The 54,744-nt window shown below is 45.4% G+C and carries 68 protein-coding genes (1 of these 68 only partly in view); 27 read left to right on the top strand and 41 right to left on the bottom strand.

The window, feature by feature from the left end; all coding sequences use genetic code 11:
- From P3L40_RS22755 to P3L40_RS22740, 4 genes are all read left to right on the top strand, one after another.
- Positions 1–489 carry the 3' portion of a GNAT family N-acetyltransferase gene (locus tag P3L40_RS22755; protein WP_163768294.1) on the top strand. It extends 360 nt beyond the left edge of the window, so 489 of the gene's 849 nt are visible here — the last part of the coding sequence; its start codon lies beyond the left edge, outside the window; the stop codon is at positions 487–489.
- 30 nt (positions 490–519) lie between these two features.
- Positions 520–1,953, top strand: a complete 1,434-nt coding sequence (locus P3L40_RS22750; RefSeq protein ID WP_131680336.1) for an FAD-binding oxidoreductase — start codon at positions 520–522, stop codon at positions 1,951–1,953.
- A 9-nt stretch (positions 1,954–1,962) separates the two neighbouring features.
- Positions 1,963–3,117, top strand: a complete 1,155-nt coding sequence (locus tag P3L40_RS22745; RefSeq protein WP_131680337.1) for an acyl-CoA dehydrogenase family protein — start codon at positions 1,963–1,965, stop codon at positions 3,115–3,117.
- A gap of 216 nt (positions 3,118–3,333) precedes the next feature.
- The gene (locus tag P3L40_RS22740) at positions 3,334–3,831 is read left to right on the top strand and encodes a hypothetical protein (RefSeq protein WP_163768297.1); all 498 of its coding nucleotides are present in this window, start codon (positions 3,334–3,336) and stop codon (positions 3,829–3,831) included.
- Positions 3,832–3,856: 25 nt separating this feature from the next.
- On the opposite strand, the gene P3L40_RS22735 is transcribed toward P3L40_RS22740, so the two are convergent.
- Entirely contained in the window at positions 3,857–4,531 is a 675-nt protein-coding gene (locus P3L40_RS22735; protein ID WP_165568266.1) for a helix-turn-helix transcriptional regulator, read from the bottom strand.
- A gap of 186 nt (positions 4,532–4,717) precedes the next feature.
- On the opposite strand from P3L40_RS22735, the gene P3L40_RS22730 reads away from it, so the two are divergent.
- From P3L40_RS22730 to P3L40_RS22710, 5 genes are all read left to right on the top strand, one after another.
- Positions 4,718–5,428: a GntR family transcriptional regulator gene (locus tag P3L40_RS22730; protein WP_131680340.1), complete on the top strand. Its 711-nt coding sequence runs from the start codon at positions 4,718–4,720 to the stop codon at positions 5,426–5,428.
- Between the two features lie 4 nt (positions 5,429–5,432).
- The gene (locus P3L40_RS22725) at positions 5,433–5,783 is read left to right on the top strand and encodes a hypothetical protein (protein ID WP_131680341.1); all 351 of its coding nucleotides are present in this window, start codon (positions 5,433–5,435) and stop codon (positions 5,781–5,783) included.
- Positions 5,784–5,853: 70 nt separating this feature from the next.
- Positions 5,854–6,270, top strand: coding sequence for a translesion error-prone DNA polymerase V autoproteolytic subunit (umuD, locus tag P3L40_RS22720; protein ID WP_131680342.1), 417 nt, complete (start codon positions 5,854–5,856; stop codon positions 6,268–6,270).
- Entirely contained in the window at positions 6,270–7,532 is a 1,263-nt protein-coding gene (gene umuC, locus P3L40_RS22715; protein WP_131680432.1) for a translesion error-prone DNA polymerase V subunit UmuC, read from the top strand. The genes umuD and umuC overlap by 1 nt, the downstream gene beginning before the upstream one ends.
- 8 nt (positions 7,533–7,540) lie before the next feature.
- Entirely contained in the window at positions 7,541–8,041 is a 501-nt protein-coding gene (locus P3L40_RS22710) for a hypothetical protein (RefSeq protein ID WP_131680343.1), read from the top strand.
- On the opposite strand, the gene P3L40_RS22705 is transcribed toward P3L40_RS22710, so the two are convergent.
- From P3L40_RS22705 to P3L40_RS22690, 4 genes are all read right to left on the bottom strand, one after another.
- The gene (locus P3L40_RS22705) at positions 8,025–8,288 is read right to left on the bottom strand and encodes a hypothetical protein (RefSeq protein WP_131680344.1); all 264 of its coding nucleotides are present in this window, start codon (positions 8,286–8,288) and stop codon (positions 8,025–8,027) included. The two genes, P3L40_RS22710 and P3L40_RS22705, sit on opposite strands and share 17 nt — an antisense overlap.
- 197 nt (positions 8,289–8,485) lie before the next feature.
- Complete coding sequence (locus P3L40_RS22700; protein WP_136135299.1) at positions 8,486–9,301, bottom strand: hypothetical protein; 816 nt, start codon at positions 9,299–9,301, stop codon at positions 8,486–8,488.
- A gap of 43 nt (positions 9,302–9,344) precedes the next feature.
- On the bottom strand, positions 9,345–9,584 hold the full coding sequence (locus P3L40_RS22695; protein ID WP_131680346.1) for a DNA polymerase III subunit theta: 240 nt from the start codon (positions 9,582–9,584) through the stop codon (positions 9,345–9,347).
- 362 nt (positions 9,585–9,946) lie between these two features.
- Positions 9,947–10,468: a hypothetical protein gene (locus P3L40_RS22690; protein ID WP_094962241.1), complete on the bottom strand. Its 522-nt coding sequence runs from the start codon at positions 10,466–10,468 to the stop codon at positions 9,947–9,949.
- A 725-nt stretch (positions 10,469–11,193) separates the two neighbouring features.
- On the opposite strand from P3L40_RS22690, the gene P3L40_RS22685 reads away from it, so the two are divergent.
- The 4 genes from P3L40_RS22685 to P3L40_RS22670 all read left to right on the top strand — a co-directional run bounded on the left by P3L40_RS22685 (position 11,194) and on the right by P3L40_RS22670 (position 15,512).
- The gene (locus P3L40_RS22685) at positions 11,194–12,087 is read left to right on the top strand and encodes a hypothetical protein (protein ID WP_136135298.1); all 894 of its coding nucleotides are present in this window, start codon (positions 11,194–11,196) and stop codon (positions 12,085–12,087) included.
- 3 nt (positions 12,088–12,090) lie between these two features.
- On the top strand, positions 12,091–12,510 hold the full coding sequence (locus P3L40_RS22680) for a hypothetical protein (protein ID WP_239509702.1): 420 nt from the start codon (positions 12,091–12,093) through the stop codon (positions 12,508–12,510).
- A gap of 151 nt (positions 12,511–12,661) precedes the next feature.
- Positions 12,662–13,963, top strand: a complete 1,302-nt coding sequence (locus tag P3L40_RS22675; RefSeq protein WP_131680348.1) for a hypothetical protein — start codon at positions 12,662–12,664, stop codon at positions 13,961–13,963.
- Between the two features lie 109 nt (positions 13,964–14,072).
- On the top strand, positions 14,073–15,512 hold the full coding sequence (locus tag P3L40_RS22670; protein ID WP_136135613.1) for an IS1182 family transposase: 1,440 nt from the start codon (positions 14,073–14,075) through the stop codon (positions 15,510–15,512).
- Between the two features lie 124 nt (positions 15,513–15,636).
- On the opposite strand, the gene P3L40_RS22665 is transcribed toward P3L40_RS22670, so the two are convergent.
- Positions 15,637–15,942, bottom strand: a complete 306-nt coding sequence (locus P3L40_RS22665) for a hypothetical protein (protein ID WP_094962238.1) — start codon at positions 15,940–15,942, stop codon at positions 15,637–15,639.
- Positions 15,943–16,134: 192 nt separating this feature from the next.
- On the opposite strand from P3L40_RS22665, the gene P3L40_RS22660 reads away from it, so the two are divergent.
- On the top strand, positions 16,135–16,326 hold the full coding sequence (locus tag P3L40_RS22660; protein WP_094962237.1) for a hypothetical protein: 192 nt from the start codon (positions 16,135–16,137) through the stop codon (positions 16,324–16,326).
- Between the two features lie 43 nt (positions 16,327–16,369).
- On the opposite strand, the gene P3L40_RS22655 is transcribed toward P3L40_RS22660, so the two are convergent.
- From P3L40_RS22655 to P3L40_RS22645, 3 genes are all read right to left on the bottom strand, one after another.
- Entirely contained in the window at positions 16,370–17,350 is a 981-nt protein-coding gene (locus P3L40_RS22655) for a hypothetical protein (protein ID WP_131680349.1), read from the bottom strand.
- A gap of 71 nt (positions 17,351–17,421) precedes the next feature.
- The gene (locus P3L40_RS22650) at positions 17,422–18,531 is read right to left on the bottom strand and encodes a toxic anion resistance protein (RefSeq protein WP_163768302.1); all 1,110 of its coding nucleotides are present in this window, start codon (positions 18,529–18,531) and stop codon (positions 17,422–17,424) included.
- A gap of 1 nt (position 18,532) precedes the next feature.
- Positions 18,533–19,318, bottom strand: coding sequence for a hypothetical protein (locus P3L40_RS22645; RefSeq protein WP_131680350.1), 786 nt, complete (start codon positions 19,316–19,318; stop codon positions 18,533–18,535).
- A 182-nt stretch (positions 19,319–19,500) separates the two neighbouring features.
- On the opposite strand from P3L40_RS22645, the gene P3L40_RS22640 reads away from it, so the two are divergent.
- The 8 genes from P3L40_RS22640 (at position 19,501) to P3L40_RS22605 (ending at position 25,322) form a co-directional block, all read left to right on the top strand.
- The gene (locus P3L40_RS22640; RefSeq protein ID WP_136135145.1) at positions 19,501–19,920 is read left to right on the top strand and encodes a hypothetical protein; all 420 of its coding nucleotides are present in this window, start codon (positions 19,501–19,503) and stop codon (positions 19,918–19,920) included.
- On the top strand, positions 19,917–20,660 hold the full coding sequence (lepB, locus tag P3L40_RS22635; protein WP_094962232.1) for a signal peptidase I: 744 nt from the start codon (positions 19,917–19,919) through the stop codon (positions 20,658–20,660). Before P3L40_RS22640 ends, lepB begins: the two co-directional genes overlap by 4 nt.
- On the top strand, positions 20,650–21,285 hold the full coding sequence (locus P3L40_RS22630; RefSeq protein ID WP_131680352.1) for a hypothetical protein: 636 nt from the start codon (positions 20,650–20,652) through the stop codon (positions 21,283–21,285). The genes lepB and P3L40_RS22630 overlap by 11 nt, the downstream gene beginning before the upstream one ends.
- A 4-nt stretch (positions 21,286–21,289) precedes the next feature.
- On the top strand, positions 21,290–21,727 hold the full coding sequence (locus tag P3L40_RS22625; RefSeq protein WP_131680353.1) for a hypothetical protein: 438 nt from the start codon (positions 21,290–21,292) through the stop codon (positions 21,725–21,727).
- A gap of 20 nt (positions 21,728–21,747) precedes the next feature.
- Positions 21,748–22,119: a hypothetical protein gene (locus P3L40_RS22620; RefSeq protein WP_094962229.1), complete on the top strand. Its 372-nt coding sequence runs from the start codon at positions 21,748–21,750 to the stop codon at positions 22,117–22,119.
- A 9-nt stretch (positions 22,120–22,128) separates the two neighbouring features.
- A complete protein-coding gene (locus P3L40_RS22615) occupies positions 22,129–23,199 on the top strand; it encodes a restriction endonuclease (protein ID WP_131680354.1) in 1,071 nt (356 codons plus the stop codon).
- Positions 23,200–23,490: 291 nt separating this feature from the next.
- On the top strand, positions 23,491–24,579 hold the full coding sequence (locus tag P3L40_RS22610) for a hypothetical protein (protein WP_094962228.1): 1,089 nt from the start codon (positions 23,491–23,493) through the stop codon (positions 24,577–24,579).
- A 191-nt stretch (positions 24,580–24,770) separates the two neighbouring features.
- The gene (locus P3L40_RS22605; protein ID WP_131680355.1) at positions 24,771–25,322 is read left to right on the top strand and encodes a hypothetical protein; all 552 of its coding nucleotides are present in this window, start codon (positions 24,771–24,773) and stop codon (positions 25,320–25,322) included.
- Between the two features lie 109 nt (positions 25,323–25,431).
- Here the strand turns inward: P3L40_RS22605 and P3L40_RS22600 are convergent, their stop codons facing one another.
- From P3L40_RS22600 to P3L40_RS22550, 11 genes are all read right to left on the bottom strand, one after another.
- Positions 25,432–26,871: an IS1182 family transposase gene (locus P3L40_RS22600; protein WP_136135612.1), complete on the bottom strand. Its 1,440-nt coding sequence runs from the start codon at positions 26,869–26,871 to the stop codon at positions 25,432–25,434.
- A 126-nt stretch (positions 26,872–26,997) separates the two neighbouring features.
- Positions 26,998–27,603 (bottom strand): DUF2913 family protein, encoded by a 606-nt coding sequence (locus P3L40_RS22595; RefSeq protein ID WP_131680304.1) that lies wholly within the window; start codon positions 27,601–27,603, stop codon positions 26,998–27,000.
- 15 nt (positions 27,604–27,618) lie between these two features.
- Positions 27,619–28,251 (bottom strand): hypothetical protein, encoded by a 633-nt coding sequence (locus P3L40_RS22590; protein WP_136135248.1) that lies wholly within the window; start codon positions 28,249–28,251, stop codon positions 27,619–27,621.
- A 20-nt stretch (positions 28,252–28,271) separates the two neighbouring features.
- Positions 28,272–28,862 carry a hypothetical protein gene (locus P3L40_RS22585; RefSeq protein ID WP_136135247.1) on the bottom strand — a complete coding sequence of 197 codons (591 nt, stop codon included), beginning with the start codon at positions 28,860–28,862 and terminating at the stop codon, positions 28,272–28,274.
- Between the two features lie 72 nt (positions 28,863–28,934).
- Entirely contained in the window at positions 28,935–29,465 is a 531-nt protein-coding gene (locus P3L40_RS22580) for a hypothetical protein (protein WP_136135246.1), read from the bottom strand.
- A gap of 14 nt (positions 29,466–29,479) precedes the next feature.
- Positions 29,480–30,184: a hypothetical protein gene (locus P3L40_RS22575; RefSeq protein WP_131680299.1), complete on the bottom strand. Its 705-nt coding sequence runs from the start codon at positions 30,182–30,184 to the stop codon at positions 29,480–29,482.
- Positions 30,185–30,212: 28 nt separating this feature from the next.
- Positions 30,213–30,602 carry a hypothetical protein gene (locus tag P3L40_RS22570; RefSeq protein ID WP_131680298.1) on the bottom strand — a complete coding sequence of 130 codons (390 nt, stop codon included), beginning with the start codon at positions 30,600–30,602 and terminating at the stop codon, positions 30,213–30,215.
- An 87-nt stretch (positions 30,603–30,689) separates the two neighbouring features.
- Positions 30,690–31,013, bottom strand: a complete 324-nt coding sequence (locus tag P3L40_RS22565) for a PerC family transcriptional regulator (protein ID WP_136135245.1) — start codon at positions 31,011–31,013, stop codon at positions 30,690–30,692.
- Positions 31,014–31,167: 154 nt separating this feature from the next.
- Positions 31,168–32,403 carry a hypothetical protein gene (locus P3L40_RS22560; RefSeq protein WP_131680296.1) on the bottom strand — a complete coding sequence of 412 codons (1,236 nt, stop codon included), beginning with the start codon at positions 32,401–32,403 and terminating at the stop codon, positions 31,168–31,170.
- A gap of 17 nt (positions 32,404–32,420) precedes the next feature.
- On the bottom strand, positions 32,421–33,014 hold the full coding sequence (locus P3L40_RS22555) for a recombinase family protein (protein ID WP_136135244.1): 594 nt from the start codon (positions 33,012–33,014) through the stop codon (positions 32,421–32,423).
- 288 nt (positions 33,015–33,302) lie between these two features.
- Positions 33,303–34,007: an IS6-like element IS26 family transposase gene (locus P3L40_RS22550; RefSeq protein ID WP_001067855.1), complete on the bottom strand. Its 705-nt coding sequence runs from the start codon at positions 34,005–34,007 to the stop codon at positions 33,303–33,305.
- Between P3L40_RS22550 and P3L40_RS22545 the strand changes: the two genes are divergently transcribed.
- Positions 33,998–35,359 (top strand): hypothetical protein, encoded by a 1,362-nt coding sequence (locus tag P3L40_RS22545; RefSeq protein WP_316928043.1) that lies wholly within the window; start codon positions 33,998–34,000, stop codon positions 35,357–35,359. The two genes, P3L40_RS22550 and P3L40_RS22545, sit on opposite strands and share 10 nt — an antisense overlap.
- Before the next feature lie 86 nt (positions 35,360–35,445).
- Here P3L40_RS22545 and P3L40_RS22540 read toward each other — a convergent pair whose 3' ends face one another.
- The 6 genes from P3L40_RS22540 to P3L40_RS22515 all read right to left on the bottom strand — a co-directional run bounded on the left by P3L40_RS22540 (position 35,446) and on the right by P3L40_RS22515 (position 37,896).
- Entirely contained in the window at positions 35,446–35,847 is a 402-nt protein-coding gene (locus P3L40_RS22540; protein WP_136135242.1) for a hypothetical protein, read from the bottom strand.
- Between the two features lie 148 nt (positions 35,848–35,995).
- Entirely contained in the window at positions 35,996–36,172 is a 177-nt protein-coding gene (locus P3L40_RS22535) for a hypothetical protein (protein ID WP_168697687.1), read from the bottom strand.
- A 106-nt stretch (positions 36,173–36,278) separates the two neighbouring features.
- Positions 36,279–36,809 carry a DNA-binding protein gene (locus P3L40_RS22530; protein ID WP_136135241.1) on the bottom strand — a complete coding sequence of 177 codons (531 nt, stop codon included), beginning with the start codon at positions 36,807–36,809 and terminating at the stop codon, positions 36,279–36,281.
- A gap of 42 nt (positions 36,810–36,851) precedes the next feature.
- Entirely contained in the window at positions 36,852–37,070 is a 219-nt protein-coding gene (locus P3L40_RS22525) for a hypothetical protein (RefSeq protein WP_131680291.1), read from the bottom strand.
- A 225-nt stretch (positions 37,071–37,295) separates the two neighbouring features.
- Positions 37,296–37,610, bottom strand: a complete 315-nt coding sequence (locus P3L40_RS22520) for a hypothetical protein (RefSeq protein WP_136135240.1) — start codon at positions 37,608–37,610, stop codon at positions 37,296–37,298.
- 76 nt (positions 37,611–37,686) lie between these two features.
- The gene (locus P3L40_RS22515; protein WP_136135239.1) at positions 37,687–37,896 is read right to left on the bottom strand and encodes a hypothetical protein; all 210 of its coding nucleotides are present in this window, start codon (positions 37,894–37,896) and stop codon (positions 37,687–37,689) included.
- Positions 37,897–38,133: 237 nt separating this feature from the next.
- Between P3L40_RS22515 and P3L40_RS22510 the strand changes: the two genes are divergently transcribed.
- Positions 38,134–39,267 (top strand): PAAR domain-containing protein, encoded by a 1,134-nt coding sequence (locus P3L40_RS22510; protein ID WP_272693341.1) that lies wholly within the window; start codon positions 38,134–38,136, stop codon positions 39,265–39,267.
- Between the two features lie 320 nt (positions 39,268–39,587).
- Here the strand turns inward: P3L40_RS22510 and P3L40_RS22505 are convergent, their stop codons facing one another.
- From P3L40_RS22505 to P3L40_RS22490, 4 genes are all read right to left on the bottom strand, one after another.
- Positions 39,588–39,926, bottom strand: coding sequence for a hypothetical protein (locus P3L40_RS22505; protein ID WP_131680286.1), 339 nt, complete (start codon positions 39,924–39,926; stop codon positions 39,588–39,590).
- A gap of 121 nt (positions 39,927–40,047) precedes the next feature.
- Positions 40,048–40,290, bottom strand: coding sequence for a hypothetical protein (locus P3L40_RS22500; RefSeq protein WP_136135238.1), 243 nt, complete (start codon positions 40,288–40,290; stop codon positions 40,048–40,050).
- Positions 40,291–40,474: 184 nt separating this feature from the next.
- Positions 40,475–41,524 carry a hypothetical protein gene (locus P3L40_RS22495; protein WP_168697686.1) on the bottom strand — a complete coding sequence of 350 codons (1,050 nt, stop codon included), beginning with the start codon at positions 41,522–41,524 and terminating at the stop codon, positions 40,475–40,477.
- Entirely contained in the window at positions 41,517–42,233 is a 717-nt protein-coding gene (locus P3L40_RS22490) for a hypothetical protein (protein ID WP_131680283.1), read from the bottom strand. The genes P3L40_RS22495 and P3L40_RS22490 overlap by 8 nt, the downstream gene beginning before the upstream one ends.
- A 153-nt stretch (positions 42,234–42,386) precedes the next feature.
- Between P3L40_RS22490 and P3L40_RS22485 the strand changes: the two genes are divergently transcribed.
- Complete coding sequence (locus tag P3L40_RS22485) at positions 42,387–43,121, top strand: hypothetical protein (RefSeq protein ID WP_131680282.1); 735 nt, start codon at positions 42,387–42,389, stop codon at positions 43,119–43,121.
- A 35-nt stretch (positions 43,122–43,156) separates the two neighbouring features.
- Here P3L40_RS22485 and P3L40_RS22480 read toward each other — a convergent pair whose 3' ends face one another.
- From P3L40_RS22480 to P3L40_RS22450, 7 genes are all read right to left on the bottom strand, one after another.
- Positions 43,157–43,945, bottom strand: coding sequence for an SDR family NAD(P)-dependent oxidoreductase (locus P3L40_RS22480; RefSeq protein WP_131680281.1), 789 nt, complete (start codon positions 43,943–43,945; stop codon positions 43,157–43,159).
- Between the two features lie 18 nt (positions 43,946–43,963).
- Positions 43,964–45,136 carry an MFS transporter gene (locus P3L40_RS22475; protein WP_131680280.1) on the bottom strand — a complete coding sequence of 391 codons (1,173 nt, stop codon included), beginning with the start codon at positions 45,134–45,136 and terminating at the stop codon, positions 43,964–43,966.
- Entirely contained in the window at positions 45,133–45,612 is a 480-nt protein-coding gene (locus P3L40_RS22470; RefSeq protein ID WP_168697685.1) for a cupin domain-containing protein, read from the bottom strand. The genes P3L40_RS22475 and P3L40_RS22470 overlap by 4 nt, the downstream gene beginning before the upstream one ends.
- Positions 45,613–45,725: 113 nt before the next feature.
- Positions 45,726–46,307 (bottom strand): TetR/AcrR family transcriptional regulator, encoded by a 582-nt coding sequence (locus P3L40_RS22465; RefSeq protein WP_131680278.1) that lies wholly within the window; start codon positions 46,305–46,307, stop codon positions 45,726–45,728.
- Between the two features lie 146 nt (positions 46,308–46,453).
- The gene (locus P3L40_RS22460; protein WP_165568262.1) at positions 46,454–46,978 is read right to left on the bottom strand and encodes a type I-E CRISPR-associated protein Cas6/Cse3/CasE; all 525 of its coding nucleotides are present in this window, start codon (positions 46,976–46,978) and stop codon (positions 46,454–46,456) included.
- Positions 46,979–47,380: 402 nt separating this feature from the next.
- The gene (locus P3L40_RS22455; RefSeq protein ID WP_131680276.1) at positions 47,381–48,265 is read right to left on the bottom strand and encodes a DNA replication terminus site-binding protein; all 885 of its coding nucleotides are present in this window, start codon (positions 48,263–48,265) and stop codon (positions 47,381–47,383) included.
- 123 nt (positions 48,266–48,388) lie between these two features.
- A complete protein-coding gene (locus P3L40_RS22450; protein WP_136135236.1) occupies positions 48,389–49,222 on the bottom strand; it encodes a hypothetical protein in 834 nt (277 codons plus the stop codon).
- A gap of 409 nt (positions 49,223–49,631) precedes the next feature.
- Here P3L40_RS22450 and P3L40_RS22445 point away from each other — a divergent pair, with 409 nt between their 5' ends.
- A complete protein-coding gene (locus tag P3L40_RS22445; protein WP_136135235.1) occupies positions 49,632–50,966 on the top strand; it encodes an HNH endonuclease in 1,335 nt (444 codons plus the stop codon).
- A 194-nt stretch (positions 50,967–51,160) separates the two neighbouring features.
- Positions 51,161–51,556 carry a VOC family protein gene (locus tag P3L40_RS22440; RefSeq protein ID WP_131680273.1) on the top strand — a complete coding sequence of 132 codons (396 nt, stop codon included), beginning with the start codon at positions 51,161–51,163 and terminating at the stop codon, positions 51,554–51,556.
- A gap of 143 nt (positions 51,557–51,699) precedes the next feature.
- Here the strand turns inward: P3L40_RS22440 and P3L40_RS22435 are convergent, their stop codons facing one another.
- The 4 genes from P3L40_RS22435 to P3L40_RS25180 form a co-directional block, all read right to left on the bottom strand.
- Complete coding sequence (locus tag P3L40_RS22435) at positions 51,700–52,182, bottom strand: hypothetical protein (protein WP_131680272.1); 483 nt, start codon at positions 52,180–52,182, stop codon at positions 51,700–51,702.
- Positions 52,183–52,366: 184 nt separating this feature from the next.
- Positions 52,367–52,798, bottom strand: a complete 432-nt coding sequence (locus tag P3L40_RS22430) for a hypothetical protein (protein WP_131680271.1) — start codon at positions 52,796–52,798, stop codon at positions 52,367–52,369.
- Positions 52,799–52,860: 62 nt separating this feature from the next.
- Positions 52,861–53,346, bottom strand: coding sequence for a hypothetical protein (locus P3L40_RS22425; RefSeq protein ID WP_131680270.1), 486 nt, complete (start codon positions 53,344–53,346; stop codon positions 52,861–52,863).
- A 525-nt stretch (positions 53,347–53,871) separates the two neighbouring features.
- Positions 53,872–54,417, bottom strand: a complete 546-nt coding sequence (locus P3L40_RS25180; protein WP_410482073.1) for a RepB family plasmid replication initiator protein — start codon at positions 54,415–54,417, stop codon at positions 53,872–53,874.
- Positions 54,418–54,744 lie beyond the last annotated feature (327 nt).

Raw genomic sequence — 54,744 nt, 5'->3', positions numbered from 1 at the left:
CGCATTTCAACCCGACCTGATGGTGCTCGTATGTTCCAAGACCACTACGATTCTGTGACTCGTTTTTGGTCTATCTATCCTGACATTCCATTCTCACAGTTCGATAAAGACTGCCGTTTGGCAAACTTATATTGGTTGCTGGGTAAAAAAATGATGCTCTCTATTTTCGAAAATAAGACGCAGGAATTAATAGGGCGGATCAGCCTTCGACCTGTGGTCCCTCCCAGAGTTGGTGATGTTGGCTACGGCGTTTTTTCAGGGTTCCGAGGGAAGGGGTATGCATCTCAGGCTCTAAAAATGCTGTCTGGTTGGCTAATGACTGATGGTGGATTCAATCGACTTGAACTAGGGGTTAAACCAGAAAACATAGCTTCTAAAAAGGTCGCGCTCAAGGCTGGCTATGTCCTTGAAGGAATCAGTAAGAGCAGACTGATTAATCAAGATGGTACTTTCAGTGATCAACTCAGTTACGTCAAAACTAATCCTTGAAACAACAACTGTTCAACATAAGAGAATGCCATGAAAGAAGATTTCCTTAGCTATATCGAATCTCGTGTAGATGGTGAGTGCGTTGTCAGAGCTAAACGCCTGCCAGATAACGTCAGTGCTTTTCGACGTAAAAAAATTAAAGGCATTCTCCGGCCGAACTCACTCATTGACCTACAGCAAATAGTGATTGGCGCAAGTGAGTTTCCTAATACCCGGCTACATCCTGTCAGTATTGGATACAACTGGGGGCTGGGTTCTAGGGAAGATATTGCAGATGGTAGCTACCTTGTTGAATTGCAGAAATTAAATGCAATACGGAAAATTGATACAGACCAAGGCTGGGCAATTATTGAGCCTGGGGTGACCCAAGGAGATCTGTCTGAGCTGTTAATTGGCACCCAAAAAATGTTGAACATAACAGCTTCTTCTGCTCATTCTAGCTTCCTCGGTAATGCGTTGGATCGAGGGGTGGGACTTCGTCATCAGCGAACTGAAGACCTTGTCGGTATTGAGGTTCTATTACCGACGGGAAAAACCATCCGTGTTGGCTGGTGGCCTAGCCATGTTGAAACGCCTATATATCCACATGGTGTAGGCCCCTCATTGGTACAATTTTTTACGCAATCTAGTTTTGGGATTGTCACGGCAGGGGTAATAAAGCTAGCTACCCGCCCTGAAAGTACAAGTGTAGTCCGGTTTAACTTCAGTCGAAAGCTACTTTCACCAGCAATACAAACATTGAAAAAATGGGTGACAAATGGTCTGAGTAGCGGTGTATTGAAAATATACGATACCACGGCCAACACAACCTATGGCGGTAGTGACGGTTTATATACTGTTCACTTATGTGTGGATGGTCTATCTGATGATGTCGCACAACGAGTCGATTTGATTAAAAAAATGTGCGAGTCTTCGCAGTTATTTACAAATGTGACATCGAATTCGGTAACTGAAGGTAATTATCCTGGGCCTGATGTGATCGCAAATTTGGTTGAAGCTGCCCACGTTGGCGATTCCTCACTAAATGACACTTTGCTTCGGAAAACGCTGGGGGTTCGGCACGATAGAGTTGATACCGGAAGCACTGGCTGGATCTTTTTCCTTCCGTTAATTCCTTTTACTGCTGATGCGTTAGAAATGGCCTATCAGCTTATTGATGAGGTTCACAATGAAACCGGGGTTCTTTGTGGGGCCACGATCAACGCCCTTAGTGGTGATGTGATTGACCTGGTTGTATCTATCGCTTTCAAAAAAAGCGAAAGAGAGTCAGCTAATGCGTTAACTGCTTTAAGTAAATTGCATGAAAAATTTACGGCAAAAGGTTTTATCCCTTACCGACTGGGCGTTGAGCATGCCAATTGGGCGCATCTCATCACTCCCGGCGAAGGAGAAAGAGGCTTTGTTCGTGAATTAAAACAATTTATTGATCCTAATAACATTATCAGTAATGACAGATACTTATAGGTGAGCGAAATGCACGTAATCTCATTCGAATCATTGTTATTTGATGCAAAAAAGCTGGCAAAAGAAGTTGCAACAGAAGGTCGATCGCTCGAAGAGCAGCGCCGATTACCTACCTATATTGTTAACAGGCTAAAGGAGATCGGCGTATTCAGGATGAATTTTCCATTGGAATGGGGAGGTCTGGAATTGACCTCACCTCAGCAAACTCAGGTTATCGAGCAACTTGCTATTGGTGATGCTGCTGTGGCTTGGTGTGCAATGATTGGCAGTGACTCTGGCATCTATTCAGGCTTTATAGATGAGCCTGTAGCGCGTGAAATGTTTACCGTTGATTCCATAACGGCAGGCTGGATTCATCCTCAGGGTAAAGCAGAAATTGTACCTGGTGGGTATCGTGTTTCCGGCCGCTGGCGGTTTGGTAGTGGCTTAAGTCATTGCGATATACTCAGTGCTGGATGTTTCGTTTATCAGGACGGTAACAAGGTCGTTGATCGCAACGGAAATCCAATTTGGCGGGTTATGATGGCGAAACCTGAAGAGTACGACTTGCAGGATAATTGGCACACGACGGGCCTTGCCGGAAGTGGAAGTCGTGATTATTGCGCCAACAACATGTTCGTTCCTTACGAGCACAGCTTTAGTTTCAATGAGCCTTATCGAAAAGGGCCTTTACACGATGTTCCTGATGCCATCCTGCGTAATATGGCAGGAATACCACTCGGTATGGCCCGTGCTGCTCTGGACTATGCGATCAGTCTTGCTGAGCATAAATACGATCGCTCACTGTCTGTTTCCTGGAAGCAAAGTCCGCGAGTGCAGGCGATTCTTGCACGGTGTGAAATTGAGCTCTATAGCGCACGATGTGCCGTTTATTCATCTCTGGGTGAGCAATGGGATGGTCTAGTAGGTAAAGAGCCTCTGACCGACATGCACCGCATTGCAGTTGCCCTGGCAAGGCAGCAAGCTTTCAAGGTTTCCCGCCAAATTATCTCAGCTATTTATGATCTAGTGGGTGGCGCGTCGATATATAAAAACGAAACTCCGTTGGATAAATGGCTACGTGATAGCTACACCATTAATCAGCACGCAGTCGCTGGCGAGTCTATTGTTCAGCAGTGCGGGCAATATCTTCTCAACAATCAATCAAGCAATTTGTTCATTTGATGCGTATAGGCTGGGTGATTCCCCAGCCTATAACGTGAGGCAAAGATGGTCATGGCTACAGTATCTAGTATGAGTTCCTTAAACTCTCATATAAGTCGAGTGGTAATACGACTCGAATCAGAGATGAATTATAGGTCAGGTCAATATGTCCAGGTCATTTTAAAATGCGGTCGATCAGGGTATTTTTCGATAGCATCTCCGGAAAAAACAGGCAGAATGATCGAGTTGCATATCGCTGACACTAGGAAGCCGAATGGTTTTCTTAAGAAATTAAAGGTCAGTGATAGCGTCGCTGTTGTTGGGCCTATGGGGGAGGCGTGGCTTCGTTCAGACAACTCTAAGTCTGTCATTGTTCTTGCCTTTGGCTCTGGTTATTCATATGCTCGTTCCATTTTGCTCACTGAAGCAAATAGAAATTCGGATAGAAGGGTGAGCTTTTATTGGGCGGTTAGGTCTGAAAATGACTTTTATGAAAGAGATATTCTGGAATCGCTTCCGAAACGCATTTCAATCAATTTACACCTATTAAATCAAGAGTCAAACTCCCTAAGTGGCATTGGTGCTTTGCTGACGAAATTATCCTATACACACACTTGTTTGGCCGATCATGACGTTTATTTGGTTGGTAAGCGAGATGTTTGCTTGTTTATTAGGCGCGAGATTTGTGAAAAGCTCGGAGCAAAATCTGAGCGAGTGTATAGTGATTCTTTCTGAACTCATTTATCCATTTAGAGAACACTCAGAAGTCTTTTCTTAACGCAACAATGGCTTGCCTCATGTTACTAGAATTCAATTTAGTTAGGATATTCTTTACGTGAAATTTGATCGTGTTCTCGGAAATTGATAGATTATGTGCGATCTCTCTATAGGTTTTTCCGCTTTCGTACAGGAACAGCACCTGTAATTCTCTAGTGCTAAGAATGTGTAATTCTGAGTCAGCCACTTTGTTTTTGTTGTTCAGCACCATCCCGTGTAGATTGATGATTTTACGATATATATCATCACTCATTGGGTGGTAAGGTTTACGGGATGAGCTGTCACTCCAGACACTGAAGGCAACTACATTATCCATGTGGTCATGTAAAGGTATCGTGTATCCATTCAGCACACCAGGGATCGTATGGTCGGATATCTGAATATTTCTGACATCTTGGTATGGTTTGCTGCCAGCATCAGCCCAGTGAAAAGGCTGCATGCTTTTTTTTGCGCAGGTCATGATTGGGTCTATGTGATGAAATGATAGCTTTTCGTATCGGGTTTGCCAGTGTTGTGGGAAGTTCGAGACGATTATAGAGTCACCTTTTTTGCTTTTAGGCTGAACGGCATAGGAAAAGCCTTTGCATCCTAGTAGTTCTGAAATTCCCTGAATTTGCTCAACAATTTCAACGTTGTCTATGCTAAGTAATCGTTTCACCGTAACCTCAGAGCTCACATTGCCATGACTCCCTTAGAATACCTGTCGTTCGTTCAAAAATCATCACGAACCATGACAATGAAATAGCCCATTACTTCTGAAAATTGATTTTATTAGAATATTCCATTCTAATAAAATGCTACTAAAAATATTTAGTTAGGTTAAAATGCTGCGAGAATTTCAAGTATGAATAAAAATAAGTTTCAACTCAGTGATATTTCAGACCAGATCCTGTCCTCATTAAACGCCAAACCTCCACGTAGAATCAGCCTAACCCAACAAGTTGAAAATCGTCTGAAGTGCGCCTTAATTCTTGGGTTTCTTGCGCCAGGGCAAAAAATGGTCACCAAAGACATTGCACTCTCTTTAAATATGAGTATTACCCCTGTAAGAGAAGCGCTGGTAAGACTTTCGTCATACGGGGCGTTAGACGTCTCTCCTTCCCACGCCTTTTTGGTGCCGGATATTCGTCCTGACCGGCTTATTGAATTGATGGGTATACGGAAATTACTGGAGTTGCCTGCCATCACTCGATCAATAAATAGCATGTCCGACGACGCACTGAATTCGCTGGTGGAATTGACTCGCGATCTCGAAGTGGCTCACTTGTCGGGGGATATTAAAACTGCCGTGCAATTACATTGGGTATTACGATTGCGGATGTTTACACATTCTGACTCCCCTGAGCTTATGGCGTTAATTACGCAACTCTGGGTCAATGTTGGGCCTAGCTTCCACTTTCTGTATGAATCCACTTCCTTGGAGGAATGGCCTAAATACTATTTCCCTTTGCGTGATGCCCTTATCAACAGAAATTCGGATCTTATCATTAAGATATTTACAAATTCCATCGACAGTGGTTTAAAATTGTATATGGATGTTCACGGGAAAGGTTGAGAGGATGCGGCTATTCGAATTCATTAGTTACTTATACCGAAGCCAACAAATTAAGTTGTTCATCGCAATATTTATTGTGGCTTTAATCGCAGTCCGGATCGTAACTGAAGGTGTTAATACAATTACACTTCTTGGCTTCCTGCTAGGCTTAGCATTTTTAATGCTGATGGATAGAGGCAAGATCATAAGAACGTTAGTTATATTGGTTGGTGTGCCGTGTATCATGCTCGCTATTATCACTGGATATCCTCCTTCGGAAGGGTATCAAAATAGCATTACAGGCTTTGTCGCTGGTGGGTGCATAATGCTTTTGTATCGTGAGTATGTTCATTATCGGAATAACATCACAAAATAGCCACTAGACAATTATTCGCCCCTGAATAATAATACTGTACATAATCACAGTATCTAAAGAAGGTGGCGTTATGCATTTTTCATTATGTGAATTACCGACGGGGATAAAACTGCCTTTTTTTGAAACGCTAATCCCCGCAGGCTTTCCATCCCCCGCGTCTGATTACGCCAAAAAAAACATAGATTTGAATGAATTATTAATAACACATCCGGCAGGAACTTATTTTTTGAGAGTGTCAGGCACATCAATGATTGATGCCAATATTAGCGATGGGGATATCGTTATCGTTGACAGTAGCCTTCAGGCTCATGACGGTAGCATTATCATCGCATCCATAGATGGTGAGTTTACAATCAAAAAACTTCAAAAAACGCCTTTTCCTGCACTTCTCCCGATGAACCCAAGTTTTTCTCCAATCCCTATATCCGATTGGGCCGAGTTCACCGTCTTTGGTGTCGTGACCTACGTTATTCACAAAACGTTATGATGTTTGCACACTGCGATATTAACAGCTTCTATTGTTCGTGCGAGTCCGCTTTTAACCCGCGCCTGCGAGGTATGCCTATTGTTGTCCTAGCAAATAACGATCATATCGTAATCTCGCGTTCAAAGGAGGCGAAGGCGCTGGGTATTAAAATGGGTGCGCTGTACTTTGAAAATGTAAATTACTTTAAAAAAAACAACGTTCAAGTCTTCTCTTCAAATTACACCTTGTACCAGGACATATCAGACAGGACTATGTCTGTGTTATCCACTTTTTCGGATGTTATAGAAATATACTCAATTGATGAGGCGTTTCTAATTATCTCTGAAATCAAAGGGTTGGGTGGATATGAGGAATTTGGTCGAACCATTCAAAAAGACATTTTACAGATAGCCCATGTCCCTATTGGTGTTGGTTTTGGACCGACAAAAACACTCGCCAAGCTGGCTAATCATGCAGCAAAGTCTTGGAGCAAAACCGGGGGTGTTGTGGAATTAAGCCAAAAATCCAGACAAAGAAAATTGATGTCATTATTACCGGTAGATGAAGTTTGGGGGATTGGGCGTCGCATTTCCGCCAAACTGCATATGATGGGCATTAACACCGCATTAGATTTGGCCGATGCCAATATCGCTACGATCCGTAAAACCTTCGGTGTTGTCGTCGAAAGAACGGTTCGCGAGCTCAACGGCGAGTCGTGTATAGAAATAGAAGAAGTGCGGAAAGTAAAAGAACAAATTATTACTTCAAAATCGTTTGGCAAAAAAGTTCAGTGCTATGACGAAATGCATCAGGCTATTTGTTCCTATGCTGAGAGGGCTAGTGAAAAGTTGAGGGCAGAGAAACAGCTATGTGGGGTTGTCAGCGTGTTTCTTGGCACAAGCCATTACTCGCCAGGCCCTTTGTATAGCAATCGGGCTACTGAGCGACTGGTGTACGCTAGTGCAGATACGAGGGATATCATCAATGCGGCAGTGAAAGCCTTGAAGGTAATTTGGCGGGAAGGGTATCAATACCATCGAGCGGGTGTGATGTTATCTGATTTCTCTAGCTCAAGTATTACTCAATTCGATCTTTTTTCTACCTCTAAACCTTTTAAAAGAAGTGAAGAGTTGATGGCACTAATGGATAACATGAATCGCTCTGGGAAATTCAATATTGGCTTTGCTGGAAAAGGATGTGACACTTCCTGGGGAATGAGGCGCAGCATGCTGTCACCGGAATATACAACAAACATCAATGACATTCCTATTGCTAAATTATAAGGATAATCATGAGATTAACTAAATTTCCTATCCAACTATTGGGCCAGGTATGCCATGTAACAACATACAGCCGATTTGAAACTATTAAGAATGTCGGTTTCATTAAGGTCAACCCAGACATACCTGACCAAGATAGAACTGGTAATGGTAAGAAGGATAAATATCCGATTGTTAGAACGATCAATGGAATTAGTGTTTTTGATTTTAGGTTTGTTACTGAAAGATTTCTAAATAATAGAAATCACCGAAATAAGTGGAATTGGGTATTTAATTGGAGGTATTTCGGACATGAAGATCTTGTATGGATATCTATCAACATTGAAGATTTTAAGGAATGCTTTTTGTCAGTTGAGGAAGTCACAAAAAAAGGTGTGGAGGGCCGTAGGAATTTTATACCTAAATTGGAGGGGGCGATTCTTTCTGATATCCCACTCCGCTCATTTAATTCGATTTCAGTATATTCACGTAAGGATGATAAGTGGTTGGACCATATTAAAATAATTGATTAAATTTGATCTTGCTGTCTCTAAGGGTTAATGACTCATAAATTTGATTGATAGCACAACTAGCCTTCATTGCAGTAAATGGCTGTTCTTTGCAATCTTGTAGAACTAATTCATTATAAGGTATATAAACGGCCATTATATTAGTCCTATCTTTAGGGGATAATTCACAAGCTAAGGATTTTGCATGCTCGAAAGCACCTATCGCTCCCATTTGACTAATGCGCAAGTTAATTTTATCTGAATCGATCATGTCATACTCCTTAATTATTTCCTCCTTTTGTTAAAGGAGGCAGAATCAAATTGTCACGTTTGGGTCTGCCTCGAATTATTGTCATATATAATTCGGGGCTTTCGTCTTTCTGGGACTTGCAAATGCTCGAACCAGAATGATTCAAGCACCCACGACAATAATACCAAAATTTCACTTCTCACAAACACCTGATTTCATTAATTATCTGTATGATGAATGTCATCCCTGCCTACATATTCACTGGAGGGGATATATAAATCTGAATTAATGATGCGGCGGTCTAATTCAGGCTCTATCTCTGGGGTTTTACTTGTAGTGGCTATGACTATATTTTCAGGTAAAAGTGGATGCTTTGTAGATATGTATCTCTTTGCAAATTCGACGATTTCAGGATGGTAATCTAGCCCAAATCCAGAGAAATTATCAGCCAAAAAATTTGCCCACGGCTTGCCTAAGCCTGGTAGTTCTTTGGATTGTTGAGAATTAAATCTACTCGAACCATCTTGAAGGGAGTAAACAAAATGGGCTGGTAAAGCAAACGAACCAACTGAGCGTGCCGGGCATTCATCATTGGTACTTGAGGTAAGGCTTACATCGTAAAGTAATATGTTAGTATAGTTTGAGTGCCATAATATCCTGTGCAATTGATTGTAGTCAAAAGCTGAGTATCCTGTAGGTTCTAATCTTTCATTTAGATACATTTTTTTTGCTTCGTAGTAAATTACCCCCTCGAGGGTCACCTCATTAGATAAGATTACATTAATAAAAAAAAGCACGTCCCCTGAATCTGTCTCAGCCTTGCCTTTTTGCTTATATGACTCCCAAACAGTAGATTGGTTTTGCGATTCCCATTTCAAATTCTTCCCTAACCTACCAATAGCATTCAATGCGTTCGTTGTTATCTGATTTTCATCCCAAGAACCATTTTTCATGTTTTGTAGTGCATTAGCTAAGACATTCTTAATAGAGTTATCAGCTTCAATGATCCAGTCGTTTTTGTTTAATTCCGTCATTTAATATCCATATAAAAGTAGGTTAAAAGTGTAAGTTCCAGCGCTATGCCTTGCTGTCCGGCGTTGCGTAATAGCCCGCACCAGGTAGTGTCTCGGAAAACTTGCGGTAATACTCTAATCTCTCTCGAAAGTATTCTCTGAGGTGTTCTGGTTGCTCTTGTTCCACCTGCACATCAAGTACCGATTTGTTCAGCCTTTCTTTATAAGCAACGCCTGAAGCGATGAGGTCAATATTAACCTTATCCATTTCTTCTTTTGATAATTCTGCCAGATTATGCCCCATGCACCATTCCTTTCACTAATACATTAATACTCCAATCATAATGTGGCTGAAGAATAAATCCATGCATATTGAAGATATTCGAGTTGTGCTGATTATTATTTTTCAGATTCGAATGCTATTTCTGCCACTTTAAGGCTCAAATGCACACGAATGAGCTAAATGTTAAATTTGTTAACGCGATACATATAATAAAGATTATGTTAAACGATGAGTTGATATCCCTTTAATATCAATATGTTAAATGGTGTGTATGCCCTTCTCTATCGTTTTCCAGTAGGTGCAAACCAAGTCCAGTCATTGTACGTCATTCCAAAAAAAGAGCACAACCGAGTGCTCTTTTTTACTGTCAAGTGGCGTTCAGGTTAATTAAACCACTCAGGATTCCTGGCGTTATCCATCTCGAAAATCTGTTCAGTGCTCTGCATGACATCGTTTGGTGTAAGCATCAACTCTTCATGGCGAATGATGAATGGACGCAGTCTCACAAGGCCGTTTTTCTGGCTATAGATATTCATGACTGCGTGCATGCGTTCGCCAGGCGAAATCAACGTGAGCCACTGCCGATAAGCGCCGGTATTTTTGATGTAATTCACTAATGCAAAGCTGAGCGCGCCAGCATGCTTTTTCGATAATGCCTTTTTGTTGCTTTTTTTAATGAGTTGAGCAATCGCCTCCACATGAGCACCAATGGGCACATCGAGGTTTGTGCGTGCTGAATTAAAGTCCTGCTGCCCAATAGTCACCAAATGCACTTGATTATCACGATAGTCTCGTAGATAAAAAACATGGGAAGTAAAAGGTGTTGAGTGAATGTGATCTCCCAACTGCCAACCGAAGGCGTTTAAGTTAGCGGCAGAAATCTGTTTATCAATTGCATTGCTCATGGTGAATTCCTTTAGTCCGATAATGAGAAAATGGTAAGCCATACCCAAAATCTGACGAAGTGACTTAACCTAAATCGCGCGTAAAAATTCAAGAAACAATGTCTGGGTTTAGAAATACCTAGTTTGCTAGGGAGGCGACCTATTCCAAAGGAGATTGCCAATTTTGGTCCAGCGATAGGATGAGGAAGCTACTATGGTTGGTGCATTATGGCGGTGTTAAATTTCAACTGAATTGTTAAAAAAAGCTCGATTTATGACCACATTTTACATAGGTAAATCGTAATGCAAAAATGCGACCCAAGGTCGTAAAAATGCAAATTATGTCGAGCAAATATATACTTGCGGTAAGCGATGGAAAAATCATGGGAATTTTACTACACTTTTTTTAATCAAATTCTCATTCGCGAATTATGCATTTTTTGACTAAAAAAAGACTTTCATCTAATTTTTAAAAATGTATGATTTAAATCAATGCATGCGAATGAAAAGCATTGTATGTCTGGGTGGGGATCCAGTGCGAGGGGTGGCTTTTAACGAGTCACCCCTTTTTTATGCTCTAAATGCCATCTCCATTCAGTCAACTTTAATGCATAATTATTCAGTTGTTAACGTAGTGTTAGCTTTGCAGAAAAGGTCAGCAATGCGAAGCCCTTTTCCGTTGACCCTGCTTTGTCAAAATCTATACCCTACAGCGATTGATAAGGACCTGATTGACCGGAAAAATAATGAGCGTGAACAACGAAGCAAAAGGTTACAAGCATATCCAATTAATGCAGCGCATTACTGGAATGTCCACGGCTGAAAACTGGGATAATGCCCGTGCCGAGTGGTCGTTGCAGCAAGTTTTTCGGGCTCAGGTAGCTGACCAGTGTTTGTGCGGACACCAGCCAATTATCAAGATTTGCGTTATTAAAAATAAAACGAACAATAAGACTGCCCGCGTCGGGAATTGCTGCGTCAATAAATTCATGTTGTTAGGTTCGGATAGTATTTTCAATGCTATAGACAGGATATCTAAAGACGGTACGAAAGCGGCTAGTCGAAAATTACTTGAAATGGCGCTGGCTCAATCCGTGATCACGCCCTGGGAATTTGAGTTTTACCTGAGCAACATCGACAAGCGGAAGTTAACCCAGAAACAGCGTCAAACGCGTGAAACTATCAATGCCAAACTAGCCGAAATGGGCGAGGAAAACCGCGCATTGGTCTACGGTGCAAGTCACATTCAAACCGCGTTCGAACAGAATGTAATCAATCAGTGGGAAAAGGACTTCGCATTGCGGACCTTTCCCATGAAAAAAATATCGGTCAAACAACACGCTATTAGAGCAAACATCCAAACAAAAATGATGAACGCTGGAATTTCCAAGTCGCTACCAGAAATCTCCGCTGAAGCGCTGGCGCTTGGAGAGGTTAGTTCTACTCGTATCTCTGTTATTTCAGACCCTGATCAGTTAGCTGTCAAATTAGCTGAGGCGCAGGAGAAGGGGTATATATCCGCCAGGGAAAAAGATATTTTTGAGCGTAAGCATAACACCAAAGGATTCAGTTCAATCACTGAACGCGCAACTATCCTGCGTGTCAGAGCTTCCATTCAACGCCTGTTGAGTGAGGGGTGATCCGTGACCCCTCACCACCTAAATATTCCTCTCGCATCACCTTCATTGGTAGAGATTGCTCGGAAAGCGCGGTTCATTCTAGACGGGTTACTGGCTCGTTGCGAAGTCACTTCTACAAAGGGAACCTGCCTCTATGCCAGTTTGATGCTGGCTACAATGTTGAATCGAGGTGGCTATCCAACACGGATCCGTGGTGGGGATGGTGACACCGATGGTGGCTTGTTTACATCGTCTTCCCGACATGGTCATTATTGGTGTGAAGCAACAGCGGATAATACTGATTTTGTTGTTGACCTCACTGCTGATCAGTTTGGATTTGATGCGGTGATTATAAAACAGGCAAATGCAACTGATTGGCCGAGGTATGTTCCAGGTTGCCAAGATACCGTTGACCTGCACGTCAGCTTAAAACTGGAAAGCTAATGATGCCTGTAAATTTTAAATCAAGTTTTTTAGTCGTCATTTTATCCACAAATTCTGTACATAACTCTGTGTAAAATAGGTCGTGAAATTTCGATAATGACTTTGCCTCGGTTAAAATATCAGCACTGTAGTAATCAACTAGGATCTCAACATGACCCAAGAGAACATCGCGTGGTCGATTACTGACGAACTCAAGCTTGTGAAGGGGCTGAAGGATAACTACTCTTTTACAGCCTTATCGTCAGTTATCGGTAAGGACGTAGAAGAAATTCAACGCAAGTGTATTGCAATGGATTTGTATATTGCCGTTTGTGAAAACATTGATGACCTCAGCCAGATAACATTGGTGCCGAATCACCAGGTCGGTATTGCTTGCCTGGGAAAAACGATGACAGGCATTTATCGTAACCTGACCGAAATGGGATGGGCCCCACAGGTATGGCGTGGTGAGCAATCATTGCGGTCGCCTGAGTGGTGGACATCACGCCCTGCTCTCGCGTTTCGTTATAACGATGATGCTAACGCGCCTACCCGACGCACTGTCCACCTACTGAATAACGGTAAGCCTTGGACGCCGGAAGATGTGGGCATGATGCTGGCTGCGCTATCACAGCGGCCAAGTAAAGAAGCATTGACCCAAGTTCTCATGCGCAGTATGTCCAACATTATACAGCAACTTTCAATCATGGGGCTGGTACGCGTCGGGACCGCAGAAGACTCCGGAGAAGCCAAGGTCTGGATGTGTGCGACTATTCAGCCGCGAGTGCTGTCGAAGATGCGTTATTTTGATGTGCTGCCTATGTTGCATAATGGCTGGCTCATTGATGGTCTGCAATTAACCGCGCCAACCTGGTGGTCTGACGCAACCCAGATCACTGATCTGGTGCCAGGTTCATGGCCGCTGAAGGTTTCATCCACAGAAACGAAAGCCCCGGTCCACAGTAATGATAACTTGCTGGCCGCAGCCAGTTTGTTGAAGGCCGTTAATGCCAAACGACAGGCCATTGAGGCTGCCGAGCCGCAAGCTGCCCCTTTGGCAGAAAAACCCGTCGAGAACGCCGCTTCAACACCGCCAAACGCCAGTCAAAAACGTCAACCCGCACCTGCGCGTGAAAAAACGCGCAACGGTAAATTATGGTTCTCCGGCAACTACAAATTTTTGTTCACGTTGCTTGGGGAGCATCATTCACCAGACGTAATCGCTAAAAAGATGGATCGAACGGCAGGCGCAATCTGCTCACGCATTCAACTTATCGGCCTCTCGCGTTACATTAAAAGTGACGTTGAGGGCGAAAAAGGCAAAGTCTGCATTGTCAATGAGGTCTCCATTGACACGCTGCGCAGACAGCCTGATTTTGTCAAAGATCAACTGATCGGGGCTGGCTGGACGGAAAAAGGAAACTTCCTGCATTCACCCGATTGGTGGCTCAAATATCCTCACCCACTGGGATGACCCAAAAGAAAAGGCAACCTCTTGGTTGCCTCAGACTGCTGACAAAGTCCTCGCTTTTTATTGAGGACTTTGATCTAATAAGGTTAGTGCAAATAATGAGCTAACCGATATGCTAAAAGAACCTTCTCCTCAACAATATCAGTTCGAAACTGTCACTCTTGATGAACTCGTTCCTGAAGACCATCTCGTTCGCAAAGTCGATGCTATTATGGACTTCGAATTTATTCGTGATGCCGTTGCCCACCTTTATTGCCCGAATAATGGCCGTCCCGCGATTGATCCTGTCCGCCTGATTAAAATGATGTTGTTAGGCTATCTGTTTGGTGTCCCATCAGAGCGTAAGTTAGTGAAAGAAATCCAAGTCAACATGGCTTATCGCTGGTTTCTTCGTATGGGATTAACGGAAAAAGTCCCCGATGCGTCAACTCTTAGCCAAAATCGTATTCGTCGTTTCAATGACAGTGAGATTTTCCAACAGATTTTTGACCGTGTTGTTGAGCAGGCCATTAGTGGTGGCATGGCGAATGGACGAGTCCTTTACACCGACAGTACTCACTTAAAAGCGGATGCAAACCCGCGCAAAGCCATTAACGAAGAGCGTCCCATTGCACCAAGTGAATATATTGAACAGCTCAATGCTGCCGTCGAAAAAGACCGGAAAAACCATGCAAAAAAGCCGTTACCCGACGCAAAAAAATCCAACGGAAACAGCGCCGTCAAAAACACTAAAGTGAGCACGACGGATCCTGAAAGTGGTTTTATGCATCGGGATAACAAGCCCAAAGGCTTCTTTTACCTCGACCATCGTACCGTGGATGGCAAACATGGCATCATCATGGATACCCACGTTACAGCGGGCAATGTCCATGATAGCCAACCTTATATTGGTCGATTGCAACGACAAATTGCCCGCTTTAACCTGAATACCGTGGCAGCAGGCGTCGATGCTGGTTACTTTACCGCCCCTGTTTGTCACCTTGCGAAAGAAATGAGTATCGCTCTCGTGCCTGGTTATCGACGCCCCAATAAAGGCCAAAATACGTATCAAAAGAAACACTTCCAATATGATGCGAAGCGCGATGTGTATGTGTGTCCCGCTGGAGAACAGCTCACTTACTGTACAACCGACCGAAATGGCTATAAGCATTACAAATCAAACCGTCAGCAATGCCAAGGCTGTGAACATCGTTCATCCTGTACGCAAAATCAGAAGGCCGAAAAAACCGTGACCCGACATGTCTGGGAGGAAGCGAAGGAATGGTCAAATGCGTTAAGACTGACTAAATGGGGAAAAAAAGTGTATGCAAGGCGAAAAGAGACGGTAGAAAGAAGCTTTGCGGATGCCAAACAACATCATGGTCACCGCTATGCGCGGTTCCGTGGGCTGAGTAAAGTTCAAATGCAGTGCTTATTAGCGGCCACAGCGCAAAATATCAAGAAGATGGCGCTGCTGGCGCTTCTTTTTTATATTTTTGGACACATGAAAGGTCAATTAGCCTTATATAGAACGAAATATAGGCCAAGACAAATATCGCCGATGGAATTTTAGAAAAATATCGCGATCGCGACCTTCGGTCGCTAAAACAATAAACCCCATGCTAAAAACATGGGGTTCGTCATCAATCTGAGGCAACCTCTTGGTTGCCTTTTTATTGCTGCCAGTTAACGTCTCGTCAGTAGTGCTCCCCTGCGGTTAACAACAACACATCACCGACGATCGGCCCTTCCAGGCAAATAAGTTCCTCCAGCAGCGTAGTGGCTCGTTCATTCAGCTCCAGGTCGCTGTGTTTGGCGTCTTCATTTATGAGGACGCGATCGAAAATCACGCCATTCAACGTGATCCCTTTGCTCAGCTGAGAAAACTCAGGGTACCCCTTCAGCACGCTTTGAACGAATGCAGGGTCAAGAAGACCTTGCTCATTGCACTCAGTGACTACGACGTCGCTTTCGCCGGTTCCGGCTCGGATAATCAAGGCCATAAAAACCTCTACGTTGATGAGAGTCTCAATTATCTCATGACCCTATAGGGTACCAGGTGTTTTTCCCCCTCGTTTCGTCCCCCTTTTTCATGTTTTTGTTACTGTGCCCGTGGTTAAATTGGGGGCTGCCTACGCTGCCCGAAATCGTTAAATGCCAGCTGGGAGTGTGCCCCTTTTGACTGGAGAAGATAGATGCGCGAGCTCGATTTGTTTGATGTGCTTATGATTGGTGGTGGAGTGGCCTTGCTGGCTGGTCACTACATTTGGTCAAAATTCTTTAAGAAGCCCGATGATGACGGAAAGGATTACGCAGAACCTCCGGCTATCATGTCAGCGGCCTCTCAATCCGAAGAGGAAAGCGAACCCAATAAGCGCTACTATTAAAAGCAACCCCGGACTTGCCGGGGTTGTTCATTTAGGCAGTGCATCAAGCTTCCATTTTGAGTTTTTTTATCACGCGTAGATTCCGATTAGAAAAACCCGCCAACGCGATGAGTATCACTGACATCATCAGGAAAACACCTTTCAGTGTACGTAAAATGCCTTCCATTTTAGCTGACTCCTGATACTTCAATTCAATCGCTGGCTTAGCTTCATTCGCAATGCTTGGATCAAGTCGCTGTGCAAGTTCATACAAACGATATGCCAGCTCCTTTTCTACCAGATCAAATCCTCTCAAAACACGGACACTGAGAGCCGCAATGCGGCTAGCCTTGTCCAGAAGATCCTTCCGCTCATCTTCGCTTGAGGTATTCTCCGCTGCCACTACCAGTGCCTGAGCCAGTGCCACACTCATGCTCATGGCCTTGCGAGCATTTCCAAATACATAGCCTTGTCGCATTTCTTCTTGTAATGCGGTAACTGCGTTGTTGCCGGTAACTCCCTTCTCCATCGCGTCCTTAAAGATCGCGCCAGCGCCTGGGTATTCTGTTGTTATCGCCCTCAGCAATGCATTGGCTTCACCCGCAGGAATAAGAACCACAGTCCGAGCTGAGGGCGCGCTGGGGAGCGTTTTAGGTTCGTCATTACTAAAAATGGTTACTGAAAAAATGAAGCCTATGATGGGAAGCAAAACTATAAGGATTGAAGCCTCTGACCGAACAATAGCAACCCCTCCCACAACAAGCATCAGTGCAACTAAAAATGGCACAATATAAGTGAGATAGCCGGAAACAACGTTACCTAGCGTATCGAATCGCCCTTCTATCGCAGAATCATCGGTGTGAAAAGACATAGCGACAGGATTGGTCTCGGCCATTGTATAGAGACTGTCCACATCATAATGTTGCATCATACTGAAGAGCCACAAAACCACGGATATAAGCAGCAGAATGCCCCCCGAGACAAATAACCGATCCCGTTTATATTTAATCCGCTTTGTCGTTGCGATGAAATCCGGCTCTGTCATAACCATTACCCCTCCGGTAATTTGACAATAAAAATGAGAAGGCCGGATAACCGGCCTGTTCGTCTGAGAAATTAATCCGCCAGTTCCAATAGCAGCTCACGGCGTTGCTTTTGCCAATTACCGGTACGTTCCGACAGACGAGCATAGTGCCCTTCGCTTTCACGTTGGATCCGTTTAATCTCGCGTGCAGCACCGCCGATAGAGTTCGAAATGTGCTCAAGTGTAGATTCGTCGTACACCGGGCGATGTCCTTGCCGAGCAATACGAATAGAGCTCTCGCTGACCAAATCCGCCTGGTGTCTCGCCTGCGCATTCACAACGTCACCCACGGCCTGCACCAGCTTAGAGCGGTTATTACTTTGCGTGGCCTGATCCACCAGCAAATGGCCGCGTTTCGCAGACGGGAGTGTCACGCGCTTGATAGTTTCAAACTGATCAAGCATGTTGAGGTTATTTCGCTGCATCATGCGGATCATGGTCAAATCCTCAAAGCATTTTTGCTGCGACATGATAATGTCTACTTTGCGCTTTTTCAGAACCGTCAATTGGTGGTCAATATTGCTGACTTCCAACGCGAGTAAATTATTTTCCGGGTCAGTCTTCAGTGCTTTACGGCGTTCCTTCAACACGGTTTCAATTTGCTCTATCGCAAAACCTGCGGCCACGATGTTAATACCCGACTCATGCACTTCAGCCAGAACTTCCTCATACAAGATATCGAGGTTATTGTTTTGACCAATGAGATCTGCCGAGATACTGGTGATGTCTTCCGTCAGTAAACCGACTTGATTTTTGACGTTGTCAAAACGGTCATTCGCTCGTGAAGCCAGCCGAAGCGCTCGCGTAACGTAATAACCGACAACAGGAATTTTGAGTAGCAACTTTTGCACCTTGCCAGGCTGTGCAGACGTGCTGATGTCACGAGCCAGCTCAACGATTTCATTCAAACGCTTGCCGTCCTCCCCTTGGTTCTGGACATAAACATTTTCCAACAACTTGTCCAGATAGGCACCATTGACTGATTTACTGCGGCCAAAGTTGTGCGCGCTTTTAGGATCTCCCAGCACAAGGGTGTTAGCGACGGCAACGACCTGATCACGTTGGTCGGGGGTGACAGCAAACTTCTCAGTATCTTTGTTCAGAATGATCTGGTCTGCGGTGATAGTAATTGTATTACTCATATCAGCTACCCTTTTTAACGTTGTCATTGAGTTTGTTTACCAGCGCCTTAAAGCGCGCTTCAACTTCTGGATCTATCTCGATATTGGCAGCACCACTTCGCAACTGCTTAATTTGGTGGTGCCAAATAGGAATGGCGCTTTTTACAATCGACTCCAGGAGATCGATATCAGTAGCGGCAGTATGCAGCAACATACCCACCTGAACTTTATTCATCTCCGAAGAGGCTTTGGTGACTTCCAAATTAAGGATGCGTTGAGCTAAGCGGGTTAGCCCGTACTCCTGCTGTTCGGTCAGCTCATTCCCACTACCGCGGCACTCTACCAGAAACGCCCGTCCCGCTTTGATGTAGTCGTCCAACGCTTCAATATCCCGCGTGTAGATTTGTTCTAGCGCCATTAAAATAGACACGCCTTTGTGCGCCTGCTCCAGTATCAAAGGAGCCTGTGCCACCAGCCTATCCACGCGACGGCAATTCATGGTAAATTCAATCATGCGTGTTTCATTTGAACCCGTCAGCGCATCCCAGACGCGGGACAAAAATCCCGTCTTACGTTTGAAGTACACTTTTGGGTCACAGGCCTCAAGATGTTTAACTAGACGTGAGGCGGATTCGCTTACTTTCGTATCCTCAGCACCCACTTTCATCGCTTCTTCCAGAGACATCTTGTTACCGTTGAAATCCATGATGTCATCGGTGTGGGACAGTAATTTGGGGCCAAAGCTAACCGTGCCTATCGCGTCATTCACGAACGCGGGTATTTGCCGGGCAATCAAGCTGGTGGACATGCGCACTCCTGCTTTTCAATAGAATCTACATCCACGCTATCACAGCAATTCTGCTGACGAAGAAATGAAGTCGATTTTCCCCTAAAAAATAACCTTTTTTCGTCATCGTTTTGTCGATGAAAAAACTCAGTCGTCGAGAAGGTGTTCGGTATCCTGTACGCATCCATAAACAAGGGGGGTTTATGCTCCGATTCGTACCAATGATGATCTTGTCAGGCCGCTTACGGCTCAACCGTATATTCACATTACTGGCCGACGGTGCAGTCTCTGTTGCCTTTTGGTTCAGTCTTTCAGGAAATCTAACCTGGGTTGTTCCGGTGGGTTTGCTGGGGCTCTTCTTATTGGCGTTTGCGGTGATCGGGTATCGCAGTTATTACCGGCCTGTCAGAACATATCAGGTGACTCGTGTGCGCTTTGGGCGTGATGACCTATTCGTTAATCTCTCCCTCATAATCATGCATGACGGTGAAGAAACCGAACATCCTTTGGCCGTCAAGATGGTGCGAGGTGGTGCGTATCACTTCTACCTGTTATCTATTTACATGCGCCTGGCTGATTCACTGACCCGTTACGCTCGGTCTCTGAAGGAGGCCCGTTCATGAATGGGCTCGGTATTTTATTTATCCTGTTAGTGGCCGTCTTGGGTCGAGATATCATCAAGCGCCGGAAACCGCAGCCCTGGCTTGTTATCGCTCTTACCTTGTCCGTGACATTATTTGTCAGTGAGCGATGGGTTGGTGCAGTCTACAGCGTTCCCACGGGGTCAATGCAACCAACTTATAAGATTGGTGACTACGTCACAGCGGTCAGGTTGGGCGGGTTGCTGGACGATGGCCGGTTAATGCGCGGTGATGTTGCTGTGTTCAAGGCTCCGTCCGTACCTCGAACGCTATATACCAAACGCGTTATCGGCATCCCCGGTGATCTGGTTGAGTTTGGCGCAGACAAAATGTACCGGATTAATGGAAAGGTTCTGGGCAAGCAAATCGCCGAAAAAGATGGTTTTCAGGTGTTCACGGCCGACGATGAACGCTCCGGTAAGCCATACAGGTTTGTTATCGACACGCGCGCTGCTTACGTCCCGACGAAAGGTCGCTGGGTTATTCCAGAAGGTTATTACTTCATGGCCGGGGACAACCGAGACCATTCATGGGACAGTCGCTACTGGGAAAATCCACCCGGCACACCAAAGCCCTTGCGTGGGTTGGTATCAATTGAACGGATCGATGCGCGCGTCACGCACAAGCTGTTCAATTTTAACCCATTCAACACTTACGATGCACTCGATGCTCAAATGGCAGTGATCCGCAAGGATGTAGATGGTGCCCGCAATGATGATTGAAACCTTCTATCAGACAAAGTCGCCAGAGATGGTGGCTGAATTCGCGCGTTGCGTTGAAACCTATAACGAGTGGCGGGCCCAAACTCTGGCAGTCTGTGAACGACTTGGATTTGTCAATTTTTCGGGACCGGATTTTTGCGTGCCAGATTACTTTTTCCGCTCTCGCTATGAGCATATCCAGAAGGTGACCGGCTTTAAGTTGGCCGGGGATGATTCCCTTTTAGCGGAGCCGGACTATATTCCCTATGCACTGCGCCATGACAACCCTGTAGGTGAGGCCATCTCTCGTGAGCTCATGCAATTGGCCGAGAGTGCTTTGTCAGCACTGGGTGTTGACAGCGAGCTCTACGGTGAGCCAGGCGCTATGGGGTATCAGCGGGCTATCTGCATGATGCTGGGTATTAACCGACGTGTTACCGCTGGGGCTGTCGTGGGCTTCTCTCAAATATGGGCGATATCCGACGATAAAGGTGACTTCTCTCTCGTGTGCTCCATCCCCGTGAATGCTCGCGAGGATACCATGACCTATGAACTTCCTGATATGCCTGAGGGTTGGGAGGATGTCTCGGCTCAACAGGTGGTCCACCTTTTCAATTACCACAATTCCATCGTCATAAAGGAGTGACGCAATGAAATACCTGTCAGTTTTAATGGTTCTTATTCTTGGGGGGTGCGCTAACGTCGGTCCGGGAAAGCCGATGCCTGTGAAACCTCTGTCAGCGCCAGTGCAACAGCGAACGCAGGACAAGCCGTTGACACCAGGTCCGATGATGGAGCCGGATGCGTTACAAGTCTTATTTAATGAAGGGCTAGCAGAGGATGCTCAGTATGAAAACGCCCGATTCATTGATGGGAGCAACCGGACGATGATCATCGCGTCTGTACTAAATGTTCCCTGCCAAATGGTCTTTCGGTTTGTTGAAGCGACGAACGGGAGTTTCTGGATCCCCAATCAAATCGCATGCGATAACCAGGAGGCGATGGCCGGGTACGTACCAGCAGCCGATACTGAGGTGATTTCGTCAGCGAATATACCGATGATAAACTCGGAATATTCAAATGACTGATCTACTTTGTTGAGGTTTTTATGATTTTGCGCGTCGTAAACTACGTTTTGATGTTAATGATAGCGGGTATTTATGCCCTGGCGGTATACGCCAGTAAGAATGAGACTGAGCTATTCCGCATCATCGGTGTTGGAAATATGGCTCTGTTCTGCGCCGCAGTGTTTTTGCTGGCTCGCAAAGAGATTTACTATATCTGGGCAGCGTATGCCTTATCGCTGGTGGTTTACTACGCGGTGATTTCGCCGTACCTACCCTTAATCCCTGAACTTATCGTTTACGGCACGCCGTCCATTGTGGGTCTGATTGCTGTCTACGATATCGTGGTTCTTAACTCCAATGAGCTGGCGGTGAGAGCGAAGACTCGCCGGGCTTGGCCTAAAAATCGAAAATAGGTGCAGTAAATGTCGAAAGGAAAGAAACGTCAGGTTACACCCGAAAAGGCAATGCGGATCCGCTTCTATGGTGTATCGGGCCTGATTATTGTGCTCAATACGGTATTTGTGGGAAGTGCAAAAATTCAGCTAATTTCCTTGTTGCTGACATTGTCCATTTTTCTGTTATTTACACTCTCTGGTAGGGTTGTTGTCGGAACGTGGTTCAGAAAAGAAAACTGGCGCACCTTAAATGCCCCTCAGTCCACGTTGCTATTTCGTGTCTATGTCGGGCTCCCTGTCGCGGCTATCGCTATGCTGCTCTACGGTTATGGGTATCAAAGTGCTATCAGTCAAGCAATGGTCGATGTATTGTTCCCGCCTGGCGAAAAGGTTGAAGACAAAATGGTCTCTGTCATGAACCTGCTCCATGCCAAACTCCCATTGCTGGTTGGCGCTTTCCTATTTTATATCGGCTTGTGTTTCTTCGTTGGGACTGTCGTTAAGTATCTACAGTTATCGGCTTCTGGCCGAGCGCTGAGCAAGCTTAAAGGGGTTGTCAATGCACGTCAGGTCTTAGAGCGGATGACCTGGGATCAGTTCGAAAAAGTGGTTTGCAAGTTCTTTGAAACGAAAGGCTATCGCGCTCGTGTTACTCAAGCTGGTGCGGACGGCGGTGTGGATATTGAGCTTATGGGTTTCGGCCACAGGGAAATGGTTCAATGCAAACACTGGAAAACTAACCGTGTTGGTGTGGCGATTGTCCGTGAAATATTCGGTGTTGTGCTAGCCGACGGTTTTCGCCGTGGATTCATTATCACGTCTGGCCTATTCACCGATGAGGCATGGAAGTTCGTTCAGCGCGAGAATGTGAAAGGAAAGGTTGTTTTACTCGACGGCACACAGCTGATCGAAATGATTAAAGGGAATGGAGAATTGGAGCAAAACCCTTCCATGCCACCTGCAACCACTCAATCCATTGATGCGAAAGAGCCGTTGTGTCCGGTATGTGGTGGAAAGATGGTGCTTCGAAAATCAGCTAAGTCAGCTTTCTTTGGTTGCTCTCTATTCCCAGACTGTCGCGGTACTCGCGAATTGTAGTTGTTCAACCTTCCCTCCGTTCATAGAGCGCCGATAATCGGCGTTCTTTTTTTATCCCCATCCCCGTGCGAAAAGGAGAACAAAACGCAGACGTTTTCGGCCTTCTGAATTTCGGCAGCGGAAACAATGCCGCTATAATCACCGGGCAATCCAATCTGGCAGTGAGGGTAACACTGCTGATCATGGACTCCGTTCTGCGGGGTTTGTTAAAGAGGCTGAACTGCGACGGGGTAAACATAACGAACGTTGCGGCTATCGGTAATGTGTATGAATAAATTCGAGGGGAAACAGATGACTGATAAACGCGGCACTGGCGCTGAATACGGTCAGGAAATTTTGCGTGAACGCTCTGCGGAAGCGGCCGCGCCTGAGACAACGAAGAAAGTATCGAAGAAAACGGTACTTTCGGTGATCGTCGCAGCCATTATCGCAGGGGGTGCGATGACGGCAGTGATTTTGACCAGTGATAAAACTCCTGCTGAGAAAGTCGAAGCGTTGTCGGTCGATATCAGTAATGACGGTATCGCGCTGACCGACAAAGTCAAAGCGGACATCGAAAACAGCGGCGCTCAAGCCACTGAACCTGCACAGCCTGATTCTGACCCGGTGACGACGGCAAGCGAAAACGTGCCGGAAACACCTGCTCTGGAAATTGCGCAGCTGAAGAAAAACAATCAGGCTGAAACCGAAGTGCCAGTTAACGTCGAAGAGGTTACTCCGGCTACCCCTACAACTGAAGTTATCCCAGCTGAAGAGATCGTTAAAGAGGCTCAAGCGGTAACCGAAACGGCCAGCGAAAAGCGAGAATATGACCCAGCCAAGTTTGGGATTACTGAAGAAAAACCTCAGGGCGCTGATGTCGCTCCTGTGGCAGAATCAGTCCCTGAGCCGACCAAAACTGTACCTGCACCTGCCGTAACGCCAGCACCAGTGCCAGCGCCTGAGCCCATCCGTCTGGAGCGTGTTGAGCTCCCTGCGAAAAATCAATTCGCTCAGACCCAGGACATGACGGGCTCTGATTTGAACTATACTGGGTCGGCGCTGAAGGTTGAGTACAAATCTCAACAACAGGATACGGTCTACCTCTATAGCACCTTCGCGGCAAAAATCTTCCTGCTGCCAACGAATAAAGGTGAAGACATTAGCGCCTACCTGTCTGACGAGAAAGGTTGGCAATTAAAGTTGCTGCCAGGCGGCATTCTCCGTGTCCAACGCAGTGACAATAAGGCCACCTGGTCGCAAGCAACGGATCTGTTTATCGTTGCTGGCAAGCGTACTTACTCACTCATTCTGCAAGGTGTCGGTGAGCCTAGCCTGCGTACTGATTCCCTTCGTTACACCTCGGCGGAGCCGGAACTGAAGTCGAAGTCGAAAAAGTAATATATATGGGACAGGCGTATCCTTGATGCGCCTTTTTTATCGGAGTCTATATGATAAGCCCTCTTATTGACGGGGTCCGTCTCATCGCGACGGGCTACTGTATCAGTATTCCTCACGCCCAGTGGACACCTCAACATTCATACCTGATATGCCGAGCGCTTCTTCAACGAGGTATATTCGGTGGTAAGGCAATGTTGGGTACTCGGCTAACACGACATAAAGACGCTGTAAACGAAGGTGACCACGGCGTTTTTTCAGTAGCTCATACGCAATATGGTTGGTTAGTCCTGGAGGATGGCACCATTCTTGACCCCGTCGGATGTTTGCAAAACACCGATGACAGTGGTGAGCCACAATACCGAATTGAGAATGATACGGCCTGCTATATTGACGGTATTGATCCTACAACCTGTGCTCGCAGCGAGTTACCGAAGCACTTCCCTGAAGATGAAATCTATCGGGTTAAGCGCGGCGTGATGCGTGAAATCTGTTCTCGCGCGCTGGGCTATACGTTGCAGGTTGAAGGCTTGACGATGGCTGAGGCTGTATATCTTCTCAATCAGCCACTAAACGTTTTTGGTGGACATTCCCGCATGCTATATGAGCATTTTATGGGGCTGGGATTGAGTCGTGTAATGCCTATTTCCAAAGTGAGTATCGTCAATCCAACTTTAGCGAAAAAGCTATGGGAGATGTTCTTTGTGGATACAAACGAAGACGAGCTCCATGCCATTCTGCGTTGAACAAAAAAAACCACTCAAAATATTGAGTGGTCAGATTGATGACGAACCCCATGTTTTTAGCATGGGGTTTATTGTGTTAGCGACCGAAGGTCGCGATCGCGATATTTTTCTAAAATCCCATCATCAATAACTTTCTCAAGCTATATTCCGTTCTATATGCCTTTAATTGGCTTTGTATTAACTTAAAAAAGTAAAAAAGAAGCGCCAGTAGCGCCATCTTCTTCATATTTTGTGCAACAGCTGCTAATAAGCACTGCATTTGCACTTTATTTAACCCACGGAACCGCGCATAACGGTGACCATGATGTTGTTTGGCATCGGCAAAACTTCTTTCTACCGTCTCTTTTCGTCTTGCGTAGATTTTTTTACCCCACTTGCTTAGCCGTAACGTATTTGACCACTCTTTCGCTTCTTCCCATACATGTCGAGTGATTGTTTTTTGTCCTTTTTTGTTTTGAGTACACGATTGTCGATGTTCGCATAATTGGCATTGAGCCATATTGGATTTGTAATGTTTATAACCATTACGGTCAGTTGTACTGTAGGTTAAAAGCGCTTCGGTTGGACACACATACACATCGCGCTGTGCATCATAGTAAAAATGTTTTTTTTGATACGCATTTTGCCCTTTATTGGGACGTCGATAACCAGGAACAAGAGCGATACTCATTTCTTTCGCGAGATGACAAACGGGGGCGGTGAAGTAACCGGCATCCACGCCTGCGGCAATGGGGTTAAGATTAAAACGTTCAATTTGACGCTGTAATCGGCCAATGTAAGGCTGGCTATCGTGCACATTTCCTGCGGTGACATGGGTGTCCATAATGATACCGTGCTTTCCATCAACCGTACGATGGTCAAGATAAAAGAAGCCTTTGGGTTTATTGTCCCGATGCATAAAACCACTTTCAGGGTCAGTGGTACTTACTTTAGTGTTTTTGACGGCGCTGTTTTCGTTGGATTTTTTTGCGTCGGGTAACGGCTTTTTTGCGTGATTTTTCCGGTCTCTTTCGACAGCGACATTGAGTTGTTCAATATATTCACTTGGGGCGATGGGACGCTCTTCATTAATGGCTTTGTGCGGGTTCGCGTTGGCTTTCAAGTGGGTACTGTCAGTATAAAGAACGCGTCCATTCGCCATGCCTCCACTGATGGCTTGTTCAACGACATGGTCAAATATCTGCTGGAAAATATCACTGTCATTAAATCGGCGAATACGATTTTGGCTCAATGTTGAAGCATCGGGCACTTTCTCCGTTAACCCCATGCGTAAAAACCAACGATAAGCCATATTGACTTGGATTTCTTTAACCAGTTTTCGCTCTGATGGGATACCAAACAGATAGCCTAACAGCATCATTTTAATAAGACGAACAGGGTCAATCGCAGGTCGCCCGTTATTGGGACAATAAAGGTGAGCAACGGCATCACGAATAAATTCAAAGTCCATAATCGCATCGACTTTACGAACAAGATGGTCTTCAGGCACCAACTCATCGAGTGTGATAGTTTCGAATTGATATTGCTGAGGAGAAGGTTCTTTTAACATATCGGTTAGCTCATTATTTGTACTAACCTTATTAGATCAAAGTCCTCACTAAAAAGCGAGGACTTTGTCAGCAGTCTGAGAGCCTTTGATAAAGGCTCTTTCTTGGGTTTGACTCAGCGCTTACAGCTAATCAGCCAACGCTAGCAGGTGAAAACATGGCTTTTGAGCCGATTCAGTATTGGATAGAGCCCAGCAACAAGAAGCCAGTAGCGCTTCGACTTTATCCGTTCTTCCCGTTAACACCACTTCGACGGCGGAGGTTTGTGTTCCGTCGTTATTAAACCCGTGGTCTAAGGAAGCTTTTCGGATCCGCAGGTAGTCCGTGTTGGCATTCAATCGTGCGATGTCCATCTTCAGCCATTCCTCTTCCGTCAACAGAGAGTACGGCCAGCCCATTTGCGATAGTGTCCCTAAGATCGTTGTCAGTCGATACAAGTCGTTTTTAGCGGTCAGTTTGCCCGTTCCGCTGTCGTACAAGTATTGAAGCTTTTCCTTCAGCTTAGCATTCATGGGATGATTTTCCCCTTGACGGATAAGCCAGCGCAGATCAGGGGCAACATCTTTGGAAAAACGTTTTTGCCGCATAGCCAGTTTCAACCATTCAAAGAGAAAAAGATGCTCTTGCACATTGCCGTTTGCACGGCCATCTCTTTTGGCAATCCCCAATGCAGCCAGTGCGCACCAGGCAAGATGCGCACTCATTTGGTTCAAGGTGGTTTTTGTTTGGTTCATGACGTCAAATGTTGCCTATGTTTCGTTTTTGTTTACAAGCGCTATATTACCCGAAACTTCGCTAATGTGCTTGTCATCGTTTTCCTGCGCCTGTGTAGAGATGACAATTGACTGTGACACCTTCAAAAGCTCACTTGCTGCGCTAATACTACGCGCCCGGAGGTCATCGGCTTTTGTATCACGGTGCATTAATTGTCGTGCGCGTCGCAAATGCGTGACATCCATCGGAATAGCCGTTTCGATCAGGGTGTTGAGGTAGTCTATCGCTGGACGCTCATCAGCAGGGGGATAATGCATTTCACCATACTCACGATTCAGTGACGCATATATGCGTTGAATATCATCCACCGACATCATGGCATTGTACCGAGGGAGCCATCCGGAGAAAAACAACAAAGTAAACGTTAACAAAATGGCTGAGAACGAAGCAGGATAGACCGCCAGCATCATGAACTCGGTGAGTTGTGCGGATGGATGCGCTTCACTGCGATACAAAAACTGCATGATGGCATACAAAAGAAGAAAAACGATAGCAATGGTATATAAGCAAGCGGCAGAATAACTTTCCATGAAATTGGTCAATTTCATTCTGGGGCAAGTAGCTTGTTTTTTAAGGTACAGTTCAACATCAGTCGTATCAAGGATCATTGTAGCCTCTTCCGGCAATGTTAGTGGTCTGGGTGTTCTAACGAGGATGTATCCAGAGCCAGACCCGCTTTTGCAATGCTGTCAGTCAGCGCATTAATATTGTTTTCCGCCTTAAGGCGAGCATCGTGATTGTCTTTCTCTTTTTTTGCCCGGAAAAGCATGGCATCCACAGTTCGGGTATGCACCGCGCTCATCGGCACACCGGACATCACAACTGCATTGAGGTAGTCAATGGCGGGACGCTCGTCCTCTGGGCCATAGCCCAATTTGTCGTAGGCATCCATAGACACCGTATAAAGCAATTCAATTTCACTGACTGTTAACAGAGCCTTGAACTTTGGAAAAGCCCCATAGAAGAACAGACGAGTTAACACCAGGATTCCACCACAACCCAGCGCGTAGTACCCCGCCAGATCCATTACACGGTGAAATTCTGAGTCGCCGAATCCAACCAGATGGGTGCATAAATAAGTAAGGCCATACAAGACCACAAAAATTAACATTGGTGTCAGCACAGCCGACAAGAGGATATTTTCAATAAACATCGTGACCTTCAGCATACGGCTACTACTCTGCCGTTGCAGGTACAGTTGAATGTCTGTCTTATCCATATTCATATGCTCCGAATGCGCGCTCCGATCGCCCATGTTAGACGGTCGGAGCGCAACGATTTTCAGGGACGTTTAGGCCGGCGTTTTGTTTTGTGCGATCACCGATTCGAATGTCTGACTCATGCTGTTCAGCTTGGAATCACGTTCATCTGCATCGACCAGTGCGTAAAATTTACGGCGGTGGCGATAATTAATTGGGATGCCTTCCTGGATAAGGGTATTGAGGTAATCAATACCCGATTTCTGTTTTGACTCTACATGGCCCGTCTCTTGATATGCAGTGAACGATTTGGAACATAGCTCTTCAATTTCGCCCACTTCCAGCAACGGGCACAGCCGTGGAAACACACACGAATAGTACAAATGCACAAAGACCAATAAGCAGACACCGCCTCCGGTAAAGAAACACAACGGCAAAAATAAGAGCTCTTCGACAATTTTTGGCATGATGATCAGGTGGGCTATGGCAAACATCAACGCCATGATGAGGAAGCCGATGAGCGGCGGAGTCAGGATGCAATCCATCAGGCGTGTGAACTTTATCAGTCCACAGGAGCTTTGACGTTGAAGGTATAATTTAATATCGGTCTGATCAGTTTTCATGTTGGCCTCTTCGGTTAACGGTCGTTTGCTTTTTTCTGTACATCTTCACATTTTGGTGAAACCCCTTGAGAGCGCTGCTCTTGCGCACTCAGTACCCACCACCCATTTTCTACTTTATGCCTTGGGCTCAGTCCGTCATCATCCGGCCAACGCACAGCAACAACGAAGTTGTAATTGTTGATCCAGCGGACAGCTGTTTGACAGTACAAGGCATTTTGCAGCATTGACTTAATACGATTGCTGATTTTCTTAGCCTCAGCGGGACTGCTCGTGGGGTTTACGTTGAAAATCAACGCCGGATCCGCTTGCATCATGCTCCAGGTGATAATATCTGCTTCCGAGACCCGCGCATGGCACTGCAAGAACTCGTTATTTCGGATAGCAATGCGCGACACCGCACTTGGCCGAACTGCATCACTCTCCAAAAGCGTCGGAAGTTTATCTCGGTACTGCATCTGATCAATTTGCTTCGACTGTAATGCAGAATCCGGCTTTTCCAGTGTATGTGACCCGTGACCAGCAATTAAATATCCGGCATTGTGATTGTGCTGGGCCTTGTAAATCCACATTGGGAACCGGTGTTCAGCCGTCATGCTGGTGGCAACAATCAATGCCTGATCGTAATCAGGGAAAAACACTTTTTTATGTGCCCCGAATTGAATGGTCTTTGCGCCCATCAATAGCGGTGAGCCTACAGAACGATGATAAGGTGCGGCCAAGGTAAGTCCTCCAATACAACGCTGAAAGTTAGAAGGTACACATTGAGACGTAGCCCGATTTCTCCGATACGTCTTCTGGTTTCTTATCCAACTTGACCTGGCGTTCTTCGTCGCGCAGTAAATCGTATCGCAACACCTTGGTGCCCAGAGATTTAGACATGTCCCTGCTATGGATCAGGATGTGAACACGATTCGGTGGCAGATGGGGGAAACGCTGCAAAAGGATTTTCGTGAGGACCACCAACGAGTTTTCGTTGGTGTCGAATCCATACAAGTCTTCCAGGATGATGTAAGTGTGGTTTTTATTACCAAGCTTGCCCGGCTCGGGGCATAGTTTTACACGAAAGTGAATTGCCTCGCAGGACCACTCACGGTGCGGGAGCGCCATGAGAACGAAGTCTTTCAGTATAGTGGACATAGAGCCTCTCTTGTTGTTTGTTGCCAAACTGGCTGGTATTGAAGTGTATGGGAGTGGGTTCGGCCAACGAAATTATGACGACACGTTCTATCTGGAATTGTCTTTGACACATAACCGGACATAGGCAGCTTCAACCTCACGACTTGCTGAGGTGATATCACTCCTGCGATCGTAGAGCTCAATTCGCTGAGCATGCTTGGCATTTGAGAGTTCAATACAGCGGAATCGCTGTGCAGCGATGTACTCGGCATGACTGGGGTTTTCCTGCATCGCAACGCTCCACTGCTTGGCAGCACGTAAGTACAAGTGTTTTGCCTCAAGCTCAAGTGCGATTTTGACTGCATCAACCTCGGGCAAATACTGTTTACCCAGGCGGTCAACGATATTCGAAAGAACCTTCCTGCGCGCCATCTGACCAACTCCTACGGATAGTTGAAATATTGTACGGAACAGGAAGGATGGTACGATCGGTTGGGAAGTTGACGAAGGGAAAAGCAGGTCAAAACGTTGGTGTTTTATCCCTGTTTATGATTAGCCACATACCTTGAAATCATTAATGGGGAACTTAGCCTGGGATTTTAAACTTAGATTTTAGCTTATCAGCAAGTCGCGCATGCCCTAAGTTATATAGGTTATTAATAACATCTTTGTTAAAGTTTAATTTTTCAATTACATGCATTAAATCCTCAAAATTAGCCTCATTACCAGCACGGCGTTCAAATTCTCTTTGATAACCCTTTGAGTTGCTATGGTCACCATAGAATAAAGCCAAGATGCCTGAAATTGAGATAGAATTAAACCTATCACGGAATTTTCTATGTAATATATCTTTTCGTTTTAAGGAAACCTTGATTTGTTCCAGAATTATCGCTGCATTATGCCCATTGCAAGGGTTAATAGTACCACTTACAACGGTTAGCTGATTGATATTACGATGGCGAAGAAAAAACTTAGACATCAGAAATGCGAGTTTTATGTCACTTTCATCACACCCGTACAATTGTAATTCCAAACCAATCATTTTAGCTAAATCATGTGTGGTTTCGATGATATTTATGGCCTTACTGAATGCCCTGTTAGTTAAATCATATTTTAACTTTAGTTCATCTTTCACCTGTAAGAAATCCGGATCACACCATGCGCACCTATCAGGAAGACGGTTGGCGATATCAACCAAATCATTTCGTGACAAAACACCAGAAAAGTATCCCAACTGATAGTTGATTAATGCATCTGACATAAAGTTAGAGAATTCATCAAGCTCTAATTCAACCCTATTAAACTGTGTCTTAAGATCAATGACATTAATAATACCTTCTCTCACCAAGTGTCTTTCGCTTCCATTTGAAAATGGATATCGAAAAACCTGCCCTGTCGAATCTATTGTTGATAGCTCCATGATAAATTCGTCAATCTCTTCTATAAACTTTTCTGAATTTCTTTCCGCTTTAACAGAATTTTGTTTAACAAACCCCCATATTCTTCCTATATCGTGAGACCCAGTATGGTCAAAATTAAAAGGTTCATTTTTAATGGCAAAGATTTCACTAATATAATTCTGGCAAATATCTTTCAATCTCAATTCGATAGAATGCCTAAAGTTAAAACATATTGGATATATAAAACTATCCGTCCATAGATGAACTCCCTTATTTGCTATTACAGCATCAAGCAAGACATTAGCTGCTTTGGAATATCCTTTATAATACTCCGCATATGAAGGATTCCCATTTTCTCCTACACATGCATTGGCCCACGCTGGTTCACCCGCCTTAAAATACTTGTTGCCCTCTTCAATCATTACAATACATCCTTATTCTATATTTCTTTAATTAAAGCTAATTTATTATTGGTATCGTCAACATTGACTTCTTTTAGTATTTTATAAACGGTTGACCGCGCGATTTGCAATTCCCTAGCAATTGCTGTACCACCTAACCCGCTTGCCTTCAGTTCTAAGACTCGTTCACGATTAACAGACCTCTTGCGCCCAAATTTTACCCCATTTAGCAAAGCCTCCTGTCTGCCCTCATTTGTTCGTTCCAGAATCCTTTGCCTTTCCGCTTCAGCGACCGCAGACAAAATGGTGACCACCATTTTTCCCATTGAACCTTCCGTGCTTATTCCATCATCCAAAAAACGAACAGCAACGCCCATTGAGTCGAATTCTTTTATTAGCTGAATCATGTCTGCTGTATCACGGCCAAGTCGGTCGAGTTTTTTTACTAAGATAATATCACCTGACTCAACTTTTACCTTGAGCAACTGTAATCCTTCGCGATTAATATGGCTCCCTGATTCTTTGTCGGAAAATAAACGGTGTTTTGCCACCCCTGCATCAATTAACGCTTTTATCTGAATGTCAAGCGATTGTTGGCTGGTGGACACCCTAGCATACCCAAACAGTCGCAAAATGTGTCTCCTAAATCATTATCGGACAATAAGTGTCTATTAATTAAAAATATCGAATTAATAGACACTATTTTTATATTATTTTCAAGTGTCCGAAATATTATAATATAATATACACAATTTTTTTGTTATTTAAGTGAGGGAAAATGATCATTGGTAAATTTGGAGATGTGCCTTTAGGTGAAGTTAGGCGAATCGTTGCTGCAACCGCAGATAATGAAGGGGATGAATGGAAGGGCACTGTTGCAAAGTTAGCGATGAGGCAGCCTTTTGTCTTATTCAAAGGCCTTACATTTCAAAAACTCTGCTTACCAGGCGCATTTCGCCCAGGGGATCACCATAATAAAATGCTGAGGCCTGGCCTTTGCGTAGTGCACGCATCACCTCAATACCTTTGATGGTGGCGTAAGCCGTCTTCATGGATTTAAATCCCAGCGTGGCGCCGATTATCCGTTTCAGTTTGCCATGATCGCATTCAATCACGTTGTTCCGGTACTTAATCTGTCGGTGTTCAACGTCAGACGGGCACCGGCCTTCGCGTTTGAGCAGAGCAAGCGCGCGACCATAGGCGGGCGCTTTATCCGTGTTGATGAATCGCGGGATCTGCCACTTCTTCACGTTGTTGAGGATTTTACCCAGAAACCGGTATGCAGCTTTGCTGTTACGACGGGAGGAGAGATAAAAATCGACAGTGCGGCCCCGGCTGTCGACGGCCCGGTACAGATACGCCCAGCGGCCATTGACCTTCACGTAGGTTTCATCCATGTGCCACGGGCAAAGATCGGAAGGGTTACGCCAGTACCAGCGCAGCCGTTTTTCCATTTCAGGCGCATAACGCTGAACCCAGCGGTAAATCGTGGAGTGATCGACATTCACTCCGCGTTCAGCCAGCATCTCCTGCAGCTCACGGTAACTGATGCCGTATTTGCAGTACCAGCGTACGGCCCACAGAATGATGTCACGCTGAAAATGCCGGCCTTTGAATGGGTTCATGTGCAGCTCCATCAGCAAAAGGGGATGATAAGTTTATCACCACCGACTATTTGCAACAGTGCCAATGGAAGTACATTAGTATTGTATTTGATTTGGGATTAAAAACTCAAAAACACATAGGAAAGTGCATAGAGGAAGTCCTTGAAAATACAGAATGGTATGGCCGTGAGGTAATAAAAGACATGCTCTTGGCAGATAATGGATTAACTGCAAAGTTACAACGCACTCTTGAGTTAGCAGAAGCTCAAGGGGAACAGGATTTAATCTACAAGGGAGTGGAGTTTCATAGCCATGAAAAGACGAAATACATTTTCTCATTTGCTAGCAAAGCAGTAAGCACAATGTATATTTGTGTGATTACTGATTTGGATTTAAATCCCATTGAAGTTAAAACGATTGCTCATGGCAAAAATTACAACCTAGATTATTACCTTAATTTTCAATTTTTAAATACAAGGTATTCAATAGACCAGAAATACTTTGATGAACTAAAGGATAGTGTTCGTTGGATTGAAGGAATATTAGGTAAAAAAGCACAAAGGCTTAACGAGTACCTTAAAGTTATAGATAAATACTCTAAGAAAGCTCCAGGAATAATTGATAAAGAGCAATTAGAAATGTCCATCTCTCTCTATGAACTTAATGGGATTAGAATCATTCACAAGGCATTTATCAAAAAAGAGGAAAGCATAAAAAATCAAATTACAAAAGTAATCAATGGAGTGGCATTTAAGTATCAATTTGATGAACTCAAAGATGATAAATGTAGAGAATTTTTATATGAACTTAAAGTTGCTGCCTACTTAAGACTATCAGGATATGAGGTAAATGTTTCGGAACGGGCTGATATTATCATAGGCAATGAAATTTTTGTTGAATGCAAGAAAATCCGTTCGCCATTAAAGATAATCACGAGGATAAAGGAAGCCCTGACTCAACTTAATAAAAAAGAGAAAGTAGAAAAAGGTATTATTTATGTGGATATTTCGGATGCAGTCCCAGGCTTAAACGATAGATTTTTGGTTGTAAACCAGAAAGATTTACCCGAATTAATCAGTAAAAAGGTATCTCCACTACAACATAATGACAAATATGTAAAGGATCTAATTACTGAAAGTATTTTTAAATCTACCTTAGATTACATTAATAAACATACAGAGGACATAGAATCATTGATTGGGGATACTGTGTTAGTTCTTAATTTTGAGAGTGCATTTTTTCATGTTAACCCAATTCAAGAGAGGGTCGGATTAGTAAAAATTGCGTTCGTTTTTTCTAATGGAAATTCATTGAAGTATAATTATATTATTGAAGATTCTCAGCGTTCGTATTCGGAGCTAATGAAACTTTAAACTTCTGCAACTATATGTAAATGCAAAACGAATTTAAATTACACTTTCATCATATATAATTAAGGCGGTTCAAGCCGCCTTAAATTTCAATTATCTCTATACAAAATAAAGTAGCATTTCTGGATTCGCATGCTGTTATTGATGTAACCACAAAGTCCCTCTCTGCCGTTAGCATCACGACCGATCCACAACCCTGCCAGGCGCTTATCTGGCTTCTCGGATAACACATATACCTTGTTGTTGAAACGCTCAATGCTGGCCTTTTGAATGCCGTCCGGTATGGTGAATTCCCCCAGATGCGCGTAGCTGTTCAGTCGAAGGACGGTAACACTTCCCTTTTCACCTGGTTGCGCAGTTTCGTTCGGTTGTGCTGCCGATCGCTTACTTTTGTCTGCGTAAACAGAATTTGGGTCGAACTGTGGCGCAGCCACTGCGCTACCGGCCAACAATCCCACCGCGCCGACCAGCGCCAAAACCTTGAGTTTCATTGTGTACCCTCGTGATAATAATCCTCATACCGCATGAGGCGCTCTGAACGATGAGATCGCGCGCCCCCACGGCACGCGAACGTTCAGTTATGTAGCCCCTATGATTCAGGAGTAAAAGGTCTTTTTCAAGGTGCAGACAAGGAAAGGGTTACGAATTGAGGACGAAAAAGGTCATTCCGGTGCAAGCGATGAATACCGTCATCAGTAAAACGCCGCTGTACTTATATATAGAAGAAAGGATACCGAAGATAGCAAGACCGATCACCGGAAAGAGAACTAATCCTGGCTGCACTCCAAAGTAGTACCAGGCAATACCGGCGGTCATTAAGTCAGGCCTGTAAATCGTTATAAGCGCATAGCCAAAAAGAAAGCTGCCAATCAGTAAGCAGATCAGCAGCGTATAATGAAAAAAACGGAAGTAGAGCCCCCTGCTACGCATGAGATTTAGGTTCGTAGTCACCCGGCTCGGTGGCGATAACTTCACCCAGCTCAGGGCTGTAACGTAGCAGCTCATTTGTATCCAGGTACTCGACGTGGCGTTTGGTCTTGCTGTTTGAAAAACCGAGCTCATGTGCCAGCATATTGATGGAAGGACCGATACCAGTACGCTTCGTCATGCTTTTCACGGCCTTAATAATGGCTTTGCGATCTTCTGTCAGGTAGACCTTATCAACCAACTCATCATGACCTTGCCCCTTCGCGATGCGCATAGTCCTGGCCGTGGTCTTTTCTTCGTCTATGACGATCCTGCCGAGCTCATGCAGCTGCTTCACACGTCGGGCGACCAGACCTTTTGAATAACCCAACGCTTTGCCGATTTCATCGTAAGTTGGGGGTGCCCCGTCTTCTTTGATGCATTTAACCAAGTAGTTAAACAGCCTATCGAGATGGACGGAAGGAACTCTCTGTACGGTGGGCTCCTGTCCACATTCAGGTGCAGTGTCTGTGTGTTGGGCGGTCATAGGGTGATCCTAACTTCAGTAATGATGTTACCCAGCATCCGATTAGGGTTGCAGCGGTATGATAGTGGCGCTGACCTGGGTCACTGGAGTTTTGCCTTGCAAGCGGGCGCGGGCTTCGGCCAGGGCCAAAAGCGCTCCCTCAAGTAATTGCACATCACGATCAGCGGTGGCTGAGTCAATGGCTTTGCCGATACGTTCACCCAGGGCATTCAGATCTTGCACGATGGGTTGAATGATGCTGTTACCGTTACAATCACTCATAGTATCACCTATTCGTTCTGTTTACCTGAAATTTCATTCACCATGTTTAAACCCAATTCCGTGACGTCATAATGACAACTTCCTGCATGGGTCATCAGGCCGCGCGCGACAAGAGAGTCCAGCACTACCCGGCTTCGACTCAGGGTGTGAAACGTGAGCGGACATCCCGGCCACCACTTTCCGCCCTGGATGCGAGCAACGTTTACCAGCATTTGATGCTGATGCTTACCCAACGGTAACGGCATGAATACCTCTTTTCATAGCGGCACGGCGATCCATGATACGGGCATGCGCTTCTGCTTGCGGGTCCGTACACAATTGGATTGCCAGCAACAGCTGGTGGCGCTCAGTTCGCTCATCATTGGTCATGAAATTGAGCGCGGTAAAGCCGACAGGAATGGTGCCGTGGATACGATAACTCTCATCCAGGCGTGCCTGAGCTAAGCGACTTAACTCATTAAAACGTGCTTCAACAGCCTTCCGACCTAACTGTTTGAAAAGTGAAATTGCCTGTATTTCCGATTGTGGTGCGCGACTCATACTTACCCGCCTATCCGTTTTGTTTACACTTTAATTATCAGTCACACAGTTCGGGTGACAAAGTGAAACGGCGAAATTAATCGCCCCAGTGAGACAGTTCATCGTCAATGATGTAGTCCGCTTCATCCTGATCGAAGCTCTCTTCATCGTCGATATGTTCAAGGGAAGCGCTCGCCCACTCACGGCACTGTGCTTTTCGGTCATCCTCACTATCGAACTCCCAGGATACTGAACGGGATAGCCAGGCGTTGTACAGTAACTCGAGATTCTTTTCTTTGGTACACATCAGTTTCTCCGATAAAAGTAGAGCGGCATGAATATTTACCTTTTCCAGTTAAACATGAGGTGGACGAGCGACGAAATTACAAGTGGTAGAGAATTTGAATAGTTAGTGAATGGTAATGCTAGGGTTATATATAGTTAGGTTAATAACTAATATTGATATATTATTTTCATTAATTAAATATATAAAACTGTAATATCACACATTGGAGGTGTTATGTCTGGAGTGAGACCCATTATCATGGGTAAAGCAATGGCGCTAAATGGAGATAAGACCACTACTGGAGCAACTTGTATCGCAACTATTGAAACGGTCACTTGTTTTAATAAAAAAGCCTTAAGAGTGGGTGACCCAACCACAAAGTGTCCTAAATGCGGTCAACCAGGCACTGTAATTTCTGGACAGCAAGGTTTTTTAAATCACGGAAAACTTCAGGCCGTGCATGACTCACTTGTACAATGTGGTTGCCCGGCAGGTACTAATAAAGTTATTGCTCATAGTGGACCAGAACAAGCACAACCAAGCCGTTTTGCGTCACAAGCCCCAACATCTTTAACACCTTCCCAGGGTTCCAGTTTTGCGAGCCGTATCAATCCTGTAACCCCACCCCCTCTAATTGGTGAATGCAGAATTTCAGATAATTTGCTATATGATGGTGTATTTGTTTGGACGGAAACTTTCGGTTCAGGTCATTCGTTTGTAACAATCCACAAGAACGGTGATGTGTCACTATATTCATATGGTCGCTACGGTATGCCAGGGCCATTGACTTTAACGGGTGATGGTATACTGCTATATATGACAGGCGAAGACGCTCGAAAATATATCAGAGATGAGTTATACATTACGAATGCTAGGGTTTTTAAAATAACGGATGCAGATACAGATAAAACAGAAGCGTATTTTAATAACCTTTGGAAATCTGGCAGTATCCCTAACCTCCCTGAAAAATCTGGTGAGTTGACCCGTAGAAACGGCAGATCCATAGATGTTTATGATGTTTCAGGCAATAATTGCACAACTCATACTGTAAAAGGGTTAAAGCAATCTGGTACACGGATATTCGAAGACAGTTATACACCAATGAGAACGCAGTATCCGATCGAACGAGAAGAAGCATTCACGGTGCCAGTTTCATTCCAAAATTATTTGGATGGCAAGAAAAATAACTTTAAGAAGCTTGATGTTATTGAAGCTACAAGTGACTTCCATAAACAGTATCCAAATATCGACAATCTGACGCCATCCGATAAAGGAACCATGATTCAATTTTTTGAATTTGCCACATCGTCAGCAAAAATGGGTGGAGAGGCAACGGGTTTTGATGGTGGTGAAATGGGTGGGGGGGTCTTAGGTAGCACTTATGATAAATAAAACTTTTTTAAGATGGTTTTTGACGGTTCTGTTGATTTTGTTATTTTATTTAGGTTTGGGCATTTTTGACTTTGGGTTTAGTTCAAGCTTCACGTACAACTATACAATGATAGGTAATGATGATCCAATCTCCGTTTGGCGCGCTTTCGTAGAGAGTTTGAGAGAATATCATGACACTGCGATGGCCTATGTTATTTTTAGCACACCTATTTTACTAATATTGTTATTTCTCATTCATAAAAAGATAAGATAGCAACTGTCATGACAAAATCGGTGGGGGATCATCCTCACCGATTTCGTTCGACCACATTATCACACAATCAACAATACCGTTCACCCGCATTATAGCGGCGGATAAGCTCTGGCAATGACGCTTCCAGACCATAATAGGCGACTGTATGCGCACTGGCTGTTTGACGCATAACACCGTTATCAATAGCCACGAATTCTCTGATGAGTGCAAAAATGGCTTTTTCGCCTTGGTTAACTTCAACGAGGATGCCAGGTTCGATCAGCACTCGTCGTGGCCTTCCACTTTTACGACTCGTGGAACTGTGCTCTCCTTTAACTGTACTGGCATTCCCCGGCATAAATTGACCGCCTTTGTAATGCTCGCCATTTAGGCCTATTTCACCTCCCTTCTTGGCTTGACCTTTCATTGGATGCTCCTTATTAAAGAAAGCCGGGGGTTAGCCCGGCCAAAAGTCAGATCTTTGGCTGTGTAAATCAACCACAAGCTCCCATTGCAAAAACAACTTTATTATTCATTCACCGGAACGGTTAAATAAAGCGATGGCCATCGTTGTAGCGCGCGATCAGTTCATCAATTTTGTCCGTCAGACCGCACATCCCAATAGCCACTTCGGTGGCATTGATCTGCATGACGCCTTCCTCATCGAAAGCGACCACTGCACGAACACGATCGAAGATCGATTCTTTACCCAATTCCACCAGCTCGTACCGGCCCGGCTCAATCAGAAGTCGCCGTAAATCCCGACTTTTTCGTTGAAGTGTTTGAGACATGAGTTATTCCTGTTAGTTGTGGCTCCCTTAGTGTGGCATAGCCCATTCCGGGAACGAAATAAGGTCATTTTTCACGTTACTTCAGGTTTTCAGGCGAATAATCCCCCTCGCAAAATTACAGTTTTCAAAATGATGTCGTGATTTTGAGAAAAAAAGGTCGTCAGTTAGCGACCGTATTTCACCGTCAATCTGTGATCACAAAGGTCGGCACTTCAGCCCCTATCGTCACGCGTTTCAAGTAAGCTTCTATCGCGGGCGTATCCAAACTTCCAGTAGAGCGTAGTTCAGCGGCCATATCCGTTAATAACGTGACGTTGTCACGCATGAACTGATTGATGATAGCGACCTGCTCGTCATGAAGGGCATTAAAGGCTGAGATGTTATTGCGCAGAGATTCGTCTTTACTGTCATCGAGCAGTAGCACATTGCCAAAGCCGTTCTGAAGGTAACGTTCTGCTTGCTCACTCCAGGAACGCATATCTTCCTGTGAGCCTTCGAATTGCTTGCCATAGACGGCTAATTCCGCTGCGGATCCTCCGAGTGCCAACAACATGCGCCAATAAAGCTGATCACGCGTGGCTCGGCCGTCAAGTACCACGTTACTTTCCATATAGCCCAGGCGCAGTGCATTCCCGCGCGCTTCACGCGCAAGGACAACCCGCATGAATTCCGGGTGCGTATTCTGAAGGGCGTACACCAGAGCATGCCCGCATTCGTGGATTGCGGTCAGTTTTAACGAGGCTTCTGATTGCCGAAGAGGTACCGACATGCGACCAGACATGGCAATCGACGTTTGCGCCTTTCGTTTCGCGGCGCATATCCGGTACAGGAAGACGGAAATATAGATACTGATCACGGTAGTAACAGCTGACTCGGGGTCATGCATAGCCCCGTCAATAATGCCGTTTATCACGTCCTGTACTTGCACCAAAAATCGGCAGGCCAAGTGAAAAACGATCCCCAGCAACACGATATCGTACAAGAGACTACGGAGGTATCCGATATAGTCGAACGTTGTCGCACGTATAAAAGTGGTGATCACTAACCAGACCACACCCAGAGGCATCGCCAGATCCAATAGGTTTACGATTAATTTTGTTGAGCCTGTCGCGGTATCGGGTGCGGGCCATGCCAAAAAGGACCAGAGGAAGAGTCCGGCCAATGTGATGAAGGAAAGGTGCTCACGAACAAAGGCGGTTGCGCGCACCCATAGCGGGATCTGCTGCTTAATCATGATTTTCCTCCCACAAATTGATGGGCCCATTGGTTTGACGATGTTGTAGTGGTCGGGTCAATACCGCAGGGTTTGTCTCGTTGAGATACCGGCCAATTTCAATCTCCGCCTTTACACCGCGAATGATGATACCGGCCAGGTGCAGCGCTTCGGGCAAATCGTAAACCGTCGGTTCGTCAATGGGGTCACCACATTGCTCTCGTCCTGCCGTGATGCATAAAGGAATTATCAGGTCGCTATCCTTTGAATGAAAATCACAGCTGAGCATGTGACTATCATCATGACGGTAAGGCCAAACATGCGCCGTCAGCGCCTGCCCTTTGGCCTGCTCACGAACATAAGCCACTATCTTTCCTGCAATGCTATGAAGGCCTGTATCGGTGAAGGTGAACCCAGAGGGAACCAGCTGACTCTTTTTAGGGGATTCCAGCGCGTCACGGGCATCGCTTTCGAGTTGGTATTGGTCCAGCATCTCGGCAACCGCCTCGAAATTCAGGACATCGCTCAGAGCCTTGTTGAGGTCACCATTATGAGCCTGACTGGTTTTCAGGTGATTTTCGGCCACCTTCACCAGCATATCAGCGGCCTGGTCGAGCAAGGTCACTACCTGCCGCATCAAGGATGTCGTTGCGGCGTTCTCCGCTTCGGGTAACACGCCTGCTTGTTGCAGCGTGTTTTTCAGGTGGTTAATCACATTTTCGTAGTACATGGAGCTATGCCTATGAGTGGTAAGAGGTTCCTCATGGTAGTGGCCTGACAGGGTATCGCGAACCTTTAAGGTCCCCGTTTTGTTGCCCTTTTCGGTACTGCAATTTTCACGTCAATGTTATGGTTTTGAAAATTCACAATGAGGACTGTTTTGATGAAGAAAATCACGCTGGCCCTGCTGGTGGGCTTAACCTGCTCAACGTCGGCGCATGCCAGTTACACGCTCCTTGATGAGACTGACACGCAAGCCTATGAAGCCCCCCACTATGATGGCGGGATCTATGGTTCTAACGCGCAGGTTAACCTGCCACCGTTGCCGAAGGCTGAAGAAAAGCCCGAGCCGGAGCCAATCCATTCAGTTGATGTGAGTGAATTCAGCGTGGCGGGGATCCGTCTGGGAATGGATTTGGATACAGCGCTTGAAGCGGCAAATCAGCATGCAGAACAACGCAATATCGGCGGTGTACGGACTCAAAATCGTGACGGCAAAGTTACGTCACTGGCCTGGGGAAATGCGAATGAAGAGGTTATCGTCCAACTGATTGATGACACTGAAGCTGCGCCAGACAAAAGCGTCGTAAAATCTATTCGTTACACCTTCAACAGCCCGGACAGTCTGGTTACTGGCGCGATTGAAAAATACGGCGAACCCAGCACTAAATCTAAGGGGAAGTTTATCTGGTGTTCCGCGAAAAGTGATGTAAGGAGTGAGTGCGATATGCACACGGCTTGGATGCAGATTGATACTTACACAGTCAGCAGCATTGGTATTTTGGATGTCGTCGATCCAGCCCTGGTAAAACGGAACAAGCCACTGCCGGAAGAAAAGGATGCCGTTTCGGCCGCTGAAGAGAAAGTCACACAAGCATTGCTTTCACCTGGCCTATAAGAAACAACCAGCCAAACGGCTGGTTGATTATCATATTAAAGGCAAGAGCCTCCAGACGTATCAATGACCTGCCCGGTTATCCAACGACTTCGTTCAGATGCCAAGAAAGAAACTACATCGGCAATATCGTTAGGTTTGCCCACGCGAGAAAACACAGAGAATTCGGACGCCATCTTTTGAGCCTGTGCCTCGTGTAACCAACCGCTGTTCATGTCAGTATCAACAACGCCTGGCGCAACGGCATTCACTGTAATACCACGAGCACCCAATTCGCTTGCAAGCGATAACGTGAGCGTATTTATCGCGCCCTTAGATGCCGCATAAATAGCTCTTTGGGGATCGGCTACTCGTGTTAACACCGTCGATACGTTGATAATGCGGCCCGCAGCATTTATATGCGGTATTGCAGCTTTCAGTAAGAAAAATGGCGCTTCAACGTTGATAGACATGACCGCACTATAAATAGCAGGGGTAGTTTCAGTGATTGAGGCAGAAGGTGCTACACCAGCACAATTAACCAGCACATCAATCCCTTGGTATCCCCGTTCTTGAATGCGAGCGAAAAATTCATTCCAAAGCAATGAAGCTTCGTGCGCTGCATCAAGTGCAAAGTCAGCCGTAAAAATATCAGCATCCACCCCAAGCTGGTGGATCTCACGAATAACAGATTGCGCAGCCACCCGGTCTTTCCCACAATGGATCCCTATGTAAGCAGCGCCCATTTTAGCCAACGTCAGCGCAATCTCACGGCCTATCCCTCTTGAGCCCCCCGTGACTAAAGCCACCTTCCCAGATAATTCTTTTTCAACGTTGTGCGTTACCATTTAAAAATCTCCGCTCAATCAGTTAACCCGAGACAGACTCGGTTTTTTACTTCCAAACGTCACGGTCTGTGCCGCGACGGCCAGAATTGCCAATACCGTTAATCCCGCACCCGTCCAAGTTGCGACGACCGGATCTTGACCAAACACATTCATCGAAAATGCACTAAACATCGTGCCTAACGTCACCCCCATCGTGATAACCGCAGTATGGACGGTTGTGACCAGATAGCCTGTGCCACCAGCTTGGGTCACTCTGGTGATCAGTGCAGGATTCATTGAAATACCGATCAGTCCAACAAGCAGCACCATTAAGAGGGTAATTGTCTTTATTTCACTGAACATGGATAGCGTAATCAGGGCTACGAGTAACAAACCATGCCCCAGGCGTAAAACTCCGACAGGATGAGCATCGGCGAACCGACCAACGATGAGGTTGCCGATCACTGTACAGATGCCATAACCCAGCAAAATGAGCGTCGTTACGTCTGAGCTAAAACCAGCGTTATCTTGCAGTAAAGGCGTGAAGAAAGAGAAAGAACCGTAAGCCGCACCGATCGTTAAAAAACTCACCAGGTAGCGAGACCACAACTTAGGTGATTTTAGGTTTTGTAGGTCTTCAACGGATTCGCTTTCAGTCGCCTTTGCCAAGTCAGGCAAGCCTATTTTGGCTAATAGACTGACAAGCAGAGCAGCGACGCCTAACAGGTAAAAACAGCTTTGCCAGTCCCACTGTGTGGCGATGAAATGGCTAAGCGGTAAGCCAATGACTGTCCCCACCATCATACCGCTAAGGACAATGGAGACGCTTCGGCCAATTTTGTCAGGTGATGGCGCGATCCTGGCTGCAAAGGTTAAGGCAAGACCAAACGTGGCACCGGACAGACACCCAGTGAGTACCCGAGCCAATGCAAGCCACCAATAGGCATGCACAACCGGCGCGATAATTTCGATGATGGCATAAGCCGCAATGATGCCTGTCAATACTGACCGTGGTGAACTACGTCTTAAAACATAAGCGATAATCGGTCCACCGATCGCCATGCCTAATGCGTAAACGGAAACCAATAAACCGACCTGGCCGGTTGTCGCATTGAGATCATTAGCAATGTTCGGCAGCATGCCTGCGGTTTGTAGTTCGCTCATCGTGACGACTAAAATTGTCATCATCAATATATAGAGATGTCGGTTCAAATTTTTTCCTCTTGGTATGATCCATATTTTGCCCCAATGAGACGGGCAACCTCTTGATTAGTGCTGGAGACCTCAGGGATTGGCCTTCCTGCACTTGCTGTGAGACCGACTTCTAAAAAGAACCTTTCGAAGCCTCCCGGCGTAAAAATGAGTAACTGTTTTGCAAAATCCTTGGTGTTGTTTCTAAAGCCGTGCATCATGCCTCTTGGCACAAAGATTAGGCTTCCGGCTTGTGCGACAAACGTGTCATCTCCAGCGGAAATATCTAGTTGCCCGTGGGTGACATAAAAAATTTCATCCTCATTAAGGTGGTTATGACGTGGAGGCCCACCGCCAGGTGGGATAGTTGCCTCTAAAATAGAGAGTTGCCCTTGAGCGGCACAGGGACCGATCAAGACCGAGTACAGATCACCATTCATCCAAACGGACTCACCGTTACCAGAAGAAATATGAAATGCCTTTTCTGACGAATGCATGGTTATCAACTCCATTGTTTATCGATTAGTAAAGAACTATACAAAAGCAACTACACCTTATTGTTTACTGAATGGTAAACAATAAGGCGAATAAATAAGGTTCACGTATAGGCTTAGATTTTTTTGACGATACCTTCCGCTGTCTGGAGTAGATAATCACGATCTGGCATAGAAATGCCCATAATTCGTAACCCGTAGTACCCGGACAAAAAAGCTTTGGCGCGGGTGCTGATATCCGTGTCGGATGTGAATTCGCCCTTCTCTACACCTTCAGCAATAACTTTTTCAATCATTGCAGCCAGGCGTAACAGATAGTGCTGGTTGATGGATTGGATTTCCGGATCTTTAAAGTTACGCTCAAGTACAGAATGTAATGCGAGACAACCTCTTGGGTTATCCTGGTCGAGGTCGATGGAAATACCCCACTGGAGCATATCGAAAAGGCGCTCTTTTGCCGGTTTGTCGGCGGAGAGAATTTCTCTTTGATAGTGAATGCCGATCTCTTGATAATGGCGCAGCGCCTTTTGATACAAACCTTGTTTGTTACCAAAGGCATGATACAAGCTGCCACGACCAAGACCAGTCACCTCACATAACGTCTGGGTGCCACTCGCTTCATAGCCGTTATTCCAGAAGACATTCATTGCGGACTCAATGACAGCTTGGTCATCGTACTCCTTTGGCCTACCACTCATATCGATCCACCTCTTTATCAATTGAGGACAGTTAACCAGTTCTTTACTGACCAGTCAATAATAATATTTTATCGGTCAGTACACAATGAGGTTGGCCTTCAAGGTCAGGAATATTGCCGGGTACTCTCCGGCAAGACGTGAGTGGGTTATTGGGTCGTTACTGTAATTTGGCCAACTCCAAAAATACGTTTTCGACCAATACCAAAGACAAATGCTTTTTCAAAGTCGGCCACAGAAGACACGACCCCAGTTGCATGGAATGTGCAGGCAGGGATATGGATCCGGTGCCCTTTTTGCATTGACGGGTCAACCTTTTTAACGACGAGGCGGTCCATTTTATTTACCCCGACATGGTGGGGCGTTAAACCTGCACGGCTCAGGCGGTATTTTACGAATTCGGGCAATTCCCCTGATGGCGGGCAGACCTCACGTTTTCGGCCGTTTAAGACTTCTCGCCGAACCGCAGCGATGGTCCCTGTGATAACGACCTCCTGTCCTTCGGAAAAATACATGCTTTTTTGTACCTCACCGGGTACGCCAATGGCTTGTGCTGTTCGCAATAAGATATGAGTATCATTACCCGTGCCAGGTTGTATGGAAAACGAATACGGGAGTTTAACCTTGCACTGTTCCTGAATGAAATAATCCAGATGCTGATGTATTCCGTACACATCACTTGAGGGGATCCTCAAGCGCAGCGCGCTTTCATAATATTTCATGCATAGTCTCGCCTGAAGCCTTAGATTGTATTACCTAAGATTTCCTCATAGTAATACGCGGCTTCCAGGTGACGAAATTAGTGAGGCAGTAACGGGAAAAGAAGTTACGAACGACTAAGGGCGGTCCGGCCAACGACCGCAGAAGTCGTACACGCCAAACTCAATGAGTTTCAATGTAGTTGCGGAAGGTTGAAAAAAAACGGGTTTTTGGGAGTCATTCTGTTCAATGTTGATGATTGCAGGCTCCGGCCAGAAGCCTGCATGTTCCTCATCGGTGTACCCGGACTGATCTTGTCTAAGCCAAGCGTCATAATCCTTGTTGTATATTTTATAGTAATTCATAGGGTGTATGAATTAGCCCCCTATTAACATTTCGATCGTTTCGCCGTGGAAAGTCCCGATCACCTCTGTTGCCAACCGGTCTTTGCTTCGCTGTATATCGCGTGGCGAATAGTTTTTTAAAGGTTTCACGTCCAGACTTTGATTCTGGATGATGATATACGGCATTAGTGCCGTTACCCCTTTGAGCGTTGGTGGTTCGCCTTCCACTTCTGCTCTAAACTGAATGTTCGCCACGGGCTGAATTTTGGCCGGTCGGCGCAGACGTAGTTTGTCTTGTGGTGTATTAGCAATCCGCTGTACCAGGTTACCGACCGGGACGGTTACGTCGCTATTGTCCAAAACGTCAGCCTGCATGTTGGCGAGCAATTTGGCCTTATCCGGGATCCGAAGCAATGATTTTCGTTGCCAGGAAAAGCGCACAGACTGTATATCCGCGTTATGCCAGGCTCTTATTTGGCGATACAAATGCAGGGTCATCACGCCAGGGCATGCATTATGCAGCGCATTGAAACGAGCATTCTGCGAACTGTAATCAGTGATGATGTGATCTTGTATTGACTGTTTGGCCGTGTTGATAGCCGTTACCAGCGCCATCACGTCCGATGTGAACTCTGGTGTTTCGTCATCATACCAAAGTACACCGGCAGTCCGGCGAGTCGATTTTTGTGACAAGCCATCTTTAATGTGCAGATCGGTGTATGAGCGTTGTGTCTGCTCAATAGCCTGGGCACCGTATAACAATGTGGGTTCAATGCGATCAACCGGTAAGTTTTCATCGCCATCAGCGACGGGCGGAATGACACAAACACGGGCATATAGCGGAGATTTCTCCGCCAGCACGCGTTTAAGCAACGCCAGATTGTCTTCCAGATGATGGAAGGTTTCTGCGATGTTCATCGTATTCAATCCCCGAAAAAGGGTAGCTTGCAAATCCCCCCGCCGAAGCAGGGGCTGTATATATGTCCATACTTTATACAATTTTCACCCACAAAGGCAAGACGTGGTTATTTTGTTTACAGGTTAGCCGAAAAAGGTTTCAGTACCCTCAGCTTTGTTTGTTAACCAGCGATGGGCATCACTGATTGTTTTCGGACGTTGTGGGCTGCGCATCAGTTCGCAGAATTCGCGGTGTAAATTGAAAGTAGCGGCCAGGCGCATTAAACCGTCAATTTCGGCGGGGCTGATCGGCCGCTCAAGTATCAGTTTTGAACTTTTAGCAGAGACGGCTCTACGTAAAGAATGGAACATGATGGCAAGGCAAAATGGCAGAACGATAAAGGGGTAGCCCTCTTTCAAACTATTCATGGAATTAAACAACAGGACAGTCGCGGCTGCGGCAAACAGCATGCTGCCAAAACTTAGCCATTTAAATAAAGGGCCTGCGTACTTAAGCATCAACAATTTCAGAAACTGTCTATCGCTGATCTGCTCTTCCTGCTTGAGTGAATATGTGGTCGAGATAACGGTAATTAGTCCCTTATCAAACTCGGCAATTGAAATCGGCGTAACCTGCTGACTGTACCAAGCATTGAACTCTTCTTTTACACCTACGTTATCGACAAGATCGGTATAAAACTGATCCTCCGGCCATTGAATTTTTTGTGCGAGATAGGCATCTGGCCCACCGGCTTTATCTAAAAAGTGGACTTTAAGTGCGTAACGGGAAATGCTGAAGAATAGGATTGCTAACAACTGGAGGATAGCGGCGATGACGCCACCATCTAACCAGTTGTTAGCCAGTAAGCTTTTGACAAGAACTGCGACACTGAGCACCTGAAGCATCACCGCGAAAGCAACAATTGACCATGCGTATCTGCCAGTAAAAGAAATGCATTTATCTATATTCAGTTTCATTTAAATCTGTCGATTTTGAATTATCGGATATAGCGTGAATGATAACCCAATTAGAATGTCATGTACGAAAAAAAGGGGACATAACGAGCCTCTTTTTTGTTGCGAGCAATGAAAGCGACTCGTTAAATTAACGCGAGCGAGTAGTGAAATAGTGATTGACCTTTGCCAACAAACACGCAAATCTAAACCAACATACGATATAGGTTCTATACATCACCGCTGCAACCCTGAAGACATTTTTTACCTCTTTTATCGTTGAAATATCCTTCCTCCCCCCCCTCTTATTTTTTCTCTTTTTCTCTCTCTTTATCTCTTCTTTTCTCACGGTCGCCATCCAAGAATAACGTGCCGATTTCAAATATAAACGCGGAACCCAGGCGGGCTCTCGTATTATCTCGGGACGGCGGGAATGAAGCTCGGACTGGGTTTTGCCCCAAGCGAAGCGCCGGGGCATAGGGTTACACCCCTTATTGTATGTTGGTTTAGTTTTTTAAGTTGGAATTTACCCTTTTCCATATATACTAATATTAAAACTAATAAGGGCATAAATATCATGCATAAGTGTATATATACTAAAGAAGAATTTGAGTCTGCCTCTAAGGAACACATACTACAAAACTTCCTAGGACCTAAATGGGTTTCTAAAGAAATAGTTTCAAACTCGGCTCAAGAGATTTTTGGAAAAGAAATTGACTTGGCTTTCTCCAAACCTTTTGAATTCATAAGAAATCAAATTGACGCCAAAACAAGTCGCGGCAGAGATGCGCCTACAATAAAAAAACTTCGTGGTGATGACTCTTCCGTTATCGACTTGCGGCCAAGAGGAAAACCTGAATACGCTGAACCCAAAATAGTCACCACCGAACTCGAAAATGGAAGGACCAGTGTTCAAGTTCTATGTGCCGATCCCAGCATGTTGCCTTGGGCTTACAAAAAATTTATTGAAATGTTTCCTAATAGCGGAGTTACACAGGAAGATTTTCTGTCTAATTACAAGCAAAAATCTGGTCTAATGAATGAATCATTCCCCGTTAATATATCATTTGGGGGGAAAGATTATTTTCGAGGTGCAATGAAAAGTGTATTCAACTTGCTAGGTATTAATGATAAGGAATTGGCACTTCAAGAAATATTCGATCCAGTGAGAAATTTTATACTTAAAGGCGTAGGTGAATCTCATGAATTTGTAAGTTGGCCCAAAGAAACAGCTTCCAGATTACCAACCCTATCAGATTTTAGCCATCTTATTGCAGTATATTCTAACGGTACATCTGTCGAAGGTTTTATGAGGCTTTATGGCTGCATTGAACATTTATTTAAACTCACAGATGAATATGACGGTGAACCTTTCTGCTATTCATTCCTTGTAGATCCTTTAAGACTCAGCTCCACTTGTGAAATAAGAAATAGTGTTGAGGTAACTACATTATCACTCCCTTCTTTCGATTCAGGAACCAACCTCCCTAATGAATCCACATGGGCGTTCTACAGAAGTGCCATTCAAAATTTTGGTATAGCAGTAAGTAAATATAATTTAACTTTGGATTTTTTAAAAAAAATCAAAGAAAAACTAAAAGAGAGTGGGATGTCAGACCAAGATTCAGCTGGCATTTGTGATGGCTTCAAACCCATTTTATTCCAGAAATTGCGAGAGATTAATGACCAAAATCAATCCGAAATATCCTCTTTTATAATAGATTACCTCGCTAGCGTTACTATGCACAAACAAATGCCGCAGGGTTAGTGCGGCATCCTTCTGGTGTTTTTTAACCCCGCTTTGGGGGAACCCCTCGCGTGGCGCGTCCCCTCTGACACGCTCGCTATTCCAGTTACGATCAGAATATCATACCGGTCGCCGATTGCATCTTTTTTAGACTATTGATTTCCTCTTTTCTAACGATATTCTCTTTTCGTACCCATATTAAAACTGGAGATAGAATGCGTTCACATAAAAGATGTCTCGGCTATGTAGCCTTAGTCGTTGATGATTATGATAAAGCCATCGAATATTACACAGACAAACTCGGTTTCACCCTCGTAGAAGACACTCCCCAGCCAGGTAAACGTTGGGTTGTTGTCACTCCACAAGTCGGTAGTGATTGCAACATATTACTCGCTCGCGCCTCCAACGACCGTCAAAGTAAGTTCGTAGGCGATCAGGCTGGTGGACGCGTATTTATGTTTTTGCAGACCGATGATTTTTGGCGTGACTACAACCGCATGAAAGAAAAAGGTGTTAAATTCACCCAAGAACCTCGTGAAGAGGAATATGGTAAGGTTGTTGTCTTCGAAGACATTTATGGCAACCGCTGGGACCTTTACGAAAACGCTTAAATATACGGAAGCCCCTTTGCCGGGGCTGACCGCTGAATGTATTACTTGCCTAATCCACAGCAACTACAGATACAGCCATAATCTCCCGCTTACACCTTCAGATTTCACGTAACGCGGTCGAAACCACCTACATCACAATACTGTCACTTAGTTTCTTCTGGGATCACTGCAAGAGGTTGGTCACTGTGAACGACTTGCCAGCATTTTGAGAACTTCAGCCGCAGCACCTGCGCCTGGCAGACCACGACGGTATCTTCGCTGTCTCGCAAAGCGACAAGTTTTTTACCCGCCAGCATCGGAGTCAGCCCACCCGATATACCCGATAAAACATGTTTACTACCGGCCAGGTTGATTACCGTGTTATTACCATCAAAGGCCCGGATCAGTGAATAGCGATAAGGCCCTTCAAAATATACCGGCTGAACCAGCTCCTGCTTCTCCCCTTCCCCCAGAGAATTAACAAAAAACTGGTCGTAGTTCATGCGTAATTTTTTCACGCCAGTCGGATCCTGATTAGCCACCGAGGACGGCACTGCAAAATTCACCTGTTGCATTTCAGCCGAAACGGCCATGCCGGAAGCAGCCAATGTCATCACGGAAACAATTACCTTGATCATGGTTTTCATATGCTCATCTCGTTTGTAAAACCCTTACGGGTGGCGGTCGCAATGCCGGTTACCCCAAGTACGATTAAATTACCTGGTTTTAGCGGTCATTTTCACTGTTTGGGCTTTGGGGGTTCCCCCCTGTCAGCCCGTGGAAACGCCAGCCTGATCATCGCCTGTAAAATCAGCGCATCAGGCCCGATTACTACAATGGCGTTTCTTCGTTTTGAGGCACAAATAACAGGCAGGAACCAGTGCCAGATTGCACCACCTCCGGCGAGCAAGCGTAGGTTTCCTTTGTAGAGGCGAAGACAGTGAACGCCCAGCCACCAGGAGGCATCTTGCCTTTTCCTGGTCTGAGCCAATCCACCTGCCCTTTCAGTTCGTATCGGCTTCCGTCATAAATAACGACGGTGTGCAGCGACTGGTCAACGGAAGTTACTTCCTCAACCAGGAATAATTCGACGGGTCCATCATGGACATGATGTTTGATTTCAGAATACGGCCGCGTTTCCACAGGGCTTGCGCCGATCTGATTAACGCGGGAGTCCTGTTGCTGATCGGACGTATCGACTGACGCATGGAGCTCTGATGTCAACATGAGCATACCAGCAAGAAGTAGGAATGGCTTTTTCAACACTTACCCCCTTTTATCGCTCCCCCACGGAGCAAAAATAGAAAGTTTGCCCCTCAGCAAACTCACTGTTTTTTGATACTGACCGACTGACGCATGATTGCCAACACATCACTGGCCGACATTTTCCATGCTTCAGCTTGACGTCGCAGTACAAACGCGCCCAGCTCTATTCGCCGAGCATGATCTAACATGAATGTCATGGTGTTCCCGGCCTCACTGATCGTCATGCCGCAACCCACAGACCCATTGTTATTTACCACAAAGCCTTTGTTTTTGTTCGCACCGTGGAACTTAGCACGCATTTCTTTTTCGAGCCCGAATAAAGTGCCGCAAAATGAGGTCAATTCATATCGGGAGAGTTGTATCGTGATTTTCTGATCCCATAACACTTCGCGCCCTTCCGACGTCATGGGTGCTATCGAGATATTCAGCGTCAAAAAACCATCTTTTCCTTCGGACTGCACGTATTGAACATCCAATGCCGTCCGTTTTTTTTCATCGCGCTGGCGATCAGAGTACAGCTTCAGCTGTTCACCAAATTGACTCATAAATCCTCCTATCACCATAGTAACTGTGGCCTGGCCTGTGACGAAACTTTCGTCTTTCTTCTTTGTAAAGTGAGTTTGAACGGGTAATTACATTGTTATTTTAAGACCGGTACGGGACATCCCACCTCACCTAAGTGAGTTTGAACGGGAAATATATACTTCGTTTCGGTGCGTTTGAACGGGAAATATAGCGTTATTGATCAAGGAATCCATCAAAAAGTGAGTTCGAATGGGTTATCGTCAGTCTGGTACCAATTTTTAACCCTACCACAAGCCCTTTCTGTTCAATTTGCCAGCGTTAAATGTCATCACACCCCCTTCTCCGCTTTTTCTCACCCGCTATAGCTCACTTTTCTACTCAGTATCCTGCTGCAACTCACTTTTCATCGGCAGCCTACCCGCTAGAACTCACTTTTTTCATCCGCTCACGATACCAAAGCCCCCGTTCAAACTCACTCTACCATTCGTTTTGTTTACTCTGGGCATAAAAAAACCGCCTTACGACGGGTCTCCGATATATTTCACTTAATCCAATGTCGGGTTCCGGTTGTGAATATGTACAACAGATTCCCGCCCGGCCTTCATAACCTCGTACTGCAAGTAGCCAATACTATTCAGTTCGCTAAGCGCATCAGTGATTTTACGATTTTGGTCAGCGACCCTACCGTTCATCATCAATCGCTCACGAAGCCGCGACATTAAGATCGGCGCTGGCTGTCGTGGTAATGCTTCGAAATAGGTATACAGCGCCTGGGCTGTTTCATTTCTCGGCAATGCCAATAACGGCTTGCGTCGTAACAAACTTAAGTGATCATTGCTATAGAGCTCCCAAAGACGCTCATCAGCCTCCAACACCACCAGATCTTCGACAACATCAAATTCCGCCTTTACCAGTAGACCGGTAACCAAAAACTTCTTGGTGCCTGGTGTCGTGAACGTGATGGTCTTTGCCCTGATACGTGTTAATGAGTCGGCTATCTCCTTACGCAATTTCGAATCTAGCCGCTTCGATGGATACCCGCAGAACTGCGAGAACTCGCTGAACTTCACCTTAATCTTATTGCCATGCATAGCATCAGGACTGGCGCTAAACGCATGAATAATCCCAAGCCAACATCGGAAATCAATGAAATAGTTAAGCTGTGGACCGGTGATCACCACATTGGTGTAACCCTCACTGCGAGCGTACTCCAGACGGCTAAGCGATTCACTCGCATCCAACGGTTTGCCCGCTTTCCCTTTCGATCGGATATTCGGTGTGAACACGCCAAGCCGCAATAACGAGACGGGTTGAACACTTGAATTGTTTGTTATTGTGAGTTTCCTGTGTGACGAATTTTCGTCAGCAGGTATCGCATCCTTGAATAACAGGATGTTATTACTGCAATTTTGGTGCAT

Source organism: Providencia sp. PROV040, from assembly GCF_032706145.1.
Classification (GTDB): domain Bacteria; phylum Pseudomonadota; class Gammaproteobacteria; order Enterobacterales; family Enterobacteriaceae; genus Providencia; species Providencia hangzhouensis.
This window is presented reverse-complemented; position numbering and strand designations above follow the sequence as displayed.

What these genes read in the sequence shown, in the direction of transcription:
- P3L40_RS22750 (WP_131680336.1), top strand. Translation starts at nt 520, where the DNA reads ATGAAAGAAGATTTCCTTAGCTATATCGAATCTCGTGTAGATGGTGAG.
- P3L40_RS22745 (WP_131680337.1), top strand. Translation starts at nt 1,963, where the DNA reads ATGCACGTAATCTCATTCGAATCATTGTTATTTGATGCAAAAAAGCTG.
- P3L40_RS22740 (WP_163768297.1), top strand. Translation starts at nt 3,334, where the DNA reads ATGATCGAGTTGCATATCGCTGACACTAGGAAGCCGAATGGTTTTCTT.
- P3L40_RS22730 (WP_131680340.1), top strand. Translation starts at nt 4,718, where the DNA reads ATGAATAAAAATAAGTTTCAACTCAGTGATATTTCAGACCAGATCCTG.
- P3L40_RS22725 (WP_131680341.1), top strand. Translation starts at nt 5,433, where the DNA reads ATGCGGCTATTCGAATTCATTAGTTACTTATACCGAAGCCAACAAATT.
- umuD (WP_131680342.1), top strand. Translation starts at nt 5,854, where the DNA reads ATGCATTTTTCATTATGTGAATTACCGACGGGGATAAAACTGCCTTTT.
- umuC (WP_131680432.1), top strand. Translation starts at nt 6,270, where the DNA reads ATGTTTGCACACTGCGATATTAACAGCTTCTATTGTTCGTGCGAGTCC.
- P3L40_RS22710 (WP_131680343.1), top strand. Translation starts at nt 7,541, where the DNA reads ATGAGATTAACTAAATTTCCTATCCAACTATTGGGCCAGGTATGCCAT.
- P3L40_RS22705 (WP_131680344.1), bottom strand. Translation starts at nt 8,288, where the DNA reads ATGATCGATTCAGATAAAATTAACTTGCGCATTAGTCAAATGGGAGCG.
- P3L40_RS22700 (WP_136135299.1), bottom strand. Translation starts at nt 9,301, where the DNA reads ATGACGGAATTAAACAAAAACGACTGGATCATTGAAGCTGATAACTCT.
- P3L40_RS22695 (WP_131680346.1), bottom strand. Translation starts at nt 9,584, where the DNA reads ATGGGGCATAATCTGGCAGAATTATCAAAAGAAGAAATGGATAAGGTT.
- P3L40_RS22690 (WP_094962241.1), bottom strand. Translation starts at nt 10,468, where the DNA reads ATGAGCAATGCAATTGATAAACAGATTTCTGCCGCTAACTTAAACGCC.
- P3L40_RS22685 (WP_136135298.1), top strand. Translation starts at nt 11,194, where the DNA reads ATGAGCGTGAACAACGAAGCAAAAGGTTACAAGCATATCCAATTAATG.
- P3L40_RS22675 (WP_131680348.1), top strand. Translation starts at nt 12,662, where the DNA reads ATGACCCAAGAGAACATCGCGTGGTCGATTACTGACGAACTCAAGCTT.
- P3L40_RS22670 (WP_136135613.1), top strand. Translation starts at nt 14,073, where the DNA reads ATGCTAAAAGAACCTTCTCCTCAACAATATCAGTTCGAAACTGTCACT.
- P3L40_RS22665 (WP_094962238.1), bottom strand. Translation starts at nt 15,942, where the DNA reads ATGGCCTTGATTATCCGAGCCGGAACCGGCGAAAGCGACGTCGTAGTC.
- P3L40_RS22660 (WP_094962237.1), top strand. Translation starts at nt 16,135, where the DNA reads ATGCGCGAGCTCGATTTGTTTGATGTGCTTATGATTGGTGGTGGAGTG.
- P3L40_RS22655 (WP_131680349.1), bottom strand. Translation starts at nt 17,350, where the DNA reads ATGACAGAGCCGGATTTCATCGCAACGACAAAGCGGATTAAATATAAA.
- P3L40_RS22650 (WP_163768302.1), bottom strand. Translation starts at nt 18,531, where the DNA reads ATGAGTAATACAATTACTATCACCGCAGACCAGATCATTCTGAACAAA.
- P3L40_RS22645 (WP_131680350.1), bottom strand. Translation starts at nt 19,318, where the DNA reads ATGTCCACCAGCTTGATTGCCCGGCAAATACCCGCGTTCGTGAATGAC.
- P3L40_RS22640 (WP_136135145.1), top strand. Translation starts at nt 19,501, where the DNA reads ATGCTCCGATTCGTACCAATGATGATCTTGTCAGGCCGCTTACGGCTC.
- lepB (WP_094962232.1), top strand. Translation starts at nt 19,917, where the DNA reads ATGAATGGGCTCGGTATTTTATTTATCCTGTTAGTGGCCGTCTTGGGT.
- P3L40_RS22630 (WP_131680352.1), top strand. Translation starts at nt 20,650, where the DNA reads ATGATGATTGAAACCTTCTATCAGACAAAGTCGCCAGAGATGGTGGCT.
- P3L40_RS22625 (WP_131680353.1), top strand. Translation starts at nt 21,290, where the DNA reads ATGAAATACCTGTCAGTTTTAATGGTTCTTATTCTTGGGGGGTGCGCT.
- P3L40_RS22620 (WP_094962229.1), top strand. Translation starts at nt 21,748, where the DNA reads ATGATTTTGCGCGTCGTAAACTACGTTTTGATGTTAATGATAGCGGGT.
- P3L40_RS22615 (WP_131680354.1), top strand. Translation starts at nt 22,129, where the DNA reads ATGTCGAAAGGAAAGAAACGTCAGGTTACACCCGAAAAGGCAATGCGG.
- P3L40_RS22610 (WP_094962228.1), top strand. Translation starts at nt 23,491, where the DNA reads ATGACTGATAAACGCGGCACTGGCGCTGAATACGGTCAGGAAATTTTG.
- P3L40_RS22605 (WP_131680355.1), top strand. Translation starts at nt 24,771, where the DNA reads ATGTTGGGTACTCGGCTAACACGACATAAAGACGCTGTAAACGAAGGT.
- P3L40_RS22600 (WP_136135612.1), bottom strand. Translation starts at nt 26,871, where the DNA reads ATGTTAAAAGAACCTTCTCCTCAGCAATATCAATTCGAAACTATCACA.
- P3L40_RS22595 (WP_131680304.1), bottom strand. Translation starts at nt 27,603, where the DNA reads ATGAACCAAACAAAAACCACCTTGAACCAAATGAGTGCGCATCTTGCC.
- P3L40_RS22590 (WP_136135248.1), bottom strand. Translation starts at nt 28,251, where the DNA reads ATGATCCTTGATACGACTGATGTTGAACTGTACCTTAAAAAACAAGCT.
- P3L40_RS22585 (WP_136135247.1), bottom strand. Translation starts at nt 28,862, where the DNA reads ATGGATAAGACAGACATTCAACTGTACCTGCAACGGCAGAGTAGTAGC.
- P3L40_RS22580 (WP_136135246.1), bottom strand. Translation starts at nt 29,465, where the DNA reads ATGAAAACTGATCAGACCGATATTAAATTATACCTTCAACGTCAAAGC.
- P3L40_RS22570 (WP_131680298.1), bottom strand. Translation starts at nt 30,602, where the DNA reads ATGTCCACTATACTGAAAGACTTCGTTCTCATGGCGCTCCCGCACCGT.
- P3L40_RS22565 (WP_136135245.1), bottom strand. Translation starts at nt 31,013, where the DNA reads ATGGCGCGCAGGAAGGTTCTTTCGAATATCGTTGACCGCCTGGGTAAA.
- P3L40_RS22560 (WP_131680296.1), bottom strand. Translation starts at nt 32,403, where the DNA reads ATGATTGAAGAGGGCAACAAGTATTTTAAGGCGGGTGAACCAGCGTGG.
- P3L40_RS22545 (WP_316928043.1), top strand. Translation starts at nt 33,998, where the DNA reads ATGGGTTCATGTGCAGCTCCATCAGCAAAAGGGGATGATAAGTTTATC.
- P3L40_RS22550 (WP_001067855.1), bottom strand. Translation starts at nt 34,007, where the DNA reads ATGAACCCATTCAAAGGCCGGCATTTTCAGCGTGACATCATTCTGTGG.
- P3L40_RS22540 (WP_136135242.1), bottom strand. Translation starts at nt 35,847, where the DNA reads ATGAAACTCAAGGTTTTGGCGCTGGTCGGCGCGGTGGGATTGTTGGCC.
- P3L40_RS22535 (WP_168697687.1), bottom strand. Translation starts at nt 36,172, where the DNA reads ATGACCGCCGGTATTGCCTGGTACTACTTTGGAGTGCAGCCAGGATTA.
- P3L40_RS22530 (WP_136135241.1), bottom strand. Translation starts at nt 36,809, where the DNA reads ATGACCGCCCAACACACAGACACTGCACCTGAATGTGGACAGGAGCCC.
- P3L40_RS22525 (WP_131680291.1), bottom strand. Translation starts at nt 37,070, where the DNA reads ATGAGTGATTGTAACGGTAACAGCATCATTCAACCCATCGTGCAAGAT.
- P3L40_RS22520 (WP_136135240.1), bottom strand. Translation starts at nt 37,610, where the DNA reads ATGAGTCGCGCACCACAATCGGAAATACAGGCAATTTCACTTTTCAAA.
- P3L40_RS22515 (WP_136135239.1), bottom strand. Translation starts at nt 37,896, where the DNA reads ATGTGTACCAAAGAAAAGAATCTCGAGTTACTGTACAACGCCTGGCTA.
- P3L40_RS22510 (WP_272693341.1), top strand. Translation starts at nt 38,134, where the DNA reads ATGGGTAAAGCAATGGCGCTAAATGGAGATAAGACCACTACTGGAGCA.
- P3L40_RS22505 (WP_131680286.1), bottom strand. Translation starts at nt 39,926, where the DNA reads ATGAAAGGTCAAGCCAAGAAGGGAGGTGAAATAGGCCTAAATGGCGAG.
- P3L40_RS22500 (WP_136135238.1), bottom strand. Translation starts at nt 40,290, where the DNA reads ATGTCTCAAACACTTCAACGAAAAAGTCGGGATTTACGGCGACTTCTG.
- P3L40_RS22495 (WP_168697686.1), bottom strand. Translation starts at nt 41,524, where the DNA reads ATGATTAAGCAGCAGATCCCGCTATGGGTGCGCGCAACCGCCTTTGTT.
- P3L40_RS22490 (WP_131680283.1), bottom strand. Translation starts at nt 42,233, where the DNA reads ATGTACTACGAAAATGTGATTAACCACCTGAAAAACACGCTGCAACAA.
- P3L40_RS22485 (WP_131680282.1), top strand. Translation starts at nt 42,387, where the DNA reads ATGAAGAAAATCACGCTGGCCCTGCTGGTGGGCTTAACCTGCTCAACG.
- P3L40_RS22480 (WP_131680281.1), bottom strand. Translation starts at nt 43,945, where the DNA reads ATGGTAACGCACAACGTTGAAAAAGAATTATCTGGGAAGGTGGCTTTA.
- P3L40_RS22470 (WP_168697685.1), bottom strand. Translation starts at nt 45,612, where the DNA reads ATGCATTCGTCAGAAAAGGCATTTCATATTTCTTCTGGTAACGGTGAG.
- P3L40_RS22465 (WP_131680278.1), bottom strand. Translation starts at nt 46,307, where the DNA reads ATGAGTGGTAGGCCAAAGGAGTACGATGACCAAGCTGTCATTGAGTCC.
- P3L40_RS22455 (WP_131680276.1), bottom strand. Translation starts at nt 48,265, where the DNA reads ATGAACATCGCAGAAACCTTCCATCATCTGGAAGACAATCTGGCGTTG.
- P3L40_RS22450 (WP_136135236.1), bottom strand. Translation starts at nt 49,222, where the DNA reads ATGAAACTGAATATAGATAAATGCATTTCTTTTACTGGCAGATACGCA.
- P3L40_RS22445 (WP_136135235.1), top strand. Translation starts at nt 49,632, where the DNA reads ATGAAGCTCGGACTGGGTTTTGCCCCAAGCGAAGCGCCGGGGCATAGG.
- P3L40_RS22440 (WP_131680273.1), top strand. Translation starts at nt 51,161, where the DNA reads ATGCGTTCACATAAAAGATGTCTCGGCTATGTAGCCTTAGTCGTTGAT.
- P3L40_RS22435 (WP_131680272.1), bottom strand. Translation starts at nt 52,182, where the DNA reads ATGAAAACCATGATCAAGGTAATTGTTTCCGTGATGACATTGGCTGCT.
- P3L40_RS22425 (WP_131680270.1), bottom strand. Translation starts at nt 53,346, where the DNA reads ATGAGTCAATTTGGTGAACAGCTGAAGCTGTACTCTGATCGCCAGCGC.
- P3L40_RS25180 (WP_410482073.1), bottom strand. Translation starts at nt 54,417, where the DNA reads ATGCATGGCAATAAGATTAAGGTGAAGTTCAGCGAGTTCTCGCAGTTC.